The 55548-nt window shown below is 67.0% G+C and carries 58 protein-coding genes (2 of these 58 cut by a window edge); 38 read left to right on the top strand and 20 right to left on the bottom strand.

The genetic code is table 11. From position 1 onward, the window contains the following. The 3 genes from KQ307_RS10735 to KQ307_RS10725 all read right to left on the bottom strand — a co-directional run. On the bottom strand, nt 1-22 hold the start of the coding sequence (locus KQ307_RS10735) for a LexA family transcriptional regulator (protein ID WP_259702309.1). It extends 413 nt beyond the left edge of the window; 22 of the gene's 435 nt are visible here — the first part of the coding sequence; its start codon is at nt 20-22; its stop codon lies beyond the left edge, outside the window. 98 nt (nt 23-120) lie between these two features. After that, nucleotides 121-624 (bottom strand): hypothetical protein, encoded by a 504-nt coding sequence (locus tag KQ307_RS10730; RefSeq protein WP_259702308.1) that lies wholly within the window; start codon nt 622-624, stop codon nt 121-123. A 13-nt stretch (nt 625-637) separates the two neighbouring features. Beyond that, a complete protein-coding gene (locus KQ307_RS10725) occupies nt 638-1156 on the bottom strand; it encodes a pentapeptide repeat-containing protein (protein WP_259702307.1) in 519 nt (172 codons plus the stop codon). Nucleotides 1157-1209: 53 nt separating this feature from the next. Here KQ307_RS10725 and KQ307_RS10720 point away from each other — a divergent pair, with 53 nt between their 5' ends. From KQ307_RS10720 to KQ307_RS10685, 8 genes are all read left to right on the top strand, one after another. After that, nucleotides 1210-1602 (top strand): YraN family protein, encoded by a 393-nt coding sequence (locus KQ307_RS10720; protein ID WP_259702306.1) that lies wholly within the window; start codon nt 1210-1212, stop codon nt 1600-1602. 65 nt (nt 1603-1667) lie between these two features. Continuing rightward, nucleotides 1668-2480, top strand: coding sequence for a 16S rRNA (adenine(1518)-N(6)/adenine(1519)-N(6))-dimethyltransferase RsmA (gene rsmA, locus KQ307_RS10715; RefSeq protein ID WP_259702305.1), 813 nt, complete (start codon nt 1668-1670; stop codon nt 2478-2480). 108 nt (nt 2481-2588) lie between these two features. Next, entirely contained in the window at nt 2589-3539 is a 951-nt protein-coding gene (gene ispE, locus KQ307_RS10710) for a 4-(cytidine 5'-diphospho)-2-C-methyl-D-erythritol kinase (protein ID WP_259702304.1), read from the top strand. Then, nucleotides 3536-3859, top strand: a complete 324-nt coding sequence (locus tag KQ307_RS10705; RefSeq protein ID WP_259702303.1) for a DUF3082 domain-containing protein — start codon at nt 3536-3538, stop codon at nt 3857-3859. The genes ispE and KQ307_RS10705 overlap by 4 nt, the downstream gene beginning before the upstream one ends. A gap of 209 nt (nt 3860-4068) precedes the next feature. Then, the gene (locus KQ307_RS10700) at nt 4069-5052 is read left to right on the top strand and encodes a pyruvate dehydrogenase complex E1 component subunit beta (protein WP_259702302.1); all 984 of its coding nucleotides are present in this window, start codon (nt 4069-4071) and stop codon (nt 5050-5052) included. A gap of 1 nt (nt 5053) precedes the next feature. Beyond that, entirely contained in the window at nt 5054-6568 is a 1515-nt protein-coding gene (gene secD, locus KQ307_RS10695) for a protein translocase subunit SecD (protein ID WP_259702301.1), read from the top strand. A gap of 19 nt (nt 6569-6587) precedes the next feature. Beyond that, nucleotides 6588-7565, top strand: coding sequence for a protein translocase subunit SecF (secF, locus tag KQ307_RS10690; RefSeq protein WP_259702300.1), 978 nt, complete (start codon nt 6588-6590; stop codon nt 7563-7565). Continuing rightward, on the top strand, nt 7562-7792 hold the full coding sequence (locus KQ307_RS10685; RefSeq protein WP_259702299.1) for a hypothetical protein: 231 nt from the start codon (nt 7562-7564) through the stop codon (nt 7790-7792). Before secF ends, KQ307_RS10685 begins: the two co-directional genes overlap by 4 nt. On the opposite strand, the gene KQ307_RS10680 is transcribed toward KQ307_RS10685, so the two are convergent. The 4 genes from KQ307_RS10680 to mnmH are packed head-to-tail and all read right to left on the bottom strand — an operon-like array spanning nt 7761 to nt 11355. Beyond that, a complete protein-coding gene (locus KQ307_RS10680) occupies nt 7761-8774 on the bottom strand; it encodes an AI-2E family transporter (RefSeq protein ID WP_259702298.1) in 1014 nt (337 codons plus the stop codon). The genes KQ307_RS10685 and KQ307_RS10680 overlap by 32 nt on opposite strands. Then, nucleotides 8771-9859, bottom strand: coding sequence for an AI-2E family transporter (locus KQ307_RS10675; protein ID WP_259702297.1), 1089 nt, complete (start codon nt 9857-9859; stop codon nt 8771-8773). The genes KQ307_RS10680 and KQ307_RS10675 overlap by 4 nt, the downstream gene beginning before the upstream one ends. After that, nucleotides 9856-10257: a photosystem II reaction center protein Psb28 gene (gene psb28 / locus KQ307_RS10670; protein ID WP_259702296.1), complete on the bottom strand. Its 402-nt coding sequence runs from the start codon at nt 10255-10257 to the stop codon at nt 9856-9858. The genes KQ307_RS10675 and psb28 overlap by 4 nt, the downstream gene beginning before the upstream one ends. A 24-nt stretch (nt 10258-10281) precedes the next feature. Next, nucleotides 10282-11355 carry a tRNA 2-selenouridine(34) synthase MnmH gene (mnmH, locus tag KQ307_RS10665; RefSeq protein WP_259702295.1) on the bottom strand — a complete coding sequence of 358 codons (1074 nt, stop codon included), beginning with the start codon at nt 11353-11355 and terminating at the stop codon, nt 10282-10284. A gap of 71 nt (nt 11356-11426) precedes the next feature. On the opposite strand from mnmH, the gene KQ307_RS10660 reads away from it, so the two are divergent. Continuing rightward, nucleotides 11427-12149 carry a GUN4 domain-containing protein gene (locus KQ307_RS10660; protein ID WP_259702294.1) on the top strand — a complete coding sequence of 241 codons (723 nt, stop codon included), beginning with the start codon at nt 11427-11429 and terminating at the stop codon, nt 12147-12149. 172 nt (nt 12150-12321) lie between these two features. After that, a complete protein-coding gene (locus KQ307_RS10655) occupies nt 12322-12732 on the top strand; it encodes an ATP-binding protein (protein WP_259702293.1) in 411 nt (136 codons plus the stop codon). A 28-nt stretch (nt 12733-12760) separates the two neighbouring features. Here the strand turns inward: KQ307_RS10655 and KQ307_RS10650 are convergent, their stop codons facing one another. After that, a complete protein-coding gene (locus KQ307_RS10650) occupies nt 12761-13102 on the bottom strand; it encodes a DUF6439 family protein (RefSeq protein WP_259702292.1) in 342 nt (113 codons plus the stop codon). A gap of 36 nt (nt 13103-13138) precedes the next feature. Here KQ307_RS10650 and KQ307_RS10645 point away from each other — a divergent pair, with 36 nt between their 5' ends. Next, the gene (locus tag KQ307_RS10645) at nt 13139-13417 is read left to right on the top strand and encodes a hypothetical protein (protein WP_259702291.1); all 279 of its coding nucleotides are present in this window, start codon (nt 13139-13141) and stop codon (nt 13415-13417) included. Nucleotides 13418-13421: 4 nt separating this feature from the next. On the opposite strand, the gene KQ307_RS10640 is transcribed toward KQ307_RS10645, so the two are convergent. Next, complete coding sequence (locus tag KQ307_RS10640) at nt 13422-14495, bottom strand: class I SAM-dependent methyltransferase (protein ID WP_259702290.1); 1074 nt, start codon at nt 14493-14495, stop codon at nt 13422-13424. A 246-nt stretch (nt 14496-14741) separates the two neighbouring features. On the opposite strand from KQ307_RS10640, the gene KQ307_RS10635 reads away from it, so the two are divergent. After that, nucleotides 14742-15260 carry an allophycocyanin subunit beta gene (locus KQ307_RS10635; RefSeq protein WP_259702289.1) on the top strand — a complete coding sequence of 173 codons (519 nt, stop codon included), beginning with the start codon at nt 14742-14744 and terminating at the stop codon, nt 15258-15260. A 76-nt stretch (nt 15261-15336) separates the two neighbouring features. Then, the gene (locus KQ307_RS10630; protein ID WP_259702288.1) at nt 15337-16545 is read left to right on the top strand and encodes an alanine--glyoxylate aminotransferase family protein; all 1209 of its coding nucleotides are present in this window, start codon (nt 15337-15339) and stop codon (nt 16543-16545) included. On the opposite strand, the gene KQ307_RS10625 is transcribed toward KQ307_RS10630, so the two are convergent. Then, complete coding sequence (locus KQ307_RS10625) at nt 16463-16960, bottom strand: nucleoside deaminase (protein ID WP_259702345.1); 498 nt, start codon at nt 16958-16960, stop codon at nt 16463-16465. The two genes, KQ307_RS10630 and KQ307_RS10625, sit on opposite strands and share 83 nt — an antisense overlap. Nucleotides 16961-17199: 239 nt before the next feature. On the opposite strand from KQ307_RS10625, the gene KQ307_RS10620 reads away from it, so the two are divergent. Beyond that, nucleotides 17200-18699 carry an aminotransferase class V-fold PLP-dependent enzyme gene (locus KQ307_RS10620; protein WP_259702287.1) on the top strand — a complete coding sequence of 500 codons (1500 nt, stop codon included), beginning with the start codon at nt 17200-17202 and terminating at the stop codon, nt 18697-18699. Between the two features lie 80 nt (nt 18700-18779). Here KQ307_RS10620 and KQ307_RS10615 read toward each other — a convergent pair whose 3' ends face one another. From KQ307_RS10615 to KQ307_RS10600, 4 genes are read right to left on the bottom strand one after another with little or no spacing between them, the layout of a single operon-like run. Next, nucleotides 18780-20372 (bottom strand): YcjF family protein, encoded by a 1593-nt coding sequence (locus KQ307_RS10615; RefSeq protein WP_259702344.1) that lies wholly within the window; start codon nt 20370-20372, stop codon nt 18780-18782. After that, nucleotides 20372-22531 (bottom strand): transglycosylase domain-containing protein, encoded by a 2160-nt coding sequence (locus tag KQ307_RS10610; protein WP_259727944.1) that lies wholly within the window; start codon nt 22529-22531, stop codon nt 20372-20374. Before KQ307_RS10610 ends, KQ307_RS10615 begins: the two co-directional genes overlap by 1 nt. A gap of 16 nt (nt 22532-22547) precedes the next feature. Then, nucleotides 22548-23027: a signal peptidase II gene (gene lspA, locus KQ307_RS10605; protein WP_259702286.1), complete on the bottom strand. Its 480-nt coding sequence runs from the start codon at nt 23025-23027 to the stop codon at nt 22548-22550. 24 nt (nt 23028-23051) lie between these two features. Continuing rightward, nucleotides 23052-23627 carry a biotin transporter BioY gene (locus tag KQ307_RS10600; RefSeq protein ID WP_259702285.1) on the bottom strand — a complete coding sequence of 192 codons (576 nt, stop codon included), beginning with the start codon at nt 23625-23627 and terminating at the stop codon, nt 23052-23054. 61 nt (nt 23628-23688) lie between these two features. Between KQ307_RS10600 and KQ307_RS10595 the strand changes: the two genes are divergently transcribed. After that, nucleotides 23689-23946 carry a DUF3148 domain-containing protein gene (locus KQ307_RS10595; RefSeq protein ID WP_259702284.1) on the top strand — a complete coding sequence of 86 codons (258 nt, stop codon included), beginning with the start codon at nt 23689-23691 and terminating at the stop codon, nt 23944-23946. On the opposite strand, the gene KQ307_RS10590 is transcribed toward KQ307_RS10595, so the two are convergent. Both KQ307_RS10590 and KQ307_RS10585 read right to left on the bottom strand, forming a co-directional pair. Beyond that, the gene (locus KQ307_RS10590; RefSeq protein WP_259702283.1) at nt 23907-25223 is read right to left on the bottom strand and encodes a pitrilysin family protein; all 1317 of its coding nucleotides are present in this window, start codon (nt 25221-25223) and stop codon (nt 23907-23909) included. The two genes, KQ307_RS10595 and KQ307_RS10590, sit on opposite strands and share 40 nt — an antisense overlap. Then, nucleotides 25220-26500: a pitrilysin family protein gene (locus KQ307_RS10585; protein WP_259702282.1), complete on the bottom strand. Its 1281-nt coding sequence runs from the start codon at nt 26498-26500 to the stop codon at nt 25220-25222. Before KQ307_RS10585 ends, KQ307_RS10590 begins: the two co-directional genes overlap by 4 nt. 47 nt (nt 26501-26547) lie before the next feature. Between KQ307_RS10585 and KQ307_RS10580 the strand changes: the two genes are divergently transcribed. From KQ307_RS10580 to KQ307_RS10530, 11 genes are all read left to right on the top strand, one after another. Beyond that, nucleotides 26548-27342 carry a phycocyanobilin:ferredoxin oxidoreductase gene (locus tag KQ307_RS10580; protein WP_399242075.1) on the top strand — a complete coding sequence of 265 codons (795 nt, stop codon included), beginning with the start codon at nt 26548-26550 and terminating at the stop codon, nt 27340-27342. A 68-nt stretch (nt 27343-27410) separates the two neighbouring features. Continuing rightward, nucleotides 27411-28220 carry an HlyD family efflux transporter periplasmic adaptor subunit gene (locus tag KQ307_RS10575; protein WP_259702280.1) on the top strand — a complete coding sequence of 270 codons (810 nt, stop codon included), beginning with the start codon at nt 27411-27413 and terminating at the stop codon, nt 28218-28220. After that, complete coding sequence (gene devC / locus KQ307_RS10570) at nt 28217-29404, top strand: ABC transporter permease DevC (protein ID WP_259702279.1); 1188 nt, start codon at nt 28217-28219, stop codon at nt 29402-29404. Before KQ307_RS10575 ends, devC begins: the two co-directional genes overlap by 4 nt. A 154-nt stretch (nt 29405-29558) precedes the next feature. After that, a complete protein-coding gene (locus tag KQ307_RS10565; protein ID WP_259702342.1) occupies nt 29559-30248 on the top strand; it encodes an ATP-binding cassette domain-containing protein in 690 nt (229 codons plus the stop codon). Nucleotides 30249-30321: 73 nt separating this feature from the next. Next, the gene (locus KQ307_RS10560; protein WP_011129965.1) at nt 30322-30477 is read left to right on the top strand and encodes a hypothetical protein; all 156 of its coding nucleotides are present in this window, start codon (nt 30322-30324) and stop codon (nt 30475-30477) included. An 11-nt stretch (nt 30478-30488) separates the two neighbouring features. After that, nucleotides 30489-31421: a glycosyltransferase family 2 protein gene (locus KQ307_RS10555; protein WP_259702278.1), complete on the top strand. Its 933-nt coding sequence runs from the start codon at nt 30489-30491 to the stop codon at nt 31419-31421. 142 nt (nt 31422-31563) lie between these two features. Further along, entirely contained in the window at nt 31564-32283 is a 720-nt protein-coding gene (rpsB, locus tag KQ307_RS10550) for a 30S ribosomal protein S2 (protein WP_259702277.1), read from the top strand. Between the two features lie 75 nt (nt 32284-32358). Further along, a complete protein-coding gene (tsf, locus tag KQ307_RS10545) occupies nt 32359-33021 on the top strand; it encodes a translation elongation factor Ts (protein WP_259727942.1) in 663 nt (220 codons plus the stop codon). 34 nt (nt 33022-33055) lie between these two features. After that, nucleotides 33056-34471: a hypothetical protein gene (locus KQ307_RS10540; protein WP_259727941.1), complete on the top strand. Its 1416-nt coding sequence runs from the start codon at nt 33056-33058 to the stop codon at nt 34469-34471. A 14-nt stretch (nt 34472-34485) separates the two neighbouring features. Further along, on the top strand, nt 34486-36921 hold the full coding sequence (gene recG, locus KQ307_RS10535; RefSeq protein WP_259727989.1) for an ATP-dependent DNA helicase RecG: 2436 nt from the start codon (nt 34486-34488) through the stop codon (nt 36919-36921). Nucleotides 36922-36955: 34 nt separating this feature from the next. After that, complete coding sequence (locus KQ307_RS10530; RefSeq protein ID WP_259727940.1) at nt 36956-37672, top strand: M15 family metallopeptidase; 717 nt, start codon at nt 36956-36958, stop codon at nt 37670-37672. Here the strand turns inward: KQ307_RS10530 and KQ307_RS10525 are convergent. Next, complete coding sequence (locus KQ307_RS10525) at nt 37636-38043, bottom strand: hypothetical protein (protein WP_259727939.1); 408 nt, start codon at nt 38041-38043, stop codon at nt 37636-37638. The genes KQ307_RS10530 and KQ307_RS10525 overlap by 37 nt on opposite strands. A gap of 71 nt (nt 38044-38114) precedes the next feature. Beyond that, nucleotides 38115-39848 (bottom strand): sulfite reductase, ferredoxin dependent, encoded by a 1734-nt coding sequence (gene sir, locus KQ307_RS10520; RefSeq protein ID WP_259727938.1) that lies wholly within the window; start codon nt 39846-39848, stop codon nt 38115-38117. Nucleotides 39849-39935: 87 nt separating this feature from the next. On the opposite strand from sir, the gene glyS reads away from it, so the two are divergent. Further along, nucleotides 39936-42101, top strand: coding sequence for a glycine--tRNA ligase subunit beta (glyS, locus tag KQ307_RS10515; RefSeq protein ID WP_259727937.1), 2166 nt, complete (start codon nt 39936-39938; stop codon nt 42099-42101). Nucleotides 42102-42107: 6 nt separating this feature from the next. On the opposite strand, the gene chlP is transcribed toward glyS, so the two are convergent. Next, a complete protein-coding gene (chlP, locus tag KQ307_RS10510; RefSeq protein WP_259702270.1) occupies nt 42108-43523 on the bottom strand; it encodes a geranylgeranyl reductase in 1416 nt (471 codons plus the stop codon). A 268-nt stretch (nt 43524-43791) separates the two neighbouring features. On the opposite strand from chlP, the gene KQ307_RS10505 reads away from it, so the two are divergent. The 8 genes from KQ307_RS10505 (at nt 43792) to KQ307_RS10470 (ending at nt 51823) form a co-directional block, all read left to right on the top strand. Then, nucleotides 43792-44427: a D-alanyl-D-alanine carboxypeptidase family protein gene (locus KQ307_RS10505; RefSeq protein WP_259727936.1), complete on the top strand. Its 636-nt coding sequence runs from the start codon at nt 43792-43794 to the stop codon at nt 44425-44427. 20 nt (nt 44428-44447) lie between these two features. Continuing rightward, nucleotides 44448-46256, top strand: coding sequence for a translational GTPase TypA (gene typA, locus KQ307_RS10500; RefSeq protein WP_259702268.1), 1809 nt, complete (start codon nt 44448-44450; stop codon nt 46254-46256). Beyond that, nucleotides 46253-46708: a DUF309 domain-containing protein gene (locus KQ307_RS10495; protein ID WP_259702267.1), complete on the top strand. Its 456-nt coding sequence runs from the start codon at nt 46253-46255 to the stop codon at nt 46706-46708. The genes typA and KQ307_RS10495 overlap by 4 nt, the downstream gene beginning before the upstream one ends. A gap of 158 nt (nt 46709-46866) precedes the next feature. Next, nucleotides 46867-47373, top strand: a complete 507-nt coding sequence (locus tag KQ307_RS10490; RefSeq protein ID WP_259702266.1) for an LptA/OstA family protein — start codon at nt 46867-46869, stop codon at nt 47371-47373. Beyond that, nucleotides 47370-48098, top strand: a complete 729-nt coding sequence (gene lptB / locus KQ307_RS10485) for an LPS export ABC transporter ATP-binding protein (protein ID WP_259702265.1) — start codon at nt 47370-47372, stop codon at nt 48096-48098. Before KQ307_RS10490 ends, lptB begins: the two co-directional genes overlap by 4 nt. A gap of 26 nt (nt 48099-48124) precedes the next feature. Further along, nucleotides 48125-49303, top strand: coding sequence for an LptF/LptG family permease (locus tag KQ307_RS10480; RefSeq protein ID WP_259727935.1), 1179 nt, complete (start codon nt 48125-48127; stop codon nt 49301-49303). 59 nt (nt 49304-49362) lie between these two features. Next, on the top strand, nt 49363-50271 hold the full coding sequence (gene ccsB / locus KQ307_RS10475) for a c-type cytochrome biogenesis protein CcsB (protein ID WP_259727988.1): 909 nt from the start codon (nt 49363-49365) through the stop codon (nt 50269-50271). Next, on the top strand, nt 50264-51823 hold the full coding sequence (locus tag KQ307_RS10470; protein ID WP_259727934.1) for a glycosyltransferase family 39 protein: 1560 nt from the start codon (nt 50264-50266) through the stop codon (nt 51821-51823). Before ccsB ends, KQ307_RS10470 begins: the two co-directional genes overlap by 8 nt. 17 nt (nt 51824-51840) lie before the next feature. Here the strand turns inward: KQ307_RS10470 and rpe are convergent, their stop codons facing one another. Continuing rightward, nucleotides 51841-52524 (bottom strand): ribulose-phosphate 3-epimerase, encoded by a 684-nt coding sequence (gene rpe, locus KQ307_RS10465; RefSeq protein WP_259702261.1) that lies wholly within the window; start codon nt 52522-52524, stop codon nt 51841-51843. A gap of 195 nt (nt 52525-52719) precedes the next feature. On the opposite strand from rpe, the gene glpX reads away from it, so the two are divergent. From glpX to KQ307_RS10450, 3 genes are all read left to right on the top strand, one after another. Further along, nucleotides 52720-53724: a class II fructose-bisphosphatase gene (glpX, locus tag KQ307_RS10460; RefSeq protein WP_259727933.1), complete on the top strand. Its 1005-nt coding sequence runs from the start codon at nt 52720-52722 to the stop codon at nt 53722-53724. A 10-nt stretch (nt 53725-53734) separates the two neighbouring features. Continuing rightward, nucleotides 53735-55045, top strand: a complete 1311-nt coding sequence (locus KQ307_RS10455; protein WP_259727932.1) for a glutamyl-tRNA reductase — start codon at nt 53735-53737, stop codon at nt 55043-55045. 121 nt (nt 55046-55166) lie between these two features. Then, nucleotides 55167-55548: the beginning of a glucose-1-phosphate adenylyltransferase gene (locus KQ307_RS10450; RefSeq protein ID WP_259702258.1), read on the top strand. It continues 914 nt past the right edge of the window; the window shows 382 of its 1296 coding nt (coding positions 1-382); the start codon lies at nt 55167-55169; the stop codon falls past the right edge of the window.

Raw genomic sequence — 55548 nt, 5'->3', positions numbered from 1 at the left:
GCTGGGGCTGGGGCAGCGACAAGACAGGGAGAGGGCGGATCGCGTCGAGCAAGGGGGCAGCCGACAGAGACCATCAGAGTAGTACAAATCTACTGATGAGCCCGATCTCGGGCGCCGGGCTCAGGGGCCGGCCGGATCCTCCTCGTCCTCCAGCAGCAGCTGCTGAAACTCGGTGTAGAGCTCAGGGTGGTCGGCGGCGAGGCGACGATCCGGCCGCGGATTCAGGGGGCGTCCCCCCCGTCCCGCGCTGCCGCCCGCACCATTGCCCGCGCCGAGCCCGGCACCGGTGCGACCAGCGGAGGGCGAGGAACCGGCAGGAGGCGCCGGGGAGGAGGGGGGCAGCCGCTCGATCCGCCGCTCCTGGAGCTGCCGCTCCTGGCGGCTCAACTCCAGCTCCTGCAGGCGCTGCAACAGGTGAGGCGGCACCGTGCCGTCCGGGCTCACCTGCATCAGCTCGTGGAACAGCGCATCAGGATCGGTTTCCGTTTCCACCCGGTGGCGCCGCTCGCCCGCTGCCGCCGCCGCTGACCCTGCCACCGCGCTGGACGGTGGTGCCGGCAGGGGCTGGGGCAGGCGCCGGCCCAGCTCCCTGAGGCGATCAAGGCTGCGGGAGTCGAAGGCCATCAGCGAGGCGGCGTCAGGGGCACCCCAGTGTGTCGCGGGTGATGCGGCCAGTGACGGGGTTGGTGCCGGTGGCGCTGGCGCAGAGCTTCTTGAGCACATCGGCCCTCAGGGGCACGTTGGTGAAGTCGGCCCCGTCGATCGCCACCCGATCGAACTTGGTGTTGAAGGCGAAGGCATCTTCCAGCACCGCATCCCGCAGGTCGGTGCCCTCCAGCACCGCCGAATCGAGGGTGGCCTGGCGCAGATCGGCACCGCGAAGGTTGGCGTCCTGCAACTTGGCGCCGAACAGGCTGGCGTTGCGCAGGTCGGAGCCGGAGAGATCAGCGTCCCGCAGATTGGTGAGGCTGAAGGTCACCCCGCTGAGATCGGTGTCGTGGAAATCGGCACCGATCAACACCTGTTTGGCGTAATCCATCGCGGCAGCGGCGGGGGCCACCGGCCAACCGGGCAGCAGCCCGGCAACCAGACCCCCCAGGCCACCCAGCAGAACCAGCAGGAAGCCCGTGAACAGCGAACGCAACGGGGCGGCCATGGCAGCGGAGGGACAGGCATGGGAACTGTAGGAACAGTGGGTCTGGCGGTTCGATGGGGGCGATCACAACGCAACAGTCGAAAAACCAGCGGCGAATTCCAGGCCAGTGGGCCGAGCAGCGGGCCCTGCGGCTGTTGCGCAGCCGCGGCTGGCAGCTGGTGGCACGGCGCTGGTCCTGCCGCTGGGGCGAACTCGATCTGGTGGTGGCCAAACCCGGCCGCCTGCTGCTGGTGGAGGTGAAGGGTCGGCGGCACTGCGGACGCGACGGCTGGGGCACAGCAGCCCTGGGCCCTGTCAAGCGAGCCCGGCTGGCCCGGGCCTGGGGCTGCTGGCTGGCCACCCAGCCGGAGCGGGCGAGCCTGCCGGTGGAGGTGGTGTTCGCCCTGGTGCCCCTGCCACCGACGCGGGGGGAGGTGCGCTGGCTGCGGCTGGATCAATGGAACTGAATTCGTGGAATTGAGCGGCCCCGGCTGGCCAGGCGGCAGTGTGGAGGGGTCGCCCGCCCGCCGCCATGACCTTCGGGGCCCATCGCGCCCGCAAGCGCTTCGGCCAGCACTGGCTGATCGATGCCGGCGTGCTGGAGCGCATCGTGGCGGCGGCGGAGCTGCAACCTGAGGACACCGTGCTGGAGGTGGGTCCGGGGCGCGGCGCCCTCACCGAGCGGCTGCTGGCCTCCCCGGCGGCGATGCTGCAGGCCGTGGAACTCGACCGCGACCTGGTGTCGGGCCTGCGGCAGCGCTTCGGCGACCATCCCCGCTTCGAGCTGCTGGAAGGGGATGCCCTGAGCGTGGAGCTGCCGGCGGCGGACAAGGTGGTGGCCAACATCCCCTACAACATCACCGGTCCACTGCTGGAGCGGCTGGTGGGCCGGCTGGACCGGCCGGCGCCGATCCCCTACCGGCGGCTGGTGCTGCTGGTGCAGCAGGAGGTGGGAGAACGGATCCGGGCCAGGGCCGGCAGCAGCGCCTTCAGCGCCCTGAGCGTGCGGCTGCAGCTGCTGGCCGACTGCCGCTCGGTGTGCGCTGTGCCGCCCCGCTGCTTTCAGCCGCCGCCGAAGGTGCACTCGGAGGTGATCGTGCTGGATCCACGGCCGGCGGATCAACGGCTGGAACCCGCTCTTGCCGCGCGGGTGGAGCTGCTGCTGCGCCGCTGCTTCGCCAGCCGCCGCAAGATGCTGCGCAACAGCCTCGCCGGCCTGCTGCCACCGGATGCCCTCGCCGCCCTCGCCGCCGAGGCGGGCGTCGATCTGCAGCAACGGCCCCAGGAGCTGGCCCCCGGGCGCTGGGTGGCCCTGGCGCTGGGCCTGCCCAGCGGGCACGGCTGAGGGAGCCCGCCAGGAACTGGACTGGAACGGACAGTCGGGGGGTTTGAATCGGGCCGACCAGGCCCATGCCGCCCCGCCGTTCCCGTGTCTTCCCTCCCGTGCCATCCCATGGCTGATCTGCACGCCCTGGCCCCGGCCAAGATCAACCTGCATCTGGAGGTGCTTGGCCTGCGGCCCGATGGCTTCCACGAGCTGGCCATGGTGATGCAGAGCCTTGAGCTGGCCGACAGCCTGGCCCTCTCAGCCCGCCACGACGGTGTGCTGTCCCTGAGCTGTGATCAGCCGGGTCTTCCCACCGATGGCACCAACCTGATCGTGCGGGCCGCGGAGCTGTTGCGACGGCAGACCGGACAAGCCTCACTCGGCGCCGATCTGGTCCTCACCAAACGCATTCCGATCGGAGCGGGCCTGGCCGGTGGCTCCAGCGACGGTGCCGCGGCCCTGCTCGGGCTGAATCAGCTCTGGGAACTGGGGCTGGGCGATGCCGACCTGCGCGCCCTGGCGGCCGAACTCGGCTCGGACGTGCCGTTCTGCCTGGTGGGCGGCACCCAGCTCTGCTTCGGACGGGGCGAGCGGCTGGAGCCTGTCGACCTCGGTGCCACCGAGCCGCTGGCGGTGCTGCTGATCAAGGATCCGGCGGCAAGCGTGTCCACCCCCTGGGCCTATGGCCGCTGCCGGGAGCTGCGCGGCGACTTCTACCTCCAGCAGGAAGTCGATTTCGAACAACGCCGCTCCAACCTGCGCCACGGCCCCCTGCTCGCGGCCCTGCGGGGAGAGCGGGCCCTGCCACCGCTCCGCAACGACCTGCAGGCGGTGGTCGAGCCGGAGCAGGCCAGCGTGCGCCTGGGCCTGGCTCTGCTGCGCCAGGCCGAAGGCCAGCTGGGGGTGGCGATGAGTGGCTCAGGACCCAGCCTGTTCGCCCTGTTCGCCGATCTGGAGCAGGCCGAAGCGGCCCGATCCCAGCTCGGTGAGGCCCTCGACGCGGCGGGGTTCGACGCCTGGTGTTGCCTCTGCAGCAGCATGGGGGCCCGCCCCGGGGTGCCGCCCCCATCCCCATGAGCGATTCGCCGCCATCGCCAGCCGAGACCAGCCCGGCCCCGCCGGTCCGCAAAGGGCCGCTCAGCTTCCTCTCCGGCGCACTCACCAGCGGTCTGCTCGCCTGGATGTTCCTGCTGCTGAGCCAGCGGGTGGTGGGCTATTACGCACTCCATCCGCCGCACTACAGCAAGCCGTTTGCCCAGAGCATCGCCACGGCGCTCAAGACGCTGATCGTCGGCATGAGCTTCCTGGCCACCTTCAGCTGCGCCTTCGTGGGCCTGGGCCTGTTCCTTGTGTTCATCCGCAGCCTGCTGCCGGCCCAGGCGCAGAAGCCTTCCTAAGCTCAGCCAGGCTTCACCCCCACCCCTGCTTGCTGCGATGACCCCCCACGACCTCGGGCTGCTCGCCCTGCTGCTGTCACCGGGAATGCTGCTCTCCGTTCTGCTGCTGGCCACGTTCGCCGCCGGCGGCTGAAGCTTCCGCAGCCTGCTCCGGCGGCCTGAGATAAGTTGGCCGCTCCACCGGCAGCAGCCGGGTCCGCTCTCCTTCCGTGGCCGAGACGCTCCTCTTCAACGCCCTGCGTGACGCCATCGACGAAGAGATGGCCCGCGACCCGATGGTCTGCGTGTTCGGCGAAGACGTCGGTCAGTACGGCGGTTCCTACAAGGTCACCAAGGATCTCTACGAGAAATACGGCGAATGGAGGGTTCTCGACACCCCGATCGCCGAGAACAGCTTCACCGGCATGGCCGTCGGAGCCGCCATGACAGGACTTCGCCCGATCGTGGAGGGCATGAACATGGGCTTCCTGCTGCTCGCCTTCAACCAGATCTCCAACAACATGGGGATGCTGCGCTACACCAGTGGCGGCAATTACACGATTCCCACCGTGGTGCGAGGCCCCGGCGGCGTGGGTCGTCAGCTCGGGGCGGAGCACAGCCAGCGGCTCGAGGCCTACTTTCACGCGGTGCCCGGCATCAAGATCGTGGCGGTCAGCACCCCCACCAATGCCAAGGGCCTGATGAAGGCCGCCATTCGTGATAACAACCCCGTGCTCTTCTTCGAGCACGTGCTGCTCTACAACCTCAGCGAAGAACTTCCTGAAGGCGATTACATCTGCGCCCTCGACCAGGCCGAAGTGGTCCGGCCCGGCAAGGATGTCACGATCCTCACCTATTCCCGGATGCGGCATCACTGCCTCAAGGCGGTGCAGCAGCTGGAGGCGGAGGGCGTCGATGTGGAACTGATCGACCTGATCAGCCTCAAGCCGTTCGATCTCGACACGATCACCCGCTCGATCCGCAAGACCCACAAGGTGATGGTGGTGGAGGAATGTATGAAAACCGGTGGGATCGGTGCCGAGCTGATCGCCCTGATCACGGAACACTGTTTCGATGATCTCGATGCCCGCCCCCTGCGGCTCTCCAGCCAGGACATTCCCACCCCCTACAACGGAGCCCTGGAGAACCTCACGATCATTCAGCCCCATCAGATCGTGAAGGCCGCCACCCAGCTCAAGACAGGCGTGTTCTGAGATGGCACGTCAACAGGGGTGGTTCGCCCTGATCCTGGCCCTGGCGATCGCCGCCGGCGCGGTGCTGGCCGCCTTCCCGCTCCAGCTTGGTCTTGATCTCCGGGGCGGCAGCCAACTCACCCTGCAGGTGCTGCCCGCCGGTGCGATCACCAAGGTGCAGCGGGAACAGCTGGAGGCCGTCAAGGACGTGCTCGATCGCCGCATCAACGGCCTGGGCGTGGCGGAATCCACCCTCCAGACCGTGGGCGACGACCAGTTGCTGCTCCAGCTGCCCGGTGAACAGGATCCGACCCGGGCCGCCAAGGTGCTGGGCACCACGGCCCTGCTTGAGTTCCGCGCCCAGAAGCCCGGCACCGAACAGGAGATGCAGGGGCTGCTGCGCCTGAAGCGCCAGGCCGAAGCGGTGCTGGCCCGGCTTGAGCGACGCAGCCCGGCCACTCCTGAAGGGGGTCTGCCATCCGGCCAGACCCCACCGCCACCGGCCAGCTTCCCCGCCGCTGAACTGGCCAAGGCCCTCGATGGCCTGGGCGTGAAGGTGCCGGCAGCTGCCGGCGAGGCCGACCAGATCAAGGCCCTGCTGGAAGAGGTGAACAAGCGGGTGGTCGCCCTCTACGAACCAGCCAGCCTGACCGGCAAGGGGTTGGTCACGGCGGGGCGCCAGCAGCAGAGCAACGGCCCCGGCTGGGATGTCACCCTCGGCTTCAACCGGGAGGGGGGTGAGGCCTTCGCCCGGCTCACCCAGTCGATCGCCGGAACAGACCGCTTGCTGGGCATCGTGCTGGATGGCCGCTCGATCAGCGAGGCCAGCGTCAGCCAGGAATTCGCCGCGGCCGGCATCACCGGCGGCGCGGCGAGCATCACCGGAAATTTCACGGCTGAGGAGGCCCGGGATCTGGAGGTGCAACTGCGCGGCGGCTCCCTGCCCCTGCCGGTCAGGATTGTGGAGGTCCGCACGGTCGGCCCGTCGCTCGGTGCCGAGAACATCCGCACCAGCCTCACCGCCGCCCTCACCGGCCTCGGGCTGGTGGGGGTGTTCATGGTTGTGGTCTACCGGCTGCCCGGGGCCGTGGCGGTGCTTGCCCTCAGCCTCTATGCCCTCTTCAACCTGGCGGTCTATTCCCTGATTCCCGTCACCCTCACCCTGCCCGGCATCGCCGGCTTCATCCTCAGCGTCGGCATGGCGGTGGATGCCAATGTGCTGATCTTCGAGCGGGTCAAGGAGGAACTGCGCAGCGGCAACACCCTGATCCGTTCGATCGACACGGGCTTTTCCCTGGCCTTCAGCTCGATCCTCGATGGCCATGTCACCGGCCTGATCAGTTGCCTGGCGCTGTTCATGCTCGGAACCGGGCTGATCAAGGGGTTTGCCGTCACCCTGGCGATCGGCCTGCTGCTCAGCCTGTTCACTGCCCTCACCTGCACCCGCACCCTGCTGCGCCTGCTGATGAGCTATCCAGCCCTGCGACGCCCCACCTACTTCCTGCCCGCCACCCAGCTTCCCGCCGGCGTGGCCTGAGCCCCCCCACCTCCAGCCTGTGACTCAGAGTCCCTCCCCCCGCTTCCGGATCAGCCGCTACCGGCGCCTCGCCTGGCTGGGATCGGGGCTGGCCTGCCTGCTCAGCGTCGTTGGCCTGGCCCTCAGCTGGCTGAACCCGTCGATCGGCTTCCCGCTCCGCCCCGGCCTTGATTTCACCGGTGGCACCCAGATTCAGCTGGAGCGGATCTGCGAAGCAGCCTGCACACCACTGACGGCTCCGGCCATGCAGCAGCGGCTCGCCGATCTGGCACTGCCACCGGAAGATCTGGAGCGGGCACCGAACCTCGGCAGCGCCAGTGTCCAGGTTCTCGATGGCGGCCGCTCCCTGCTGCTGCGGCTGCCCGCCCTCAGCCCTGAGCAGAGCGCAGCGGTGATTGCCGACTTCACCACTGCCATCGGCCCGCTCAACGCCGCCGGCACCGCGATCAACACGATCGGCCCCACACTGGGATCCCAGCTGCTTCAGAGCAGCGTGATTTCCCTGCTGGTGAGCTTCGCGGCGATCGCGGCCTACATCACCTTTCGCTACGACCGGGTCTTCGCCTTTCTCGCCCTGGTCTGCCTGGCCCACGACGTGCTGATCACCTGCGGGGTCTTCGCCTGGCTGGGGCTGTTGCTGGGCATCGAGGTGGATTCCCTGTTCGCCGTCTCGCTGGTCACCGTCGCCGGTTATTCCGTCAACGACACGGTGGTGGTGTTCGACCGGATCCGCGAACAGAAAACCAGCCTGGGCCAGCTCCCGGTTGCCGATCAGGTGGATGTGGCCGTCGATGCCACCCTCACCCGCTCCCTCTACACCTCGCTCACCACCCTGCTGCCGCTGCTGGCGGTGATCTTCTTCGGCGGCAGCAGCCTGTTCTGGTTCGCCGTGGCGCTCACGGTCGGCATTGCCGTCGGCAGCTGGTCGAGCATCGGTGTGGCGCCAACCCTGCTTCCCCTGTTCAACGCCCCCAGCCCCGCCCGGAGCGCGGCATGAGGCGCCTGCGCCTGCCGCTGATGCCGGTGCTGCTGATCCTGCTGGCGCTCTGGGACCTGCGGGCGGAACTCCAGCTGATCAGCGATCACTTCACCTGGGTCACGCTCCGGGCCGCCCTGGTTCAGCATCCCCTGGCTGTGGCGGTGCTGCTGCTCGCACCGGATCTGATCCGTCGCTACCGCCAGAAGCCGGCAGCTAGCCGCCCGGCAGGGTCCAGCGATCCATGATCTGCTCCACCAGCACCCGCTGACAGACCACCTGAATCACCACCACCAGGGGCAGACCCAGCAGCACACCCGGCAGTCCCAGCAGGGCGCCCAGGCTGAGCTGGGCCATCAGGGCAACGGTGGGGAGCAGATTCACGGTGCGACTCAGCAGCACGGGGGTGAGAACGAAGGCCTCGACGTTCTGGAGAAACAACCGCAGAATCAGCACCTGCACCACCTTGGCCGGAGAGATCAGCAGGGCAACGGCCATCGGCAGCAGGGTCGCCACGGTCGGGCCGATCGTGGGGACGAAGGTGAGCAGGCCGCAGACCAGGCCGCTCAGCAGGGCCAGCGGCACCTTCAGCAGGGCCAGGCCCGCCCAGGTGAGCACGAACACAGTCAGGGCCGAAACCGTCATGCCCGCCAGCCAGCCGCCGAGGGCCTGGCGGCAGTCGTGCAGCAAGCCCTGCATCGCCGAGCGGTAGAAGCGGGGGGTGGCGGCGACCAGCAGGCGCTGGTGGCTGCGGGGATCAAGGGCGAGCAGCACGGCGAGCAGGCCCATCAGCAGCAGCTGGATCGTGGTGTTGGCGGTGCTGCCCGCCACCCCGAGCAACTGGGAACCCAGCGGCTGTAGCCGGTCCCAGCTGCCCAGATCAAGCAGTTGCGTCTCGAGGGTCTGCAGACCCCGAAACTGGCCGGCCAGGGCACCGAGCCGCTGGATCAGCACCGGCACCAGCTGGGTGAATTCATTGGCCTGCTGCACCAGCTCAGGCAGCAGCAGCTCCGACACCTTCCAGCCCAGCAAAGCCAGCACCAGCAGCACCAGGGCGAGGGCGGCAGGCCGGTTGAGCGGCAGGCGGCGCCGCAACTGGGTCACCGGCACATCAAGGGCAACGGCCAGAACCACGGCGCCGAACAGCACCAGCAGCACCCAGCGCAGCTCCCAGAGCAACAGCCCGAGCACCACCAGTGCCAGGCAACCCAGCAGGGTGCGGCTGGTCATCCCAGCGACCGCTGGCGTTTCCAGGGATCGAGCACGTCATGGATCAGCACCTCCCGCACGATCACCTGCAGGCACACCGCCATCGGCAGGGCGAGCAGCAGCCCCAGGGGGCCGAACAGCACCGTGAACAGGAACTGGGCCGTCAGGGTGAGGCCAGGCAGGAGGCTGAGCTGGTGCTGCATCACCGATGGCGTGATCAGATAGCTCTCCAGGTGCTGAATCACCAGGTAGAGGCCGATCACGGCCAACGCCTTCCAGGGGGCATCCAGCAGGGCCACCGAAACCGGGAAAATCGTGCTCAAGGTGGGGCCGACATTGGGGATCACGTTCAGCAGCCCGGCCAGCAGGGCATTGGCCACCACCAGTTTCACGCCGAGCAGCATCAGGCCGATCCCCGAGAGCAGGGCCACGCAGCAGGAGCTGATCAGCACACCGACCATCCAGTCGCTCAGGGCGGTTCCGCAGCCATCCAGCACCTGGCGGAAGCGGCGTCGGTAGAACGACGGAATCAGCAGCACCGCCACATCCCGGTAGGCGGTGGGTTGCACCGCCACCATCACACTCACCGCCACGACGAACAGCAGTTGCAGCAGCCCCCCCCCGAGGTTGCCGGCCAGGCCGAGCAGGCGGCCGAGTCCCTCGCCAAGGCCGCTGGCCAGGGCAGCGCTGCCCTCGGAACCGCTGGGCAGCAGCTGCTGAAACTGCTGAAACCAATCCAGCTCGAGGGTGGCGTCCTGGCGCCCATAAATCATCCGGGCAGCCTCGGTGAGGGCGCTGCGGGCCATTGCCAGCAGGAGCTCCGCGGCGGCAGGCACCTTGGTGAGCAGTTCGGCGAACTGGGCGGCGAAGGGGGGGATCAGCACGGTGACGGCCAGCACCAGCAGCACCAGCAGACCCAGCAGGCTCAGCAGCAGGGCAAGCGGACGGCCGCAGCCGAGTTGCCGGCGCACGAACCCCACCAGCGTGCAGAGCGCCATCGCCAGCACGATGGCGGCGAACACCTGCACGAGCACATCACGCAGGCTCCAGAGCAGCGCGACGGCCGCCGCGGTGCCGGCCAGACCCAGCCACTGCCCGAATTTCAACCTGCTTCCGGCTCCGGCGCCGGCTCGGGCGCCGGCTCGGGCTGATCGTCTGCCGGCTCATCGTCTTTCTCGGCGAAGCCGAGGCCATGGCCGGCGGCATAGCGATCGGCAAACCGCATGAACCGATCGAAATCCTCCTCGGTCTTCCAGGTGTAGGTGGCCTCGATGGCGCTGGCGCGGCCATTCACGAAGCGGGCGTTCACATCTCGCGTGACCAGCTCACCCTCTTCATCGAGCAGAAACATCCCGGTGATGTCGCCCATGGTTTCCGGAGCGAGGGCCGCCGGCTCCTCGAACACGAACAGCGCCTGGCCGGTGCGTCCGTCGCGGGACCGGGTCAGGCGGATATCGGGAACCACCGGTTCATCCACCCCACGAAAAAACTGAATGGCAGTCATCGGAGGAGGCAACAAACGCCGATCCTAAACAGCACGACTGATCCGGCCCTGGTTCAGCAACAACTCCGCCACAGTCGGCTCAGGCCAGACTCCGAGCTCGATCCAGGCCACCGGCGACAAAGACGGCGAAGACGACCCAGAGAGCTGGAGGGTGGCCTGTTGCGCCGGTGCTCGCCGGGCATCGTGGTCGTAACAACGGTCGTAATAATCCAGCATCTGGCGACAGGCCTCTGCCCAATCCCCGGCAGCGATCGCCGCCAGGGCCGCCTTGGTTCGCTCCGGTCCCAGTCGCTTGGCGATCCGAGCGGTGGCCTCGGCAAGGGCTGCGCCATCCTGCCCCCCATACACCTCCACCAGCCGCCGTACCCGCTCCTCAAGCGGGCGACGCAGCTCCAGCCGGGGCGCCGTCTGCATCTGCCGCCAGAGCCCGGCCGGAATCCGGCAGCGGCCCACCTGAACACTCTCGGCTTCCAACCAGATCTCAGCGGCCTCGGCCAGCTGGTTCAACTGGTGGGCCAGCCGATTCTCGTAGTGCTCGGTGCTCGGTTGGGGCGGCTGGCCCAGGCCACCGAAGCTGCTGCCCCGATGGTGGGCCAGCCCCTCCAGGTCCACCACCGCCACGCCGCGCCGGGCCAGCTCCAGCAGCAGATCGGTCTTGCCGGTGCCGGTGCGGCCCGCCAGCAGGCGCAGCGGCCAGGGCTGCTCAAAGCGAGCCAGCACCCACTGCCGGTAGGCCTTGTAACCACCCTCCAGCAGCAGCACCGGCAGATCAAGCGTCTCGGCCAGCCAGCCGAGGCTGGCGGAACGCAGGCCACCACGCCAGCAATGAATCCGCAGCGGCTGGCCCTCGTAGCGCATCCGCAGGGCCTCCCCCAGCTCGGCCAGCCGGGGGCCGACCCGGGCGAGACCGAGCTGGACGGCCGCCGTCCGACCCTGCTGCTTAAACAGAGTGCCGATCTCGGCCCGTTCGGAATCGCTGAACAGGGGCAGGCTGTGGGCACCGGGGATATGGCCCCGCTCGAACTCGGCCGGACTGCGCCCATCGAGCAGCGGCCCCGGGGCGGCCAGAAATGGCTCGATCGCCAGCCGCACCGCCATCCCCCCGACCCGGACCGACCTGTCCTGACATAGTGGACCCACGCTGGCCCCGATCAGGCTGGCTGAACGTCATGCTCTCCGGACCATCCGCCTCCACCACCATCAGCGCCGAAGAGCTGCTGGAACGGTTTCTGACCAGCTCGCAACGGCAGCGGCGCAGCCTTCTCGACCAGCTCGACGCCCGGGCCGCCGAGCTCCGTCCCCTGCTCATCGACAGCCTCGGGCATCTCGATGCCAGCGGTGACGACTGGGTGGCCGGCACCCTGATCCACCTGCTGCTGAAGGAGCAGGATGCCCTGGCCAGCGACTTCCTCTGCCGCTATCCCCAGGGCTGGCTGGAGCTCGGCACGGCCCAGGGCATCGACTATCTGCCCCTGCAGAGCGCCCTGATGGGCAAGGCCTTCGAGGAGGCCGACCGGCTCACCAGTGCCATCCTGCGCCAGCTGGCCGGCCCTGCGGCCGAAGGTCGCGGCTATGTCTATTTCAGCGAGGTGGCACCGATCGAGGGCCTGGATCTGGTGAGCCTCGACCGGCTCTGGAACTGCTATTCGCTCGGGCGATTCGGATTCTCGGTCCAGGCTCGCCTGCTGCGCAGCGTCGGCGGACGCTGGCCGCTGCTGTGGCCGAAGCTGGGCTGGAAAACCGGCGGGGTCTGGACCCGCTATCCATCCGGATTCACCTGGTCCCTGGAGGCGCCGGAAGGACACATGCCCCTGGTCAACCAGTTGCGGGGAGTGCGGCTGATGGATGCCCTGCTCTGCCATCCCGCTCTGCAACAGCGAGTCGTCAGCTGAAGGGACAGGCGGTTAGGGTCAAATTCAGTGGGCGAAAGAGTGGATGCCGCTTCACTTGAGCACCTTGCTGTTCAAGATCCCGTCAACCGTTCCCTGGGGCTTCCCCTGGAACCTCCAGCTGTTGACGAGATCGGCGTTTCCGAAGGCCGTTTCCGGCATCAGGCCTTTCCGTTTGAACCTCTTCGCTGGGAAGACGTTCACCTGGACGGATTACATCACCCCGTCAACCCTCCAGCTCGGACCGCTGCTGGAGCTGCTGCTGGAGCCGGTGGCCCAGGCCGCCAACCTGGCGGGCCTTCAGCTGGGCCTTCAGGAAGCCCTGGTCAACGCCGTCCGCCATGGCAACGGTGGTGATCCCAGCAAATGTCTGCGGATCCGCCGCATCCTCTCGCCCCGCTGGGTCATCTGGCAGATCCAGGATGAGGGCTTCGGCGTACCGCCGGCCTCCCGCACCAGGGAGCTTCCAGCCAGTCCGGAGGCCTGCTGCGGCAGGGGCTTCTTTCTGATCCACCATTGTTTCGATGATGTGCGCTGGAGCGGTCGGGGCAACCGGCTCCAACTGGCCGCACAACGCCGGCGCTGACCGTCAGCGTTGTGCCGCCGCCGCCTAGCTAGCGGCCGTGGCTGGGGCAGCCAGGATCCTTGAGGTCGCCCTTCAACCAGGCCAGACCCTGCTCCAGCAGGGCGATCGCCCGGACCTGAGCCTCGCCGCCCAGTTGCTTCGCAGAGCTGTCATCACCGACCAACTGCACGAGAGCCGCGGCAATCTGCTCGGCCCCGCGGCGGGGCTTCTGCCCCTTGTGGGCGTGCCAGTCGCGCTCCTGGATCACCAGCAGCCGATGCAGGGCCTCGGCCAGCTGGCGGCTGCCGTCCGGCCAGGGGCTGCGCGGCGCAGCAGGATCATTGGCACGGGCGATCCCAACGGGAACGCCGATTTCGGAGGGAGGCGTCACTGGACGCAGGGCGGCATGGGGATCCATCCTGGCGCCATGCCCAAAGGCCTGCGCAGATCCAGCCGCCGCCGACCATCGGGGTGGTTGAACAGCCTCTCCGCCCTGCTGGCGATGGCCGCCCGCGGCGAACGGCTCAAACCCGAAGACACCGGCAGCGGGGCCCGCCGACTCCGCCAGCACCTGGAGCTGGGCCAGCGGCTGCTGGATCCCCTGCCCAGGTCGCTTCGCACCGAACAGAGCGGCGGGGAATGGTTCTGGAGAGCGCTGCGCTGGGGTGGCGCCGGCCTGGTGCTGGCCTGGCTGCTCCGAGCTTGAACCGTCAGGAGGCAGGGGATCCGAATGGCTTGGTGGCTCTCCAGACCCGGGTCATGAAGTGGGATTCGCAGTGAATCGCCTCGAATCCGGCTTGCCGCAGCCGTCCATCGATGGCATCGCTGATGTAATCGCGGTAGTAGGGCTCATGGAACATGCGGCGGAAGTTCTCCATCGCCGGCATGAATTCCGGAGAGTCGGCCATCTGAACGGAATCGGCCATCACCAGGGTGCCGCCGGGCTCAAGCAGCCGGAAACAGTCGGCGATCACCTGCTGGCGGGCTTCGCCCGGGAGCTCGTGCAACAGGAAAACGCAGCTGACCGCCTGGAAGGTGGCATCGGCGAACGGCATCGCCTCCGCATTGCCCTGCACCAGTTGCGGCAATTCGCCGGGCAACTGGGCCAGGAAGCGGTTGGCCTCCCGCAGGTAGGCGGTCGAGAGATCGAGCCCGACCAGCTGAACTCCCGGCAGGGCACCTCGCAACTGGCGCAGGGTCCGGCCGGTACCGGTGGCCACGTCCAAGACCCTCAACTGGCCTGGCGTACGGCCTGGAAAGGCCCGCAGGCCCCGTCGCAAAGGCGCCAGCACGCGACGGCGCATCGGATCCGCCGTGCCGTTGAACAGAATCTCCACCTGAAGGTCGTAGAGGAGGGCAGAGCGATCGCTCAGGTAGCCGTCGGTCTGATGGTGGAAGTTCTGGAGGTAGTAGGCGGGAAAATCGGCGGGATCCACCTCCCGGGGGAGGTCGCGCACATTGCGCTGAGAGCGTCGGCTCCAGGTGCTGGGCAGGTCGAGCCAGACCAGGGGATAACGGGTGGCCCATTGCATCCAGGGAGCCTCAAAAAGCAGGGAGGAGGGATAAACCCCCCGCTCGGCGTCCTGCCAGTCGACCTCCAGGAGGCGATTCATCGAGCTGCGCAACTGCTCGAACATCTCCGGAGGGACTGGAACGGTCTGGGGCAGGCTGCCCGGGGCGAGCAGTTCCAGAAGCCTGGTGCTCACCTCCTTATGGGCCAGGCCAAGCAGGCTTTTGCCCTGCTGGAGTGTCTGGTAGGCGATCTTGCTGACCGTTTCAGGCATCGGCTGGATCAGGGAGCTGAACCTGGAGGAAGTCCCATTCCAACGGATCGGCCCAGGCGCCGCGAGCCGGATCAGGAGCACTGCCGGGCAGGACCCGGGCTCGCACTGAGTGGGAAGGGCATCAACGGGAATAGCCCCGAAGCCGCGTAACCGTTTCTGTCAAAATCTTCAGATCCCACGGCTGCACTGGGTTCTTTGCGGTAGGCGGGTGCTAGTTTTCGGCTCAGGTCAGCGGATCTCCACGTCATGCGCGATGCCATTACCGGCCTGATCGGTCGGTATGACCAGCTTGGGCGCTATTTCGATCGGGATGCGATCGATCGGATCTCCAGCTACTTCGCCCAGTCCGGGTTACGCCTGGCGGCAGCGGAAATCATCAATCGGGATGCCACCGACATCGTGCGTGAAGCCAGCCGCCGGCTGTTCGAGGAGGATCCGGAACTGCTGCTTCCCGGCGGCAATGCCTACACGACCCGCCGCCTCTCGGCCTGCCTGCGCGACATGGATTACTTCCTGCGCTACGCCAGCTACGCCCTGGTGGCAGACGACCCCACCATCCTCGATGAGCGGGTGCTCAACGGCCTCGACGACACCTACAAGAGCCTGGGAGTTCCCACCGGGCCTACCGTCCGCAGCATCAACCTGCTGGCCGATGTGGTCAGCGAGCGGCTTGAATCAGTCGGGCTGGGTCCCACCGATGTGGTTCGCCTGCCGTTCAACCACATGGTCCGCGGACTTGGCGCCGTCAACGTCCGGGCCCGCTAGCCCCGGTCGGTCCCTGGAGAGCCCGCGGCCCATTGCTGCGTAGGCTTCGCATCTCTTTCCTTTCGCGCCGCTGGTCTTGGTCACCCAGTTTCCTTCTGCCCCAGTCAGCGATCGCCATCGCCTCTCGCTGGAACCGATCGCCACACCCGAGAGGCTGCTGCTGGGCCCAGGACCCTCCAACGCCCATCCCACCGTTCTGGCCGCCCTGGCGCGCAGTCCGATCGGCCACCTCGACCCCCTCTACATCGAGCTGATGGGTGAGGTGCAGGAGCTGCTGCGCTACGCCTGGCAAACCGATAACCGCCTCACCATTCCGATGAGTGGCACCGGCAGCGCTGCCATGGAAGCCACCCTGGCCAACACGGTCGAGCCGGGCGACGGCGTTCTGGTGGCCGTCAAGGGCTACTTCGGCCACCGCCTTGTGGACATGGCCCAGCGCTACCGGGCCGAGGTGCACACGATCGAGCGCCCCTGGGGGGAAGCCTTCAGCCTGGCTGAGATCGAAGCGGCCCTGCTGCTGCACCATCCGAAGATCCTGGCGATCGTCCATGCCGAAACCTCCACCGGCGTCTGCCAGCCGATGGAGGGGATCGGTGAACTCTGCCGCCGTCACAACTGCCTGCTGTTGCTCGACACGGTCACGTCCCTCGGCGCTGTGCCGATCCACCTCGACGCCTGGGGCGTCGACCTGGCCTACAGCTGCAGTCAGAAGGGCCTGAGCTGCCCTCCCGGTCTGGGACCGTTCAGCATGGGACCCAGGGCCGAAGCCAAGCTCTCCGCCCGCAGCGGCAAGGTACCCAACTGGTATCTCGATGTCTCCCTGCTCAATCAGTACTGGGGCAGCAACCGCACCTACCACCACACGGCCCCGGTGAACATGAACTTCGGCATGCGCGAAGCCCTCAGGCTGCTGGCCGATGAAGGCCTGGACAATGCCTGGGCCCGCCATCGCCAGAACGCGGAACGTCTCTGGGCCGGTCTCGAGCGGCTGGGGCTCGAACTCCATGTGGCTGAGCCCCTGCGGCTGCCGACCCTGACCACGGTCCGGATTCCGGAGGGCATCGACGGCAAGGCCTTCAGCCTGCATCTGCTCAACCGTCACGGCATCGAAGTGGGAGGCGGCCTCGGGGCCCTGGCCGGCAAAGTCTGGAGAATCGGCCTGATGGGCTACAACAGCCGTGCCGAAAACGTCGACCGGCTGCTCAATCTGCTTGAAACGGAGCTTCCCGCCTTCCGGACGGGCGCGTCGAGCGATCAAGCCGCTGTTGCCGTCGCTGCTGCCTGAACCAGCCGGCCAGCAGATCCTGGGCCTCGGCAGCGAGCACCCCCCCCAGCACCACCATCGGATGGTGAGCGCTCGGGTCGATCGACAGATCCAGGCAACCACCCAGGGCGCCGCGTTTCGGGTCGGCAGCGCCAAACACCACCGTGCCCATCCGGGCCTGGATCAGGGCCCCGGCGCACATCGGGCAGGGCTCCAGGGTCACCAGCAGCGTGCTGTCGTTGAAGCGCCAGTCCCCTCGCAAGCCTGCGGCCTGCCTCAGCGCCACAAGCTCGGCATGCCCCAGCGGATCCTGTCGGGTCTGGCGCTGGTTCGTTCCCCAGCCCAGGCAACGGCCGCGGCCATCAAGAACCACGGCGGCAACCGGAACCTCCCCGCGCGAGCCGGCCAGGCGGGCCAGGCGGAGCAACCGCTCCATCCAGAGCAGCCGCTGATCATCCGCACAGGCAATTGGGGTGGGCACAACCGGGGGCGGGGGGCGAGGATGCTGGGCGAGCTGGGGTTGGACGTGAACTGATGCAGCCAGGCTGACACCCCGCCAGAGTGCCCCCAGCTCCAGAGAGGATTGACTGCAGAAATGGTCACTGCAGAACAGGTCAAACAAGGTCACCGCCCAGGACAATCGCTGCCCAGCGCCATGCACCGCCTCCCAGGAGAATGATCGGCCCGACCACCCTGCCCGCTTTGAGCCCCCTGCCCGGTGCCGCCTCCCTGCCGGTGCCGGTCGGCAGCTGCGGGCCGCTGCCCTTCGCTTCTCCCGACCAGGTCGATCCGCAACTGGAGACATTTCTGCGGGATGCCGCCGATCAGCTCTGCCGCTGGCTGGGTTCCTCCTCCAGTCGCCCGCCCCTGCCGGGACTCAGCCTGCTGCCTGGCCTGGAGCCTCAGAAGGATGGGCTCGATGGTGAGCGGCTCCTCTCAGATCTTCAACAGCTGATGGACGGGGCGTACAACCCCAGCCATCCAGGTGCCCTGGCCCATCTCGATCCGCCCCCGCTCACCGCCTCGCTGGTGGGCGACCTGATCTGCGCCGGGCTCAACAACAACCTGCTGGCCGAGGAACTGTCCCCGTCCCTGAGCAGGCTGGAGCGGGGCCTCTGCGCCTGGCTGGCTCGCCGGCTCGGGCTCGGCGAGAAGGCGAGCGGCGTCCCGGCCAGTGGCGGCAGCCTCAGCAACCTGATGGCCCTGGTTACCGCACGCCGGAGCCGTGGTCTCGGGACCTGCCAGGAGGCCGTGGTCGTGGGCAGCGCCGACCTGCATGTCTCGATCGAGAAGGCGCTGATGGTGATGGGTCTGCCGAGCGAGGCCCTGAAGCGCCTGCCCGTCGATGCGACCGGTGGCCTCGATCCGCTCCGGCTGGAGGAGGCGCTGGAGCAACTGCAGCGAGAGGGCAGACCCGTGATCGCCGTGGTGGCCACCGCCGGCACCACGGTGAGGGGAGCGGTGGATCCCCTGGTGGAGATCGCCGCCCTTTGCCGCCGCCATGGGATCTGGCTGCACGTCGATGGGGCGATCGGTGGGGTGCTCGCCCTCAGCGAGCGCCACCGCCATCGGGTGGAGGGAATCGGCCAGGCCGATTCGGTCACGATCAATCCCCAGAAGCTGCTGGGAATCACCAAGACCTCCTCGCTGCTGCTGCTAGCTGATCCCACCCTGCTGCCCGCCACCTTCGGCACCGGGCTTCCCTACATGGAGCCGAGCTGGGCCGATGGCCACGGTGGGGAGTACGGCCTGCAGGGCAGCCGCAGTGCCGAGATCCTCAAGCTCTGGCTGGGTCTGCGCCAGCTTGGACTCTCAGGTGTCGAGCGGGTGATCGAGTCGGCGATCACGCGACGGCGACGGTTGCAGCGACGACTGGAGCACGACCTGCCGGCAGGGGAGCTGCTCCTGCTCGGTGGTCCGCTGCACCTGCTCGCCTTCAGGCCGGCCGGTCTCGACCCGATCGCCACGGAGCGATGGTCGACCCAGTGCCGCGCCGCCCTGCTGGCCGAGCAGCTGATGCTGTCACGGCCGCTTTACCAGGGCCACCACCACCTCAAGGCGGTGCTGGGAAACCCCCATACCGGTGAGGCCGAGCTGGAGCGGCTTGGGGCCGTGGTGCGGCGGTCGCTGCAGGGGGTCGCCCCTGGAGCCAGCCCGGTGGTGGCGAATGGCTGAGCCGAGCCGCCGGGGCCGCTGGGTGGCGATCATCACCGGGGCACTCTCGATTCTGATCGGTGTGCTCTATCTGGGCCTGATCACGGTGCTCGACGCCCGCGGTCCCCTTCTGCCGCCTCCCCCCGAGGCCCTGGGCGCGGCGGCAACTGCGGATCCTTCCGCCGTTGCAGAGGCTCCACCACCCGGTTGAAAGCCGCCTCCAGGAAGCGTTTCAAGGCACCATCCCGGCGGTTGAGGTCGTATTGCCGTTGCACCACCTCCTGCAGTCCGCCATCGCCCCAGTCCTGGTCCTGCTCGAAATAGGTGATGAAACTCTGGCCGGCGATGCGGGTCAGCCAGGCTGCGCCAACCCCCTGCACCGCCTTGCTGACCACCAGCGCCGGCAGATTCAGGGTCAGCGCCGAACTGATCAGGCTCAGTCCCCCCTTGATCATTCCCAGCCCGGCCAGGGTCCGTCCCACCGAAAGGGCCAGATCCTGCCCGCTCTGCCGGGAGAGGTTGACCCCGTAAACCCGGCCGATCTCCACCACCATCTGGGCGTTGACCGCGGCGGTGCCGAGCAGATCAACGACGGGCAGGGGGTTGACCACAAGCACGCCCGCCCCGATCCACATGTAGCGCTCAACGATGCCTTCAGCATCGCGGCGACGCTGGCGAGCCAGCAGCGCCCGGCTGGCAGCACCGAGGCAACGGCTCTGCAACAGGATGTTGTCAGCGATCAGTTCCTCGCCGTCCTGGTGGAGCAGCGTGGCCAGTCGTCGCACCAGGGCCTGCACCTCCGGGTCCGGTTGCAGGGGCCTGCCGCCGGGCCGCGGCAGCGACTGGGGCGCCGCACTGGTGGGAACCACATCTTCGGTGTCGAGCCGGCCACCGGCGCGCTGGCGCAGCAGGCCGATCAGTCGCCGTTCCTCCTGCTCCCCCCGCAGATCGCATTTGTTGAGCACCAGAATCAGGCGCTTGCCCAGACTGGCGAGGGTCTCGAACACCTCCAGCTCGGCAGCCCGCAGATCTCCATCCACCACCAGGAGCAGCAGATCGGCCCGCGCAGCCCGTTGCCTGGCCACGGTTTCCCGCTCGCGGCCATCCGCCCCGGCTTCGAGGATCCCCGGCGTATCGACCAGCTGCAGGCCGCGGCGCAGTCCCTTCAGCCTCAACCGATAGGTCTCACACTCGCTGGTGGAGCCCATCGGCGCCCCCACATCCCCCACCACCTCGTTGAGCAGGGCCCGGATCAGCGACGTCTTGCCGGCGGACCCCGCCCCGAACACAACCAACACCAGGTCCCCCCGGGCCAGTTCCGCCTCCACCCGGTCACGTTCCTGGCGCAGCGCTTCGCGTTCGACATCGTCGCGAACCCGCTCAAGCACTTGATCAATCGCCTGAAGGTTGCGCTCGGCCGCTTCCTGACGGCTCGCCAGCGGCCCCTGAATGGTTGGCGGGGGCAAGCGAGCCGGGCGGGGCTGGCGCCAGGCCAGCAGCCAGGGCCAGGCCAGCCGCAGCGCCAGCAGGCCGCCGCCGCCGAACAGCAGCAACATCACCGGCCCCACCAGCCAGTAGGGCAGCAGGTAACTCAACTGCCAGAGAAGGGTGTTGAAAGCCTGCAGCAGCAGGGACGCCGCCACCACCGCCGCCAGGGCTGCCCCCAACCACAGCCAGGGCCGGAAGCGACGCATCACGGCTTGGCCACGGCCGGCTGTGAACCCCGGCCCGCCGCACGGATGATGTCTCCCCAGAGGCCGGCGGCCAGGGCACTGGAGCCGGCGGTGGGCCGATTCTGGTCATTGCCCAGCCAGATCCCCATCACCCAGTGCCGGCTTGGCTCGTAGCCCACGAAGACCAGATCATGCCCCTTGTTGGTGGTGCCGGTCTTCCCCCCTTCCTCACCGCCCAGGTAGGCGGCGGTGCCGGTGCCACCGCGCACTACACCCCGCAGCAGAGCCTGCATCTGCCTGGCCACCGCGGGCTTCACCACCGGCCGGGCCGGGCTGATCGTGCGACCTGGACCACTGGGCTGCTTGCGACAGCGGGCATTGTCGAGGCCGCCACAGGTTTCGGCATCGGTGAGTCGCCGCACGGTGCTGGGGGCGTGCCACACCCCGTCATTGGCGACGGCGGCGTAGGCGGCGGTGAGTTCGATCAAGCGCACCTCGCTCTGGCCCAGGGCCAGCCCGGGCACCGCCTGCATCGTGGAGGTGAGGCCCAGGTCCCGGGCCATTTGCTCCACCTTCTCCAGGCCGACCCGCCGGGCCAGGCGAAGGGCGGCGGTGTTGCTGCTGATCGCAAAGGCCTGGCCCAGGCTGAGCGTGCCGCCACAGGAGCTGGCGAAAGACTGGCCGGCCCACTTCAGCGGACCGCAGTTGAGGCCGGCGGACGGCTTGATCCCCTGGTTGAGGGCCGCGAGGTAGGTGAACAGCTTGAAGGTGCTGCCCGGTTGGCGCAGGGCCATGCTGGCCCGGTTGAACTGACTGCGGCGGTAATCGCGACCGCCGGCGATCGCCAGCACCCCGCTGTTGCGACTGTCGAGTACCACCACCGCCCCCTCACTCACCCCGGCCGGCGCCCCGACATCGAGCCTGCGGCGCAGCTGGCGTTCCACCACCTGCTGCAACAGCGGATCAAGGTGGGTTTCGACCAGGAAGTTCCCTTCGGCGGCCACATCAGCGCCCAGCAGACCCTCCAGATCGCTGCGCACCTGGTCGGTGTAGAAGGGCACCGGTCGGTTGCGGCCGCCCCGGCAGGCATCGGGACCCAGTTGCACCGGACGACGGCGGGCCTGGCGGGCCTGATCGGCACTGATCCGTCCGGTGTTGGCCATCTTCAGCAACACCCCATTGCGGGCCTCAAGAGCAGCCTGGGGATTGCTGCAGGGATCATGGCCGTTGGGGGATGGCAGCAGCCCCACCAGCAGCGCAGCCTCCTCCAGGCTGAGTCGGGCGGCAGGCTTGGCGAAGTAAGCCCGGGCAGCGTCTTCGAAGCCCCAGCCCACCCCCAGATACACCCGGTTGAGATAGCTGAGCAGCAGGGCGCCCTTGCTGAAGCGCGCCTCCAGCTGCAGGGCAACGAGCAGCTCCCGCCATTTGCGCACCAGGGTCTCCCCCTCCCCCACCTGGTCGGGATACAGGCTGCGGGCCAGCTGCTGGGTCAGGGTGCTGCCCCCTTCCAGCACCCGCCCCCCCAGCAGATTGGTGACCAGCGCCCGGCCGGTGCCGATCGGATCCACACCGGGATGCCACCAGAAGCGGCTGTCCTCGCTGGCCAGCAACGCTTCGATCAACACCCTTGGGTAGTTACTGAGCGCTTTGTTCTCGCGGTGTTCGCTCGAATCAGCAGAACTGAGGGGCCGGTTCAGGCGGTCGTAGAGAGCCACCGGTCCCCGCACCGGCGCCAGGCTGCCCCGCACGGGCATCAGCACCACCGAAAACCCCAGCAGCAGCATTCCAGCCGAGGCAACGGCGGCGGCGGTGGCGGCGGCGACCCTGAACAGGGTGGGCAGGCGTGGCTGGGGGCGACGCTGAAAAACCAGCTCCGGCAGACCGGGCTCCGTGGCGGGTCCGAACCGGACCGCATCTCCATCACGGAGCAGCAGCTGGCTGATCCGCTGCCCACGCCAGTAGAGGCCATTGGTGGAGCCATCGTCGCGGAGCAGCCAGTCGGAACCGATCTGCTCGAGGAGGGCATGGCGCTTGCTGACCGCCGGATGGTCGAGCCAGACCTCCAGGCGGCTGTCGCGGCCCAGGCGATAGAGACCACCGTGCAGGCTGATCCGGCGGCTCGGATGGCCCGGAACGAAGAGCTCCAGGAGCGCTTCGGAGGGCAGGGAGCTTGCCGCCACCCGTCGATTCAGCAGCTCAGCGCCCAGCACCGGACCGCCCCTCCCACAGGTCCAGGGCGAGGCAGGCCACCGCCACGTTGATGGCCAGATCGGCCAGGTTGAACACCGGGAACGGGAATGGAACCAGCTCCAGGAAATCAACGACACCCCCCAGCCGCCAGCGGTCGAGGCCATTGCCCAGGGCCCCCCCGAGCAGGGCGCCCAGTCCCACCGCCTGCCAGCGACGCAGGCTGTCCTGCCGCTGAATCCAGACGATCAGACCGATCCCCACCAGGAAACTGACCAGACCCAGCAGGGCAGTGGATGACTGAAACAGACTGAAGGCCGCGCCGGTGTTGAACACCAATCGCAGGCGCAGCAGGCCCGGCAGGAAAGGCTGGGGAGCGGCGGGGGCGAGGGCCATGCCCGCCCAGGCCTTGCTGAGCTGATCGAGCAGCACCACCGCGGCGGCGATCAGCCAGGCGACCCGTCTGCGGGACTGGACAGGCAGCGTCATTGGAATGTCGTCACTGGGCAGATGTCATGGTTCGACCAGAAGCAGCCTGCGCAGAGGCACCGCCAGCACGGCAACGGCACAGCAGAGCAGCAGCTGCGGCAGCAGTGGGCCCAGGCTGTAGCTGAGCAACAGATCAACCAGGCTGCCTCCCCAGCGGCCCACCAGGCCACCGATCAACAGGTTGGTGATGCCACAGAGCTGAATGGTCAGCAGACCCAGCAGGGCGGCCCCGAGCAGGCGCAGCAGCTCACCCATCCCCTCCTGCCGTGCCAGCCGACCGGTCACCCAGCCGGCCGGCACGAACCCGGCCAGGTAGCCGAAGCCGGGGTCGAGCAGATAGGCCATCCCACCGCCGCCGTGGAACACCGGCAGCATCAGCAGACCCAGGCTCAGGTAGGCCACGGCCGCCAGCAGGGTGGGCCGCGGTCCGCAGACGAGCGCCGTGAGCAACAGGGCCGGAACCTGAGCCGTGACCGGCAGTTCCTGCAGGACAACGCCGCCACCGGTCGTCGGCAGGGGAATGAAGGTCTGAATCAGACCACCGCTGATGATCAACAGCAGCCCCACGATGGCGCCGCTCCAGTTGGCTAGGGCCCGCAATCGAATGGAACCTGACTCTCCCCATCCTGCTGTAGTGGGGAGCAGCCGAGAGCATCGAACCATGAACTCCTCAGACAGCCCCCCTCCCCATGCCTGGACGGTCGGGACACGGGTGCGCCTCAGCGGCAGCCCCGACTTCCTCAAAACCGCAGATCCCATGCCGATGCTGCGCCCCCCCGACCTGGTCGATCCCAGTGAAGTCGGGCAGATCACCGGCCTCAGGGCCCTGGATCAGGTGGCGGTCCGCTTTCGCCGTGGCACCTTCGTGATGCGGGCCGATCAGCTCAGCAGCGCCGAAGCGGAGGAGCCCAGGGGGTGAGCGGCCCAGGCCCGCTCCGCGGCGGCGAGGGCCGCTGCGGGTCCGCAGAGGCTGAGGCTGGGGCGCGCCAACAGGGAGCGGGCGGCCTGCCAGAGAGCTTCTGGATCAAGGGCTTCAGCCTGCTGGCTGGCCTGATCGGGGTAGGACCAGGGCAGGCCATGGCCCAGCACCAGGGCCTGACGATCAGCGATCTGGCCACAGGTCTGACGACCGGTGGCCACAAGGCCACGGAACTTGGCCAGGGCAAGCTGCCACTCTTCAGTGGTGAGGGGCTGATCAAGCAGCCGCTGCCATTCCTCCAACAACTGGGTGGTGGCCTCGGTGGCCCGATCCGCCGAGCTGGAGAGATGAAGCACGAAGGGGGCGGCGCCGCGCCTGGCCGGCAGGTGAACGCCCACGTCGTAGGCGAGACCCTGTTCCTCGCGCAGCACCACGAACAGGCGACTGGACATGCCCACCCCCAGATGGCACTGCAACAGCCGCAGGGCCACGGAACGGGGATCAGCCAGGCAGACCGTGGCCGCCCCCAGCATCAGGACGAGTTGCTCGGTGTCGAGTTCGGTGCTCACCAGGGCGGCGATCGAGCGACCACCGGGGCCAGCTGCCGCCAGCGGCGGCGCGGTGGGCCAGAGCGGTCCGACCGGAGGCTCCAGCAGCGCCGGCAGCTGCGGCGGCGGCTGACCGGTGATCACCAGAACGGCCCCTTCAGCGCCGAGCCGGCCAGCCGCCTCAAGCAGCTGGGGACGCTCCAGAGCCGCCAGTTCATCCTCCACGCCGAGGGGATCGTGGCCGTAGGGGCCTTCGCCAAACAACTGATGCCGCAGCAGGTCGTGGGCCTGCTGAAACGGGTCTTCCCGCTGGCGGAGCAGCGCCTGCAGGTTGAGCTGGCGCTCCAGGCTGATCTGATCGCTCGCCAACCAGGGGTTGAGCACCATCGCGTGCAGCAGGGGCAGCAGGGCGGCGCTGTCGGCACTGGCGCACTTGAGGCTGATCAGCAGGCCGTCTTCGGTGGCCTCGCAGCGGAGCTCATCACCGAGGCCCTCGACCAGATCGGCCATCGCCTCGCCACTGAGGTCGCCGCAACCCCGACTGAGCAGGCCTGCCAGCAACTGGGCGCGGCCCCGCTGACCGCGGGGATCGGCGCCGCTGCCGCCCCGGATCCACAACTTGGCGGAAACGATCGCCGGTCCGCTCCGGCGCAGCACCCAGACCGGGCAACCACCCTGCAGGGTGAAGGTTTCAGGCGTGGGGAGAGGGGGGTGAAGCAGGGCGCTCATGCCGGCAGCACCAGCAGACGGCAGGCCTTGCCCGGATCGAGCAGCGGCACCATCTCACTGCGGATGCGCTCCGGCGACCAGGCCTCGAGCAGCTCCAGGGGATGGCTCAATGGTGCAAGGCGGCCCCAGAGCCCCTGATGGCCGGTGAGACCGGCCACGGCGGAAGCCGACTCCAGGCCGAAGCGGTAGCCATTGGCCACCAGCCGCCGGGCCCGCTCCAGTTCCTGCTCCGTGGGGGGCGCCGCGCAGAGCTCCTGCCACACCTGGGAAATCTGGGCCTCCACCCGCTCGGCCTGGCCAGGATCGAAAACCGCCTCCAGAAGTCCGAGGCTGCCGGCCTCCAACACGTTCAGATCCAGATCAATACTCTCGACGAGCCTGAGATCTTCCCGCAGCCGTTGGACCAGCCGGCTGCGCTTGCCTTCGGCCAGCAGTGTGGTGAGCAGATCGGCACCGGCCACCGCATCCAGATCGGCAGCCGCCGGGAACGACCAGGCCATCAACAGCCGTCCGGCCTCCAGCCGGGGCAGGCGCAGATCGTGGCGGCCGCTTTGCAGCCGCAGCGGCGCGAACCCGGCAGCGGTCAGCCCAGCGTCAGCCTGATGGTCAGGGGGGGACAGCCCAGCCAGAGGGCTGCTGGCCAGCAGGCCTTCGAGATCGAGATCCCCCACCGCACCGGCCATTCCCAGGCTGCAGTGCCCGGGTTGATAGCGGCGCCTGTGAAACCGGGCCATCCGTTGCGGGTCATGGTCCAGAAGAGACCTGCGATCGCCGAGGATCGGGCGGCCATAGGGATGGCCGGGGCAGGCCAGGGCGAGCAGCCGCTGGAAGGCGACCTCTTCCGGTTGATCTTCACTCTGGGCCAGCTCCTCGAGCACCACCTGCTTCTCCATGCCGAAATCGTCCGGGTCGAGCCTGGGATGGAGCACCAGATCCAGCAGCAGATCGAGTGCTTCAGGCGCGGCGGCCGGCGGAATCAGGACGTGATAGTGCACATCGTCAAAACCGGTGGCTGCGTTGCTGCTGCCTCCAAGGGCCTCGATGCGACGGTCGAACTCGCCGGCGGCGAGCTGGCCGCTGCCCTTGAAGACCATGTGTTCCAGAAAGTGGGCCAGGCCGTATTCCTCAGCTGCCTCCGTGCGGCTCCCCGCCTGGCACCAGAAATCGAGACAGACCACCGGAGCCTGCTCCTGCTCAACGGTGACGACCTGGACCCCGTTGTCGAGCTGGAAGGCGAGAGGGGACGGGAAGATTTCCTCTGAATCCTGCGAAAACACCAAATCCTGCGAAAACACCAAGGGCTGAACCGATCACGCATGGCAGGATCAGCATTCTGCTGGCTGAGGCAGCCTCCGTGACCAGCACAGCATCAACCGCCGGCGGCATCCATCCCCTTGTAGACGCTCTGGCCGAGCAGATCCGGGCCAGCTGGCTTTCCCTCCCCGCCCTGGAGGGGCTGGAGATCGCCCCCGATCTCGAAGCGATCACCGGCAGCCTCGATGGCGAGCGCCTGTTCATCCACAACGAGCTCAGGCGCTGCCGTGGCCTGCGCAAGCTCCATCTGGAAACGGCCCGGCTCGGGGCCGGGCTGCAGATCCTGCATTGCGTCTGCTTCCCGGATCCCCGTTTCGATCTTCCCGTGTTCGGAGCCGACATCGTGGCCGGGCCCGCCGGGGTTTCCGCCGCGATCGCCGACCTCTCCCCGACCACGGGGGTGCTGCCGACCGGCATCGCTGCCGGTCTGGAGAACCTGCCGGTTCATCCGTTCAGCCAGATCCGCGAACTGCCCGCCTGGGGCACGATCTTCTCTCCTTTCGTGCGCTTCGTGCGGCCGGTCGGCGCCACCGAGGAAGGCTGGTTCATCGAAGAGGTGAACGGTCTGCTGGCGGTGCTCGCCACCGCCATTGCCCAGGCCGAGGAGCAACCCCTGAATCACCCGGCTACGATTGATCGGTATCACGGCCAGCTGTCCTATTGCCAGCAACAGAAACGCAACGACAAGACCCGGCGGGTCCTGGAGAAGGCGTTCAACCCGGCCTGGGCCAACCGCTACATCGAGGAACTCCTGTTCGACGATCCGCCGCTGATCCCGGCCGACGGATCAGGCGCCCGCTGCTGATCGCCGCGGCGGCTCTGCTGCTGCTGGGGGGAGTTTTCTGGTTCTGGCAGTCGAGGCAACGTTCGGCCGTGGCCAGAGCTCCCCGCGCCCAGCCTGCCGTCGCCCCTGAAGCGGTGTCGGCCCTGGGCAGGCTGGAGCCGGCCGGCGATGTGCGCAAGCTTGCCGCGCCGACGACCGATTTCGGCGGCAGCCCGCGGCTCTCCGAGCTGCTGGTTGAAGAGGGGGACAGGGTCGCCCAGGGACAGGTGCTGGCCCGCTTCGACAACGGCCCCACCCTGCAGGCGGAGCGGCGGCTGGTGAACAGCCGCATCACCAACCTCAGCAGCCAGGTGATGGTGCTGGAGAGGGAGATCAATCGCTACCGCCAGCTGGCCCGGGCCGGCGCCACCGCCGCTGCGGATCTGGAATCCCGCGAACTCAAGTTGATCGAGCTGAAAGGGAACCTGATCGAAGCGCGCAACCAGCTGCTCAAGACCGACACCGACCTGGTGAACACCGAGCTCCGCGCGCCGATCGCCGGCACCGTGCTGCGTCTCCAGTCGCGGGTGGGTGAGCGGCCAGGTGAAAACGGCATCCTGGAACTTGGAGCCAGTGACCGGATGGAGGCGGTGGCGGAGGTCTACGAAAGTGACATCAGCCGACTGCGTTTCGGCCAGAAAGCAACGGTCACCAGCGAGAACGGCGGTTTCAGCGGCAGCCTCGGCGCCAGGGTGATCCGAATCAGCCCCCAGGTGCGCCAGCGCCAGGTGCTCTCCACCGACCCCACCGGCGACGCCGACGCCAGGGTGGTGGAAGTGCGGCTCGAACTCGATCCAGCCGATATCAGCCGGGTGCGCAATCTCGTCGGCATGAAAACGATCACCCGCTTCCAGCCATGAGCGCCTTGTCCGGCCTGGGCCGGCTCTGGACCTCCCGGCGCATTCCCCTGGCCTGGCTGTTGCTCACCCGGCAGCCGGTACGGCTGGCGGTGGCCCTGGCCGGCATCAGCTTCGCCGGGATCCTGATGTTCATGCAGCTGGGCTTCCGCGACGGCCTGTTCGATGCCAGCGTCACGATCCACAAGCTCTTCGATGCCGACCTGGTGCTGATCAGTCCGCGGACGATCAGCTCGATCAGCATGTTGGGATTTCCGCGCCGACGCCTGGTGCAGGCCCTCGGTGATCCCGAGGTGAAGGGGATCACACCGGTGAACTGGAACTTCCTGCTCTGGCGCAATCCCGAAACCAAAAGCACCCGCTCGATTCTGGCGATCGGCTTCGAGCCCAACGATCCCCTCTTTCTGGACCCCGGCTTGAAGAGCAAGGCGAAGCTGCTCACCCAGCGCGGCCGTGTCCTTTTCGATGAACTGTCCCGGGAGGAGTTCGGGCCGGTCGGGCCCTGGTTCCGCCAGGGCCGCACGGTGGAAACCGAGGTGAGCGGCACGCGGGTGCGGGTGGCGGGGCTGGTCGGACTCGGCCCCTCCTTCGGCGCCGACGGCAACCTGATCACCAGCCGCGAAACCTTCCTGAGCCTGCTCCCGGAAACCCCTGCAGGCAGCATTGAGCTGGGTCTGATCCGGCTCAGCCCCGGCGCAGAGCCTGCCGAGGTTCAGCAGCGCCTGCGCAAGCAGCTCCCCAGGGACGTGACCGTGTTCACCAAAAAGGAGTTTGAGGAATCCGAAAAGGACTACTGGCGCAGCAGCACGGCGATCGGCTTCATCTTCACCCTGGGGGCCGGCATGGGCTTCGTCGTGGGCTGCGTGATTGTTTATCAGATCCTCTACTCCGATGTGAGCGATCACCTGCCGGAGTACGCCACCTTGATGGCGATGGGCTATCCCCTCACCGCCTTGCTCGGGGTTGTGGGCAGGGAAGGATTGCTGCTTGCCCTGCTCGGCTACCTGCCCGCCTACGGGGTTGGCCAGGGGCTCTATGCCCTGGTGCGCTCAGCCACCAAGTTGCCGGTGGAGATGAACACCACCCGCGCCGTCGTGGTGTTCAGCATGATCCTGGTGATGTGCATGGGTTCAGCCGCGATGGCGATGCGGCGCCTGGCCGACGCCGATCCAGCCGAGATCTTCTGACCCTGGGCCAACCCGGGCCAACCACCCTCCGACCGAACCGCTTCCCATGGCTGTCCACCCCACCCACAGCGACGGCACTGGGAACGGCACCGTCACCGGCACCGGCAATGGAACCGGCAACGGCAGCAATGCCCCGTCCACCGACGATCCGCCGATGGTGGATCTTCACGACCTCTGCCACTGGTACGGCGAGGGCGAGATGCGGCGCCAGGTCCTGCAGAACGTGGAGCTGCGCATCCACCCCGGCGAGGTGGTGCTGCTGACCGGCCCTTCCGGCTGCGGCAAGACAACCCTGCTCACCCTGGTGGGGGGGCTCCGCCAGGTTCAGCAGGGGCAGGTCACGGTGATGGGGGAGCAACTGGAGGGCTCCAGCCGCCGGCTGCGTCAACAGCTCAGGCGCCAGATCGGCATGATCTTCCAGGGTCACAACCTGCTGCGCTGCCTCACCGCCGAGCAGAACGTGCAGATGGGTTCGGATCTGCTCCCTGGCCTCGGCTATCGGGCCCGGCGAGACCAGGCCCGCGAATGGCTGCGAGCCGTCGGCCTTGGCGACCACCTGGGCAAACTCCCCCATGACCTCTCCGGTGGCCAGAAGCAGCGGGTGGCGATCGCCCGGGCCCTCGCCGCCCACCCCAGGCTGCTCCTGGCCGATGAACCCACCGCCGCCCTTGACAGCCGCAGCGGCCGCGAAGTGGTGGACCTGCTGAAGCGGCTGGCCCGGGAGCAGAGCTGCGCCGTGCTGATGGTCACCCACGATCCCCGCATCCTGGATGTGGCCGACCGGCTGGTGGCCATGGAGGATGGACGCCTCCGTACCGCGCCGCTGGTGGCAGCAGCGGGCTGAACCGGGCTTGACAGCTCCGGCTGGAGGCCAGGAGTAGGATGGTTTTTCTCTCCCCAAGGTCCATCCTTTCTCCATGGCGAAACGCAGGAACCTCAAGAAGGAAAAGCAGGAGCGCAACCGCTCCTACGCCCGCAAGTTCAAGAAGCGCAAGCTGCGCAACGACGGTCGCGGCGAAGGAGCCGGCAACGGGGTGACCGGCACCGCCAACAACGGTGGCGCGGCCGACTGAGCAGCGGGAGCATGTTCCCCAGCGTCGTCATCCCCACCTACAACCGCCGGGCCATCCTCGAGAAGTGCCTGCGGGCCCTGGAGCGGCAGCAACTGGCCGCTCCGATCGACACCTACGAGGTGGTTGTCGTCGATGACGGCTCCACCGATGGCACCGCCGACTGGCTGCGCCGGAATGCCGCCGCCTTTCCCCATGTGCGCCTGATCGAGCAGGACCATGGCGGCCCAGCAGCGGGGCGCAACCGGGGGGTCGAGCAGGCCCGCGGTGATGTGATCGTCTTCATCGACAGCGATCTGGTGGTGACCGAGCTCTTTCTGCTCTCCCATGCCAGGGCCCTCTCCCGCCACTGGCTGGAGCGGGGCAACAAGCTCTGCTTCACCTACGGAGCGGTGATCAACACCAGCAATTTCGACGATCCCACCAGCGAACCCCACAAGCTCAGCGATCATTCCTGGGCCTACTTCGCCACCGGCAATGTGGCGATCGATCGATCCCTGCTGGAGCTCTCCGGCCTGTTCGACACCGGCTTCCGCCTCTATGGCTGGGAAGATCTGGAACTGGGAGAGCGCCTGCGCCGCATGGGAGTCGAGCTGGTCCGCTGCCCGGAGGCACCCGGGTATCACTGGCATCCGGCCCTGAGCCTGGAGCAGGTTCCCGATCTGGTTCGCATCGAGCAGGAGAGAGCTCGCATGGGCCTGGTCTTCTACCGCAAACACCCCACCAGGCGTGTCCGCTTCATCATCCAGTTCACCTGGTTGCACCGCCTGCTCTGGGAACTGCTCACCCTCGGCGGCCTTCTCAATGAGCGCAGCCTTCGTCCCCTGCTGGCCTGGCTGCTGCGCCACGGCCATTCCGCCCTGGCGATGGAACTGCTCCGGCTGCCACTCAACCGGATCGGTGTCCGCGCCCTCTACCGGGAGGCCCGGGCGGAGGGATTGAGCTAACAGGCTCTTTGGTAACTTGAGAGGTCCCCCAACACCGCACACCTGTCCGTTTCGGGTGCTCAGGCGAACCCGGTGACTCCCCCTGGAGCCACTCCGCCCTGATCCCTGGCAGGTGGAGGCGAACCCGAAACCCCTCTCAACCATGGCTGTCGTTACCCTCTCCGAAATGATGGAGGCGGGTGCCCACTTCGGGCACCAAACCCGCCGCTGGAATCCCAAGATGTCGCGCTACATCTATTGCGCGCGCAACGGAGTCCACATCATCGATCTCGTGCAGACCGCGATCTGCATGAACAACGCCTACAAATGGACCCGCAGCGCCGCCCGATCCGGCAAGCGCTTCCTGTTCGTCGGCACCAAGAAGCAGGCCTCCGAAGTGATCGCCATCGAGGCCGCCCGCTGCGGAGCCTCCTACGTGAATCAGCGCTGGTTGGGCGGCATGCTCACCAACTGGAGCACCATGCGCGCCCGCATCGACCGGCTCAAGGATCTGGAGCGGATGGAGTCCTCCGGGGCGATTGCGATGCGGCCGAAGAAGGAAGCCGCCGTGCTGCGGCGCGAGCTCGACCGTCTTCAGAAGTATCTCGGTGGTCTGAAGAACATGCGGCGGCTGCCGGATGTGGTGGTGCTGGTCGACCAGCGCCGTGAAACAAACGCCGTGCTCGAGTGCCGCAAGCTCGACATCCCTCTGGTGTCGATGCTCGACACCAATTGCGATCCCGATCTCACCGACGTGCCGATTCCCTGCAACGACGACGCCGTGCGCTCGGTTCAGCTGGTGCTCGGACGCCTGGCCGACGCGATCAACGAAGGCCGGCATGGTGCCCCCGACCAACGCTCCGGCGACGACGAGGAGTCCTGAGCCCATGGGGCTGGCTGCTTGACCAGCCCCGGACCCGGTCCCTTTCTTCCTGATCTCTCTCCATCCCTTCTCCCCATGGCTGCGATCACAGCAACCCTCGTCAAGGAACTGCGCGACAAAACCGGCGCAGGAATGATGAACTGCAAGAAGGCGCTGACGGAATCCGATGGCGACATGACCAAAGCGGCCGAATGGTTGCGCCAGAAAGGCATCGCCACCGCCGAGAAAAAGGCTGGACGCACGGCGGCGGAAGGCGCGATCGGCAGCTACATCCACACCGGTGCCCGGGTTGGGGTGCTGCTGGAACTGAACTGCGAAACCGACTTCGTCGCCCGCGGCGATCTGTTCCAGGATCTGCTGCGCAACGTGGCGATGCAGATCGCCGCCTGCCCCAACGTTGAATACGTCAGCACCGACCAGATCCCCGAAGACGTGGTTGAGCGTGAGAAGGCGATCGAAATGGGTCGCGACGACCTGGCCGGCAAACCCGACAAGATGAAGGAGAAGATCGTCGAGGGGCGCATCGGCAAGCGCCTCAAGGAGCTGGCGCTGCTGGAGCAACCCTTCATCAAGGACAGCTCGATCACCGTGGCTGAGCTGGTCAAACAGGTGGCAGGCAAGATCGGCGAGAACATCCAGGTGCGGCGCTACACCCGGTACACCCTCGGTGAAGGCATCGAGGTCGAACAGGTGGATTTCGCCGCTGAGGTGGCCTCCATGGCCAGTCCGGCCTCTTGATCACCGCCAGCACCCTTTCAACAACGGCAAGGCCTTGGACCGCAGAGCCACGGCACTGAGCGAGGCGAGGGAACAGTTGCAGCGGATGCAGCAGCGGCTTGAGCAATCCAATGCCGCGCTGGTTCACGAGCTGACCCTCTACTTCCAGGTGTTGCGGGAGGGCTTGCCGATGGCCGTTCAGCAGGCGGCCTTCCATGTGGCCACCCAGCTGGTCCCGGAGCGCTACGGCTCCCTCGAGGAGGGCCGACGCCAGGAACTGCAACGGCGGCTGAGGGAGTTGGTGGAACGCTGCGGCTCCCTGCTCACCCTGGAGCAGCTGATCGTGCTCGGGCGGCAGGTTCAGTCGGAGCAGAAACGGCTGCATCGACGCGAGCAGCAACGACTGATCGCCGCCCTGACCGACCAGCCAGAACAAGACTCCTCCGGCGACGATCCAGCCAGCCAGGGCCCGCTTCCGCCGGGTTCGGTGCGGCTCGGCCTCGATCTGCCGCTCTCCGCCGACCTCTTTTCCGCCGGCCTGCCAGGGCTGGCCGGCCTGGCCGCCCTTGGCCTCTCGCCGGCGGGGAAGCCCCCTCTCACTGGCATCGAGGCCGATCCAGACGATCTCGCTGCAGCCGCTGATCACCGGGCCGACGAGGCCTCACCGGAGGCCGGGGGAGCCGAAGCGGTCACTGGCGATTGCGCTGAAGAAGCTGGCGATCAAGACGACGAAACAGCCACGGAAGCTGGGGAAAGTGGGGAAGCTGGGGAAAGTGGGGAAGCTGGGGATGAGGAGGGAATGGAGGAGTTGGAGGAGACGGAGGAGATGGAGATGGATGAGGAGGAAGACGCTCCCGGCGATCTCGGAGCCGGGCGGCTCGACGCGCTTCGCTCCAACCAGGGCCTGCAGCAACTCTTCGCCATGGCCTCCGAGCAGTTCGGTCGCGATGCCACCAGGGAGGAAGACGAGGAGCAGGAGCTTCCAGCCGACCCTGAAGACGGGGCCTCACCGGTTGTGCTACCCGACCAGCCGATCGCGCTGCTGCGCTGGTGGGAGGTGCTGGATCGGGCCTTGCAGCGACGGTTACGCAACCTGTCCCACGCCATCAATCTCGATCTGCTGCGGCTCGGCCTGACCCGCAGCCTGCTGCCGATCAACCTGCTCGATGCCGTGCTCGACGGCCAGATCGAAGCGATGCCTGCTCCTGCCAATCTGTTGCGCCTATCCCTGCCCTTCGCTCCTGAGGCGATGGCCGGACAGCTTGAGGCGATCGGCCTGCTGCTGCGCAGCAGTGATCTGGAGTTCGATCAAGCGCGCCTGCGCACCTGCCGGCGCCGACTGGAGCAGCGGCGGCAGGATGTGCGCAAAATGGCTCGGCAATACCGCCATTGGCAGCGGCGCACCCAGGCCCTCGAAGCGGAACAGCAGTGGTTGCAGGACAGCCAGACCAACCTGCCGGCTCCCCCCTGAGCCGCCCCCCCCAGCTGGGAGCGGAGTGGATCGCGACCCTGCAGAAGGCCCTGCAGATCGAAGCGGATCGGGGCTTTCCGGACCTGGAGGGCAGGCAGGAGCGGTTCAGCGTCTTCCTCGCCCGCCATTGCCGCGAACCCTCGGCGGGGCTGGCGCCCCTAGAACTTGAGTTCGATCGCTACGCCCAGCTGAGCCTGGCCGGTCGCCAGAACCTGGTCCGACGCTGCCGGGAGGCGCTGCATCGGCTGCGGCAAAGCCTGGAGCCCGCCTCCCCCTTTGCCCCACCGAGGCTGCGCCTGGCTCCCCTGCCGCGGCAGGGGGGGGCGAACCCATCGAGGCCGACCCCGATCGGGCCGAACACCCCGCTGTCGGAGGTGCCCGGCATCGGGCCGAAGCTGGCCACCAAGCTGGCGGGCCTTGGGCTGCTGCTCGCCGCCGACCTGCTGCGCCATTACCCCCGCGACTATCTCGACTACGCCCACCTGGTCCGGATCAACGCCCTGGTGCCGGGCGAAACCGCCACGGTCGTGGCCACGGTGCGGCGCAACCATGCCTTCACCAGCCCGCGCAACCCCAACCTGTCGATCCTGGAGCTGCAGGTGCAGGACATCACCGGTCGGTTGCGCCTCAGCAAGTTCTTCAACGGCAAGCGATTCGCATCAACAGGCTGGTTACGGGCCCAGGAACGCCAGTACCCCGCGGGCAGCACCCTGGCCGCCAGTGGCCTGGTCAAGCAGACGCCCTGGGGACCCACCCTGCAGGACCCCCTGATCGAGGTGCTCGATGGTCCGGGCGCGCCCGTGCGCTCTGAGCAGATCGGCCGTCTGCTGCCGGTTTACGGGCTCACCGAAGGGTTGAGTGCCGAGCGGCTGCGTCAGGCGATCCAGGCGGTGCTGCCGGCCGCCGCCCCCTGGGGGGATCCGCTGCCGGCCACCCTGCGGCGGCGGCTGAACCTGCTCGATCGTGCCGCGGCCCTGAAGGGCATCCATGCCCCGGTGGATCAGGCTGAGCTCAAGGCCAGCCGGCACCGCCTGGTCTTCGATGAGTTTCTGCTGCTGCAGCTGAGCCTGCTGCGCCGCCGTCAGCAGCTGCGCAGCCGCCCCTCGCCGCCCCTGCTGCTGCCGCCGGGGCAATCCAGCCTCGTGGCTGCCTTTCTGGAGCTGCTGCCCTTTCCGCTCACATCGGCCCAGCAACGGGTGCTGGGCGAGATCCGCGCCGACCTCGCCCGGGAGCGGCCGATGGCGCGCCTGGTGCAGGGGGATGTCGGCAGCGGCAAAACCGTGGTGGCGATCGCCGCCCTGCTCACCGCGATCGAGGCCGGCTGTCAGGGGGCCCTGATGGCACCCACCGAAGTGCTGGCCCAGCAGCACGCCCGCAAGCTGGGGGAATGGTTGCCCCAGCTGCAGATCCGCGCCGACCTGCTGACCGGCTCCACATCGCGTCTCAGGCGCCGGGAACTGCTGCAGGATCTGGCCAACGGCCAGTCGCAACTGCTGGTCGGGACCCACGCTCTGATCGAGGATCCCGTGCATTTCGCCCGGCTCGGGCTGGTGGTGGTGGATGAACAGCACCGCTTCGGGGTGCGACAGCGCAACCGCCTGCTCGGCAAGGGCCTCCAGCCGCATCTGCTCACCATGACCGCCACGCCGATTCCCCGCACCCTCGCCCTGTCGGTGCACGGCGATCTGGAGGTGAGCCAGATCGATGAACTTCCCCCCGGTCGTACCCCGATCCGCACGCGGCTGCTGCGGGGCAGCGAACGCCTGGAAGCCTACGAACTGATCCGTGACCAGGTGGCCCAGGGGCAGCGGGCCTATGTGGTGCTTCCCCTGGTGGAGGAATCGGAGACGCTGGATCTCCGCTCGGCGGTCGAGGTCCATGAGCAGCTGAGCAGCGAGGTGTTCGCCGACCTGCGGGTCGGTCTGCTCCATGGCCGCCTCGACAGCCGCCAGAAGCAGGCGGCGATCTCCGCCTTCGCGGCCGGGCAGACCGATGTGCTGGTCGCCACCACCGTGGTGGAAGTGGGCGTGGACGTGCCCGAGGCCAGCGTGATGGTGATCGAGCACGCCGATCGATTCGGGCTGGCCCAGCTCCACCAGCTGCGCGGGCGGGTGGGTCGGGGTGCCGCCGCCTCCCACTGTCTGCTGATCAATGACAGTCGCGCCCCCCAGGCGAGGCAGCGGCTGGAATTGCTGGTGCGCTCCAGCGATGGCTTCGAGATCGCCGAAATGGACCTGCGTCTGCGGGGGCCGGGGCAGGTGCTCGGCACCCGTCAGTCGGGTCTGCCGGACCTGGCCCTGGCCAGCCTCACCGACGACGGCGACGTGCTGGATCTGGCCCGTCAGGAGGCCAGCGCCATTCTGGAAGAGGATCCCGACCTGCAGCGACACCCTGGCCTGGAGCGCGCCCTGAGCGAACAGCGCCAGGCTGAAGCGGCCCGCTTGAATTGAGCACCGCCGCTCCGTCGGTCCGCCCCATGTCGCTGTGTCACGTCCCTGGAACGTCATCCCGATCCACGACAACGACGATCCCCTGATCGAGCTGCCGCTGGCCCTGCATCGCCTCCTGCCCCATCCCTACATGGAACTCGGCGCCCCCTATGGAGCCAGTGGTTCCCCCTTCCAGCTGCGCAGGGCTGTGGTCGAACGTCTGCTGATCGCCCAGGCCGAGCTGCAACGCCACGAACCGACCTGGCGACTGGCGATCTTCGATGCCTGGCGGCCGGTGGCCGTGCAGGCCTTCATGGTCGAGCACGCCCTGCTCAGCACCTGCGCCGCCAGGGGGGTGGATGCCGCCGTGGCCAGCCCGGAGCGCGAGGCGATCCGGCTGGAGGTGGGGCGTTTCTGGGCGCCGCCCAGCCAGGATCCGTCCATGCCCCCGCCCCACAGCACCGGTGCTGCCGTGGATCTGACCCTGGCAGAGGCCAGTGGCGAGCCGCTGGCCATGGGCGGAGAGATCGATGCGATTGATCCGGTCTCCGAACCCGACCACTACGCGGACTTCGATCTGGAAAGCGACGGTCATCCGGCCCGTTGGCACCACCGCAGGCTGAGGCTCCGGAGCGCGATGACGGCGGCGGGTTTCTGCCAGCACCCCAATGAGTGGTGGCATTTCAGCCATGGCGACCAGCTCTGGGCCTGGCAATCCGCTCAGGCCTCGGCGGTCTACGGGCGCTGGCTGCCTGTGCCCGGCGGCGCCTGAGGCAGAGGCATCGTCTGCAGATCCCGCCAGATCTGCTCCGCCACCTCCCGGCTGATCAGGTTCTGGTCGGCGCAGCTGCGCAGAGTGGCCTCACCAAGCTCCAGCTGCAACGTGCGAAGCCGGGCCATCACCTGGGGAGACTGTCCCACGAACTGGTCGAGCTGGCGGCGAAAGGCGGCAGTGAGGTGATCCGGTTGGCAGGTGGCGAAATCGGGGCGGTAGACCCGTGCGGGGGCGGCTGGTGGTGTGGGCATCGTGCGGCCCTGGGCCAGGGCGCCCGGCAGCAAGGCCGTCGAGCCGATCAGGCGGCCGGCCGGGAAAAGGGCAACCAGCACCTCGACCAGCAGCGCAATCAAGCCGAGCCGAACCATCCTGTGGATGAGCCCGCTGTGAACAGACCCGCCATGGAGCGGCCTGATCCCGGGCCGGCTAACGCGTTGCATCAGCAAGCTGGCAGCAGGGCCCGCACCCGCTCGGGGCCGAGCTGGCCGACGAAATCTCCGAAGCTGGCCGCTCTGCCGCCGCCTGGATTCGATTTCCAGTCCCGCAGCAAGGGTTCAAGGGTGGTCTCCAGATGTTCGAGGGGCATCTTCTCGAGGTAAGGGGTGGCCAGCCGGCTGAGGTTGGGAGTCCCTCCCAGCCAGAGCTGGTACTGATCCACCCCACTGCCGACCAGCCCGATCTCCGCCATGTAGGGGCGGGCACAGCCATTGGGGCAACCGGTCATGCGCACGAGCACGGGTTGGTCGATGTCCAGCCGGTGGAGCAGGCCATCGAGACGATCGAGCACCGAGGGCAGAATCCGCTCCGCTTCGGTGATGGCCAGCCCGCAGGTGGGCAGGGCCGGACAGGCCAGGGCGTGACGGGCCAGCCGTGCGGGAGCCTCAGGTGCGACGAAACCCAGAGCAACCAGAGCGTTGCGCACCGTCGTGCGCTGGCTGGTGCCGATGTTGCAGAGCAGCAGATCCTGGTTCGGAGTGAGGCGCACATCGAGCTGATAGGTCTCGACAAGCTGCCGCAGCCCTTGCTTGACAGCTCCCTCCAGCCGACCGCAGAGCAGGGGAAGCCCGACGAACCAGAGGCCGCTGCTCTGGCGGTGCCAGCCGAGATAGTCGTGAAGCTTGGTCTTCGGCTCCGGCCGCAGGGCCTTGATCGGGTGGGGAAAGTAACGGATCAGTTCCTGCTTGAACCAGGCGATGCCGCGATCGTGGATCAGATATTTCATGCGGGCATGACGCCGCAGTTCCCGGTCGCCATGGTCGCGCTGCAGGGCGGCAATGGCCTGAACGAGATCGAGGATGTGCTCCGCAGCCACATGGCCGAGCGGATCGGCGGTGCGGGCGAAGGTGTCCTCTTTGTTGTGGGTTCGTCCCATGCCGCCACCGACGTAGACGTTGCAGCCCCGCAGCCGCCCGGCTGGATCGCAGAACACCACCAGACCGATGTCCTGGGTGAGCAGGTCAACGGAGTTGTCACCGGGCACCGTGACCGCCACCTTGAATTTGCGGGGCAGATAGGTGCCGCCGTAGAGGGGCTCGGTGGCGTCGCCACTGAACAGGGCTCCCTGCCGCTGCCGTTCGCGGGCCCGCTTCACCGCCGCCTCGGGCTGAAACCGGTAACGGTGGTCGCCATCCACCCAGAGATCGAGATACGACCCTTCAGCCGCCTGGGGGGAGAGCAGATCGGCGATCGCGTCAGCGAGGCGACGGGCCGCCGGGTAACCGCCCTTCTCGAAGGGGGCCGCCGGTGCCATCACATTGCGGTTGATGTCACCACAGGCGGCCAGGGTGGAGCCCATCGCCCGCACGATCGTGCCGATCACTTCCCGCAGATCGGCCTTGGCGATGCCATGCATCTGGAAGGCCTGGCGGGTGGTGACCCGCAGGCTGCCGTTGCCGAGCCGGTCGGCCAGGTCATCCATGGCCAGGTAGAGCGGCACGGGAATCAGACCCGCCGGGCTGCGCAGCCGCAGCATCATCTGCCAGTCCTTCTCGTGGCCTTTCTGGCGATGGTCGCGATTGTCCTGCTGGTAGCTGCCGTGGAACTTGAGGATCTGAACAGCACCATCGGTGAAGAACGGCTTCTCGTTCTCCAGTTCGGTGGCAAGGGGCTCCCTGAGATGGTCGCTGCGCGCCTTGAGTTGCTCGAACTTGCTCAAAGGCGGGGAAGAGGTCACAAAGGCTTCGCCAGCATCTCTCGAAGGTAGCGAAGCGGCTGCGACCCAAAGGCGTTCAATACAGTCGATGGCGTCCGAGAGGCGTCCGTGGCCACATTTCTGCTCGAGATCGGCACTGAAGAACTGCCGGCCGATTTCGTTCGCCTGGCCCTGCCCCAGCTGGAGCGACAGGTGCACGCCTCACTGAGCAGCCAGCGGCTCGGCAATGGACTGGTGCGAAGCACCGGCACACCACGACGTCTCGCCATCACCGTCGCGGCGTTGCCCTCCCACCAGCAGGACCTTGAAGAGGACCGCAAGGGCCCGCCGGCCGGAGCGGCCTTCGCTGATGGCGCTCCCACCCCCTCCGCCCACGGCTTCGCCCGTCGCTGCGGCGTCGCCATCGGCGACCTGGAGATTCGCCAGACGGCCAAGGGGCCCTTCGTGTTTGCCAGAACCCGCCAGGCCGGTCAGTCCACCGCAGCGGTGCTGGCTGGCGAGATCCCTGGCTGGGTGAACGCCCTGCAAGGACGACGCTTCATGCGCTGGGGTGAGGGGGAGCAGCGCTTCAGCCGACCGGTCCGCTGGCTGGTGGCCCTGCTTGATGAGCAGCCGATCCCGATCGAGCTGCCCGGTTGCGATCCGGTGGTGCGGAGCGGGCGGTTGAGCCGCGGCCACCGGCTCAGCCGCGCTGTCGTGACGATTCCGGCAGCGGCGGCCTACGCCGAGACCCTTGCCGCTGCGGGGGTTCAGGTGGAGCGTGAGGATCGGGCCCGCTGGATCCGGGATGCGGTCGAGACGGCCGCATCCACTTGCTCGGCCCGTCCAGATTTCCCGACCGAACTCTTCGAGGAACTCGTTGACCTGGTGGAGTCGCCCTCCCTGATCGAGGGGCGGGTGGAGGAGCGCTTTCTGGCCTTGCCACCAGAAGTGCTCAGCACGGTGATGCGCACCCACCAGCGCTACATCCCCCTGCTGCACGCCAAAGCTCCTGATGATCCACTGGCCCTCGACGCCACCGAAACGCTGCTTCCCCGCTTTCTCTGCATCGGCAACGGCAGGCCAGAAGCGATCGAGACCATCCGGCGCGGCAATGAAAGGGTGCTCAGGGCCCGACTGGCCGATGCGGAATTCTTCCTGGCGGCAGACCGGGCCGTCACCAGTGAGCAGCGGCGAGAACAACTCGCCAGCGTGACCTTCGCGGTGGGACTGGGCAGCCTCCTGGATCGGGCCGAACGCCTGGAGTGGCTGAGTGGCCTGTTGCTGGATCAGCTGAATCTGCCGGAGAGCTCGGCCCTCAGCGCCCGCCGGGCCGCCCACCTCTGCAAGAACGATCTCGTCAGCCAGATGGTGGGCGAGTTTCCTGAACTCCAGGGGGTGATGGGCGCCAAGTACGCGCTGGCCGAAGGGGAAGCCAGGCCTGTTGCCCTGGCCGTGCTGGAGCACTATCTGCCCCGGGGAGCCGCTGATCAGCTGCCCAGCTCCGATGCCGGCGCCATCGTCGCCCTCGCGGAGCGCCTGGAGTTGCTGCTGAGCGTCTATGCCAAGGGGGAGCGCCCCAGCGGCTCATCCGACCCCTACGCCCTGCGAAGGGCGGGCAACGGCCTGGTGCAGATCCTTCTGGAGCGGGGCTGGGCCCTGGATCTGAGCACCGTCCTGCAGGTCGGGACAGCCCATTGGCAGCAACAGCTCCCGGAACTCAGCCTGGATGCGGCTGCACTGGCCACGGAGCTGACCGACGTGGTGCGGCTGCGGCTGATCAACCTGCTGGAGGAGCAGGGCTTCGATACCGACCTGGTTCAGGCCGTAGCAGGAGACAGGGCGGCAGCGGGGCGATTGGTGGCGGATGTGGCCGATGTCCGCCGGCGGGTGGAACTGCTCGCCGAACTGCGGTCCACAGGAGCCCTGGCCCCCCTGCAGGCCGTGGTCCAACGGGCCAGCCGACTGGCCGAGAAAGGCAGTCTCGACACCACGAGCCTCGACCCCATGGCCGTGGTGAATCCGGCTCTGTTCAGCTCAGCAAGTGAACAGGGCATGTTGCGCGTGCTCAAAGACCTCCTGCCGATCACCGCCGACCAGGCCGAGGATCGCTACCGGACCCTGGCCACAGAACTGATCGGTGGGGCCCCTGCCCTGGCGGCCTTTTTCGATGGGGACACCAGCGTGATGGTGATGGCTGACGATCCAGCCGTGCGCACCAATCGGCTGAATCTGCTCGGCGTGCTGCGCAACCAGTCGTTGGTGCTGGCCGACTTCAGCAGATTGGCGAGCTGAGACGGCTCAGGTTTTGCTGGCCAGCACAGGCTCCCGGGCCCCGCTGTCCTTGGCAGTTGCCGGGGCAGGGGGCTGGAGGGGTCCGCCAACGGGATCAGGCTGCTGCTGGTGGGGTGCTGATTCAGGGGATGCCTGCAGCCTGGCCAGACGATGGGCTTCCATCTCTTCGGGACTGCGGACCGCGCTGGCCACCGGCTTGTAGGCAATCGGAGCGAGAGCCTGGCCGCGCAGCACCGAGCCGAGCGTCATCAGAGTGAGCTTGATCTGCTGCCAGGGATTCATCATCACCACCCGCTTGTACAGATAACTGTCAAAAGTCAGGCGCTGCACGTCCTTGTCGTCACACATTTCGACAAACGCTTCTCGGGCCGCATCATTGCGATAAAAAATGTTCTGAAGGATCTCAAGAACCTTGTAGGTTGCACCATACTTGCGATCCCACTTCTTGATATAAACCTTGAGGTCCTTCTCCGATGGAATGGTCCGCCCCTGATCGCTCGCCGAGACGATCTGCTCGGCGCACATCCGTCCACTCTTGGCCGCGAAATAAATCCCCTCACCTGAACTCTTGGTGACATAACCGGCTGCGTCCCCGACCAGGGCCATCCGGCCCACGACCCGGCGAGGGCGGGGATGCTCCGGGATCGGATGGGCCTCCACCTTGATCACCTCACCATCGAGCAGACGGGCGCTGGCCCTGGCCCGGATACCCTTCTGGAGGCTTTTGATCAGGCTCTGGTTCTGCTGCATCGTGCCGGTGCCAACAGCGACATGGTCGTACTTCGGAAAGACCCAGCCATAAAAGTCAGGCGAGACGTCGGTGCCCACATACATTTCGGCAAGGTCTTCGTAGTAGCTCATCTCTTCCTTGGGAAGGCGGATGCGTTCCTGAAAGGCGATCGCCACGTTGTAATCACCCGCATCCATGGCCTTGGCCACCCGGCTGTTGGCCCCATCGGCGCCCACGATCAAATCCACTTCCAGGGTTCTGATCTCTCCGGTGGGTCCCCCTGAAGAATAGTCAGCGTATTGAAGGGTATAAGGGCCCTGCCGATTCACACCGGTATCGATGCTCTGAACCAGGCCGTTGACCAATTGAGCGCCCATAGAGGCCGCGCGATCGCGCAGGAAACCATCCATCACCTCTCGGCGGCACATGCCGATGTATTCATTCTCGTCACCGAGATGAATGTCCACTTCCCGGTTGGAAGGGGAAATCATCTTCATGTTCCGAACTTTCCGATCGATGATCGATGCGGGCAGATCGAACTCAGCCACCATGCACAGCGGTATCGCGCCTCCGCATGGTTTGGCGTTGTCGAGCTTGCGCTCGAACAGCCAGGTCTGAATGCCCGCCTTGGCCAGCACTTCAGCAGCACAGGATCCGCTCGGGCCGCCACCCACAACTGCGACTCGCAACATCTTGAAACCTGCTCCGCTGGAACGATCTTGAGCTGGAAGCTAACACCGAAGACCGGCCCTGCGTTGAAGCACGGATGGCACAGCCCTAAGATTGTCTCCAAGCTTGTTTGAACGGAGTGTTCCACGAGGAGTGCCACGGGGAGTGCCTCCAGGAGTGACACCCCGTGCCCGCTCCAAGCTCCCCACGCGAGAGCTGCCCCACGAGATCCCGGTAGCCCGTCGAACGGCTCGACCGATCCCGGCAGCGTCTGGCCCACTCAAACCACTGGTGCTCGGCGCCGCAGGCCTGGCGGCCCTCGGGTTTCTTCTCGTGGTGATCGTGCCTCTGGCCAGAACGATCCTCGACCCCGACCCCCTCGCAGGCTTCGGCTCCCAGCGGAGCTTCGATGGTCGCCTCCTGGGTCATTTCCCCTTTCCGGAAGTCTCCGCCGATCAGCTGATCCAGGTGGCTCCAGGCCTCAAAGCCCATCGCGACGCAGCCGAGCCCCTGCTGGCGATGCAGCGGGAGGCAGCAGCCGATGGCGTTGATCTCCGTGTTCTGAGCGGGTTTCGCGACCTGGCCCTGCAGAAGCAGCTGTTCTTCGACGTGAAGGCGGAACGCAATCAAAGTGCCGCCGAGCGGGCCAAGGTGAGTGCCCCGCCGGGTTTTTCCGAACACAGCACCGGCCTGGCCTTCGACCTCGGCGACGGAACCCGCCCCGGCACGAACCTGAAGGATGCCTTCGAGACCACCCCGGCTTTCGCCTGGCTGGAGCGCCATGCCAACCGTCACCACTTCAGGCTCTCCTTTCCGAAGGGCAACAGGCAGGGGGTCAGCTACGAACCGTGGCACTGGCGTTTCGAAGGATCGGCTGAAGCGCTGAAACTGTTCGAAGCGGCCAGGCGAGGGGCTGAGATAAGGTGATCAATTGATTCTGCCGCTGCATGAGCGCCCCATCCCAGCGCGCCCCGATACGCAATATCGCGATCATCGCCCACGTTGATCATGGCAAAACCACCTTGGTGGATGCGCTGTTGCAGCAGTCGGGGATTTTCCGGGATGGAGAGGCCGTTCCCACCTGCGTGATGGACTCGAACGACCTGGAGCGGGAACGCGGCATCACCATCCTCTCCAAAAACACGGCCGTCACCTACGGCGACACACGAATCAACATCGTCGACACGCCGGGCCACTCCGACTTCGGCGGCGAAGTGGAGCGGGTGCTGGGCATGGTGGATGGCGCCCTGCTGATCGTCGACGCCAACGAAGGCCCGATGCCCCAGACCCGCTTCGTGCTGCGCAAGGCGCTGGAGCAGGGTCTGCGGCCGATTGTGTTCATCAACAAGATCGACCGGGCCCGGGTGGATCCTGAGCAGGCCGTCGACAAGGTGCTCGATCTGTTTCTGGAACTGGGCGCCGACGACGACCAGTGTGATTTTCCCTACCTGTTCGGCAGCGGCATGGGCGGTTTTGCCAAGCCGGACATGGCCACCGACAGCGACAACATGAAGCCGCTGTTCGATGCGATCCTCCGCCATGTGCCGCCCCCGGTCGGCGATGTGGACAAGCCACTGCAGCTCCAGGTCACCACCCTCGACTACTCCGATTTTCTGGGCCGGATCGTGATCGGTCGTGTCCACAACGGCACCATCAAGGCCGGCCAGACGGCGGCGCTGATTCGCGATGACGGCAGCATCAAGCGCAGCAGGATCAGCAAGTTGCTGGGCTTTGAAGGTCTCTCCAGGGTTGAGATCGCCGAAGCTCACGCCGGTGACCTGGTGGCCGTGGCCGGTTTCGATGAGGTCAACATCGGCGAAACGATCGCCTGCCCTGATCACCCGGAGGCCCTGCCGCTGATCCGGGTGGACGAACCCACCCTCCAGATGACCTTCGTCATCAACGATTCACCGTTCGCGGGCAAGGAGGGCAAGTTCGTGACCAGCCGCCAGCTGCGGGATCGGCTTCAGAAGGAACTGCTCACCAACGTGGCCCTGCGGGTCGAAGACACCGACTCACCGGATCGCTTCGCGGTGAGCGGCCGGGGTGAGCTTCACCTTGGAATTCTGATCGAAACGATGCGGAGGGAGGGTTACGAGTTTCAGGTCACCCAGCCCCAAGTGATCTTCCGCACCATCGACGGAACCCCCTGCGAACCCGTTGAAACCCTGGTGATGGACGTGCCTGAAGAGGCTGTCGGCAACTGCATCGAAAAGCTCGGCATGCGCAAGGGCGAGATGCAGAACATGGAAACCGGTGCCGACGGACGCACCCAGCTGGAATTCGTGGTGCCCGCCCGGGGCCTGATCGGCTTCCGCGGCGAATTCGTTCGCGCCACCCGTGGCGAGGGGATCATGAGCCATTCCTTCTTCGAGTACCGCCCGATGCAGGGGGATTTCGAAGCACGGCGCAACGGCGTGCTGATTTCGTTCGAAGAAGGAACAGCCACCTTCTATGCCCTCAAGGGCGCCGAAGACCGGGGTCAGTTCTTCATCACCCCGGGCACGAAGGTCTACAAGGGGATGATCGTCGGCGAACACAACCGTCCCCCCGACCTGGAACTGAATGTCTGCAAGGCCAAGCAGGTCACCAACATCCGCTCGGCCGGCGCTGAGGTGCTCGACACCCTCCAGTCCCCGATCCAGATGACCCTGGAGCGCGCCCTGGAATACATCGGACCCGACGAAATGCTGGAGGTGACGCCTGAGTCGATCCGTCTGCGCAAACTGGCGATGAAGAAGCCGGCCAAGCGATGACGGACCGGCCCACCGGCTGGCGGACATCGAGTCCGGCCCCGATCGATCTGGCCCTTGATCCCCGCTTCGTTGCGGCTGTCACCCTCTTCAACCAGGCCGCCTGGTATCCATGCCACGACGGCCTGGAAGAGCTCTGGCATGAATCCCTCGGCCAGGACCGGATCGTGCTCCAATCCCTGCTGCAGATCGCTGTGGCCCATCTCCATCTTGAGCGCGGTAACCGGCATGGAGCCACGGTCTTGATGGGCGAGGGGCTGGGGCGCCTGGCCCCTTTCCCTGACGAGGTGCTCGGGCTGGATCTCGGCCCGCTGCGCGCTCAGGTCAGCGGCCGGTTGCACTGTCTGCAACAGAACGGAGATCCGGGCAGCCTGCCGCTTCCCAGTCTCTCCCCGGTCAGCTGCAATGGCCATCCATCCCTGCAGGGCCCTGCTGAATTGAGGCCATTCATTTGATGGCCGTTCGTCTGAGAGCCATTCTCTCGATTTCCACGCCAAATGAACAGCCGAGCGCCCCTGCGCTTCAGGCTTTCCACCGGCACTGCCTGATTCACGCCTGATTCACGCCTGATTTGGACCGGACTGATGCTGATCCCCAACGGAGCAGCCAAACCATGAACCCTGGTCGGCCCCTCTCCCGACATCCCCGGAACCAGCCTCTGGGTGCGCTGCTGCTGGTGCTGGTTCTGCTGAGCGCTCCTCGGGCCTGGGCCCAGGGCGCAGCCACCGTCCCCGTCGCCACTCCAGCCGCGGCAACGGCAACTCCACCACCGCCAGCAGCGCAGCCGACCGGCCTGGTCACGATTGAATCGGACAGCCAGAAGGCCGACAACGCCACAGGCATCATCACGGCGATCGGCAACGTCAGGATTCTTTATCCGGATCGGCGCCTGGTGGCCACCTCCCGCCAGGCCCAGTACTTCACCAAGGAGGGCCGGATCGTGCTGACCGGCGATGTCGATGTGATCCAGGAAGGGGGAAATCTGTTGCGGGCCGAGCGGGTGGTCTACTTGGTGGACAGTGAGAGGGTTCTGGCGGAGCCCGGCAGCGGCCAGCAGGTGTTCAGTCGGCTCCGCCTCCAGCAGAACAACGCCAGCCCAGGGACTGCGGCGCCCCGATGAGTCTCCAACTTGAGGAGGTCGCCCTCAGCCTCGGCGGCCGCCCCCTGGTCAAGGGCGTCAGCCTCGAACTCCATCCCGGCGAAGTGGTGGGGCTGCTCGGCCCGAACGGAGCCGGCAAGACCACCACCTTCAACCTGGTCACCGGCAGGCTGAAGCCCGACCGGGGAAGGGTGATGCTCGATGGCCGTGCCGTCGAAGGCCTGGCCATGCCCCAACGGGCCCGCCTGGGAATCGGCTATCTACCCCAGGAACCCAGCGTCTTCCGCCAGCTCAGCGTCAGGCAGAACCTGCAGCTGGCGCTGCAGGAAAGTGGTGCACCGGCGGGGATTCGCCGCACCCGCCTTGAGCAGCTGATCGAGGACTTCCACCTGAGCCGCTTCCAGCACCGTCTCGGTTTTCAACTCTCAGGGGGGGAGCGACGGCGCTGTGAGGTGGCCCGGGCTCTGGCGGTGGGTCCCAGGGGACCCCGCTATCTCCTGCTCGATGAACCGTTCGCCGGCGTCGACCCGCTGGCTGTGGCCGATCTGCAGGCCCTGATCGGCACCCTGAGGGAGCGGTCGATGGGCTTGCTGATCACGGACCACAACGTGCGGGAAACCCTGGCCATCACCGATCGGGCCTACATCCTCACCGAAGGCAGCATCCTGGCCGCCGGCCGCTCCGAGGTGGTCGCGGCGGATCCGCTGGTTCGACGGCATTACCTCGGGGAGGCCTTTCAGTTGTGAATCAGGTGCAGGGAGCCAACCCGCCTTTGAGCCGACCCAGCCAGGGCTGGCAAGACCTGCCTGTGCTCAGGCCACTTCCCCTGCTGGACCGCTGGCTGGTCGCGGAGCTGGTCCCCCCGCTCCTGTTCGGTATCGCCGCCTTCACCGCCGTATCCCTCTCGGTGGGGGTGGTGTTCGAACTGGTGCGCCGGGTGACCGAATCGGGGCTGCCGATCGGGGTGGCCCTGCAGGTGCTGGGTCTGCGCTTGCCGGGCTTTCTGGTGTTGTCGTTTCCGATGGCCACCTTGATGGCCACCCTGCTGGCCTACAGCGGGCTTTCCAGCAACTGCGAGCTCACAGCCCTGCGCAGCCTCGGGGTGAAGACCTGGCGAATGGTCGTTCCAGCCCTCCTGGTGGCGGTGCTGATGAGCCTGGTCACCTTCCTGTTCAACGACCTGATCGTGCCCAATGCCAACCTGCAGGCCAGCGATGTGCTCAACCAGGCCCTCGGCAAGGCGGTGGCCGCCGAGAAGGGCAGCAACATCATCTATTCCCGCTTCAGCCGCCGGGAAAACAAGGATGCGGAATCCGGAAGTGAGCGCTATCTCTCCCAGCTCTTCTACGCCGGACAGTTCAGGGACGGAGAAATGATCGATGTCACGGTGCTGGATTTCACCCGTGACGGGCGAACCCAGATCCTCAGCGCTGATCGGGCCATCTGGAGCCCTGCCGAGGGGATGTGGGAATTCCGGGACGGCAAGGTGGTGCTGATCGACAACAGGGACGCCACCACCACCTCGGCGCGTTTCAGCCGCTACCTCTACCCGCTCGACCAGGGACCCCTGCAGCTGGCTGCCCTGCCCAAGGATGCCGCCGCCATGTCGGTGTCCGAGGCGATCAGCGCCGAGAAGCTGCTCAGGGAAGCAGGTGACCGGAAGGAAGCCCGCCGCATGCGGGTGAGGATTCAGGAGAAATTCGCATTTCCTTCCATCTGCCTGGTGTTCGGCCTGATCGGCAGCAGCCTCGGGGTTCGCCCCGATGCCCGCACCAGCCGCAGCCAGGGGTTCGGGATCAGTGTGCTGCTGATCTTTTCCTACTACCTGATGTCATTCATCTTCAGTTCGCTGGGGGTGAAGGGCACCCTTTCACCCTTCCTGGCCGCCTGGGCTCCGGTCCTGGTCGGGCTGGCCACCGGACTGCTGCTGCTGCGCCAGGCCAGTCGCTGAGGTTGGATGTCCAGGCAGACTGGCAAGAGCCGTTGTTCCCCCTTCCCGTGCTGGCTGCCGTGACCGATCCGGTTCTCGCCCTTGGCCTGCTGGCCTTCGGTCTGTTGTTGCTCGCCCTGCCGCTGGCGTTCTGGAGCGTCAGCTCTGCCACCCCCAGCACCCTCGTGCGTGTTCTGGTCGCGGCGGCGAATCTGAGTTTGACGGCCCAGCTGACCCTGCGCTGGTGGGAATCGGGCCATTTCCCGATCAGCAACCTCTACGAATCGCTCTGCTTTCTGGCCTGGGCCTGCAGCCTCACCCAGTTGCTGGTGGAGCGCTCCTGGCCCTCACCCCTGGTTCCGGCCGCCACCACGCCGATTGCCCTGGGCTGCGTTGCCTTTGCCAGCTTCGCCCTGCCGGATCGCCTCCAGGAAGCCGCTCCGCTGGTGCCGGCCCTGCGATCGAGCTGGCTGGTCATGCACGTGAGCGTGATCATGGTGAGTTATGCGGCGCTGCTGGTGGGCTCGTTGCTTTCCCTGGCGGTGCTGTTCACCGAGCGTCAGCAGACCCTTCAACTGCGCAGCAGTTCAATCGGAAGCGGTGGGTACCGCCAGGCCAAGCTGGCCACCCCCTCCGGCGAACTGCAGCTCAGCAGTGTCTCGATCGGGATCAACGAGCAGCTCGACAGCCTCAGCTACCGAACGATCACTGTCGGCTTCCTGTTGCTCTCCGTTGGTCTGGTCAGTGGGGCCGTCTGGGCGAACGAGGCCTGGGGCAGCTGGTGGAGCTGGGATCCGAAGGAAACCTGGGCCCTGATCTGCTGGCTTGTCTATGCCGCCTATCTGCACACCCGGCTCAGCCGAGGCTGGCAGGGCCGCAGGCCGGCCCTGGTGGCGGTGGCGGGACTGGTGGTGATCCTGGTTTGCTACATCGGCGTGAACCTGCTCGGCATCGGTCTGCACAGCTACGGCTGGTTCCTCGGTGACTGAGCCACAGGCCTCAGGGCCTGGACGTGTTCTGCAGCCCAGATGGCTGCTGCCGCTTGTGCTGCTGGCAGGGCTGCTGCTTCGCTTTGCCCTGATTGCCATCCTGCCGCCGGGGTACGACGAGGCCTACTACCTCTTCTACGGCCTTCATCCAGCCCTGAGCTACTTCGATCATCCCGCAGCCGTGGGACTGTGGGCCTGGCTCGGCCATCGGCTTGGCGGCTCGATTCTGGCCCTGCGCATCCCGTCGCTGCTGAGCTACACCCTCGCCCTCGCCCTGCTGGCTGATGCGACCGGTCGCTGGTTTGGCCGGAATGCCGGGCTGCTCAGCGCCGTGATCGGCAGTATCTGCCCCCTGCTGTTCCTCTGCGGTGGCGTGCTGCTGTTGCCGGACAGCCCCCTGCTACTGGCCATGGCGGCCCTGCTCTGCTGGCTGTCAAGACACCCCCAGGTCGTGCCCGGCACGGCCAGGCAGGCGATCGGACTGGGTGCCCTGCTCGGCTTGATCACCCTTGGTAAGTACCACGCCTTGCTGCTGCTGCTCTCCCTGCTGGCCTGGACCCTGGCCAGCAGGGAGCGCCGCCGGCGGTACGCAAGCCCCTGGCCCGCCGTTGCACTGCTGGTCTGGCTGCTGGTCTCCGCTCCGTTATGGCTCTGGAACCTGAGCAATGGCTGGGCATCCTTCCTGTTCCAGGGCGGCAGGATCGGTGCAGGCGCTGCCTACGCCTTCGAAGCCCCACCCCTGTTCCTGCTCTCCCAGCTGGCGCTGCTCTTCCCGACGATCGGCGCCGTGCTGCTGGTGGCACTGCTGCCCCGGCCGGGCCTTGATGGGGCGGCACCACACCGACAGCTTCTGCGCTGGCTGGTGCTGCCGCAGCTGATTGCTTTCCTGCTCCTGGCCGGAAGACTGCATGTGCTGGCCAGCTGGCTGGTGCCGGCCTGGTGGCTGCTGCTGCCGCTGGCTGGCGATTGGCTGGCTGGCCCACACCGGCGCTGGTGCCGCAGGGGGATCAGACTGGGGGCCTGGGGCACAGCCGTGTTCCTGCCACCGTTGCTGCTGGTTCTGGCCCTGCAGGTGCGCTGGGGAATGTTCGATGGCCTGCTACCCCCGGGCCTCGATACCTCCAGCGAGCTGATGCCTGCCGACAGCCTGCGCAGGGATCTGCAGCGCCATCCGGCAATCTGGAAGGCGCTGCAGGAAGCCGAGCTGATCGCCGGCAACCGCTACGAGCTGCCTGGATTTCTGGCCCTGGCCCTGGGCCCTGAGCTGAAGGCCGAGTACACCACCTTCAACAAGGACTCCAGGGGGTTCGCCTGGTGGCAACGCGCCGATGGCTATGTCGGATCCAGTGGGGTGCTGTTCGGCATCCTGGAGCCCGGAAAACCACTGGCTCGTCCCGCCTGGCTCCCCTGGCTGGGGAACCTGCAACCGCTTGGGGTCGTCACGGTCCACCGCTCCGGCAAACCGGCAATTGAGCTGGAGTTCAGTCGGTTCGGACCGATCAGCCGTCCTTTGCCCAGACGCTACGGGCCAGGGGCAACCCGGAAGCAATAGCCGCGCCGGTCGTCCCTTCAGACCAGGACTGTTTCGGGGCGGCGGCTGTGGCGAATGCCGCTGATCGCCTCGCGGTAATCGGGCTGATTGAACACCCCTGAACCCGAAACAATCGCGTTGGCTCCCACCTCGATCACCTGCCAGGCATTATTGGCCTTGAGGCCACCGTCCACCTCGATCCAGGGATCGAGACCCCGTTCATCACACATCCGCCGCAGACGCCGCACCTTTTCGACCGCCGAAGGGATGAAGCTCTGCCCGCCGAAGCCAGGGTTGACGCTCATGATCAGAACCAGGTCACAGAGCTCCAGGCAGTACTCCAGGGTGTCGAGCGAGGTGCCGGGGTTGAGCACCGCACCGGCTTTCTTGCCCAGGTCCTTGATCTGACCAAGATTGCGATGAAGGTGCGGGCAGGCTTCCACCTGCACGTAGATGTGGTCGGCTCCGGCCTTGGCGAAATCCGCCACATAGTTCTCCGGCTCCACGATCATCAGATGAACGTCAAGCGGCTTGGTAGTCACCGGACGGAGGGCCTCGACGATCAGCGGGCCGATCGTGATGTTGGGCACGAAGCGGCCGTCCATGACGTCGACATGGATCCAGTCGGCACCTGCTTCGTCGACGGCCCTGACCTCATCGCCGAGGCGGGCGAAATCAGCGGAAAGGATCGACGGAGCGATCACCAGAGGCTTCGTGCTCATGGCTGGGGCCACTGGGGCATAAGGAGCACCGTGATTGTAGGAATCGGCTGGAAGCCTGGAACAGGCCGGACAGGCCCGGCCGGTGAGCCCTGATCGTCGCTGATACAGTATCGATCGTCTAATGGCTGAAAGGCCTTGCTGCAGCTGAACTGCCGGCCTTTCAGTTGACGTTTTCTCCCTCTCTGCCAGACCCCCGTGGATCGCACCCTCATTCAGGAACTGCTCGAAGTCGTCGAGCAGGCCGCCATTGCCTCTGCCCATCTCACCGGGCTGGGGAAGAAGGATGAGGCCGATGCGGCTGCCGTGGAGGCGATGCGGAAGCGCATGGGCTCCATCGTCATGCAGGGCCGGATCGTGATCGGCGAGGGGGAACGGGACGAAGCCCCCATGCTGTACATCGGCGAGGAAGTGGGCAGCGGCACCGGCCCCGGCGTTGACTTCGCCGTGGATCCCTGCGAGGGAACCAACCTCTGCGCCAACGCTCAGGATGGCTCGATGGCCGTGCTGGCCGCCTCCGATCGCGGCGGGCTGTTCAATGCTCCCGACTTCTACATGAAGAAGCTGGCGGCTCCCCCGGCCGCCAAGGGCAAGGTGGACATCCGCAAGAGCGCCACCGAGAACATCGCCATTCTGAGCGAGTGCCTCGGCCTGCCTGCCAGCGAGCTGGTGATCGTGGTGATGGATCGGGCCCGCCACAAGGAGCTGATCGCCGAGATCCGTGCCACCGGTGCCCGGGTCAAGCCGATCAGCGACGGTGACGTTCAGGCGGCGATCGCCTGCGGCTTCGCCGGCACCGGCACCCACTGCCTGATGGGCATCGGCGCCGCCCCTGAAGGGGTGATCTCCGCCGCAGCCCTGCGCTGCCTGGGCGCCCACTTCCAGGGCCAGCTGGTCTACGACCCGGCCATTGCCCAGACAACCGAGTGGGCCGATTACACCAAGGAGGGCAACGTGGAAAGGCTCCACTCGATGGGCATCACCGACATCGATAAGGTTTATGAAGCCGAGGAACTGGCCTCCGGGGAGAATGTGGTGTTCGCAGGCAGCGGCATCACCCCCGGACTGCTGTTCAAGGGGGTCGTCTTCGAGCACGACTGCACCCGCACCAGCAGCCTGATCATCAGTTCCCTCGATCAAAGCGCCCGCTTCACCGACACGATCCACATCAAGGACGGCGCCCAGAGCGTCGCCCTGCGCTGAACCCCTCCCCATGCACATCGCCGTCGTCGGCCTCAGCCATCGCACGGCCCCGGTCGAGATCCGCGAGCGGCTCAGCATCCCCGAGCAAACGATGGAGGAATCCCTCCAGACCCTGCGCGGCGATTCCCAGGTGCTGGAGGCTTCCATCCTCAGCACCTGCAACCGGCTGGAGATCTACACCCTGCTGCGTAGCCAGGAGCAGGGAATCACGGCGGTGGGCTCCTTTCTGAGTCGGCACTCAGGGCTGGAGTTCGGCGATCTCACTCCCCATCTGTTCACTTACCACCACGAAGAGGCGGTGGTTCACTTGCTGCGCGTCGCCGCCGGCCTTGACAGCCTCGTGCTGGGCGAGGGCCAGATCCTCTCCCAGGTGAAAAAGATGGTGAGGCTGGGACAGGAGCATGGCTCGATCGGGCCGATCCTCAACCGGCTGCTCAACCAGGCGGTGAGCACCGGCAAGCGGGTGCGCACCGAAACCAACCTGGGCACCGGCGCGGTGTCGATCAGCTCGGCGGCCGTCGAGCTTGCCCAGCTGAAGCTGGGCCAGGCCCGCGGCCTCGATGAGCTGGTGCCGCTCGATCAGGAGCAGGTGGCCGTGGTGGGGGCAGGCCGGATGGCGCGGCTGCTGCTGCAGCATCTGCAGGCCAAGGGATGTCGCGCCCTCGTGCTGCTCAACCGCACCGTGGAGCGGGCCGAGGCCCTTGCTGCCGATTTCCCCGAGCTGCCGGTGCAGTGCAGACCCCTTTCCGACCTCGACCACTGCCTCAGCACCTGCTCACTGGTGTTCACCAGCACCGCTGCGGAGCAGCCAATCATCGACGCAACCCGGCTTGGGGGGCTCAACCGGCGCTCGGCACTGATGCTGATCGACATCGGTGTTCCCCGCAACATCCGCTCGGGTGTCAGCGATCTCGCTGGCGTGGATGCCTACGACGTGGACGATCTCCAGGAAGTGGTGACCCGCAACCAGGAGGCCAGGCGCGAGGTTGCCATCGAGGCCGAAGGTCTGCTGCAGGACGAAACCCGCCAGTTCCTGGAATGGTGGGATGGTCTGGAGGCGGTGCCCACCTTGAACCGGTTGCGCCAGACCCTTGAGACGATCCGGGAACAGGAGCTGCAGAAAGCCCTCAGCCGCATGGGGCCCGATCTGTCCGCCCGGGAGCGGAAAGTCGTCGAAGCACTCAGCAAAGGGATCATCAACAAGGTGTTGCACAGCCCTGTCACCCATCTGCGGGCTCCCCAGCCCAGACAGCAGCGACATCTGGCCATGCAGGTGCTGCATGAGCTCTTCGAGCTTGACGGCGGCAGCCCCGACGCTTGATCAGGCCAGGGGATGGTGGCCATTGCCACAGTTTGGTGCGGTCCACAGGCAGCCGCCTTGCCCGGTCAAACGCTCCGGTACGGTGCTCTGGTGCTGGAAACAGACCTGTGAAGAGTGAGTCATGAAGCGGGTTCTGGCGATCATCCTCGGCGGAGGAGCGGGCACCCGCCTCTATCCCCTCACCAAGATGCGGGCCAAGCCAGCCGTTCCCCTGGCCGGAAAGTACCGTCTGATCGATATTCCGATCAGCAACTGCATCAATTCGGGGATCAACAAGATCTACGTGTTGACCCAGTTCAACAGCGCTTCCCTGAACCGACACCTCACCCAGACCTACAACCTCTCGGCAGGTTTCGGCCAGGGCTTCGTGGAGGTGCTCGCTGCCCAGCAGACCCCGGACAGCCCCAGCTGGTTTGAAGGCACCGCCGATGCGGTGCGCAAATACCAGTGGCTGTTCCAGGAATGGGACGTGGACCACTACCTGATCCTCTCCGGTGACCAGC

The sequence above is a fragment of the Synechococcus sp. CS-1326 genome (genome assembly GCF_025128115.1).
Classification (GTDB): Bacteria; Cyanobacteriota; Cyanobacteriia; order PCC-6307; family Cyanobiaceae; genus Regnicoccus.
This window is presented reverse-complemented; position numbering and strand designations above follow the sequence as displayed.

Excerpts from the sequence above, each read along its gene's own strand:
- KQ307_RS10660 (WP_259702294.1), top strand. The coding sequence starts at position 11,427 with ATGCTCTCCGGACCATCCGCCTCCACCACCATCAGCGCCGAAGAGCTG.
- KQ307_RS10615 (WP_259702344.1), bottom strand. The coding sequence starts at position 20,372 with ATGCGTCGCTTCCGGCCCTGGCTGTGGTTGGGGGCAGCCCTGGCGGCG.
- mnmH (WP_259702295.1), bottom strand. The coding sequence starts at position 11,355 with ATGGCGGTGCGGCTGGCGATCGAGCCATTTCTGGCCGCCCCGGGGCCG.
- KQ307_RS10495 (WP_259702267.1), top strand. The coding sequence starts at position 46,253 with ATGACGGACCGGCCCACCGGCTGGCGGACATCGAGTCCGGCCCCGATC.
- KQ307_RS10645 (WP_259702291.1), top strand. The coding sequence starts at position 13,139 with ATGCCCAAAGGCCTGCGCAGATCCAGCCGCCGCCGACCATCGGGGTGG.
- KQ307_RS10725 (WP_259702307.1), bottom strand. The coding sequence starts at position 1,156 with ATGGCCGCCCCGTTGCGTTCGCTGTTCACGGGCTTCCTGCTGGTTCTG.
- KQ307_RS10685 (WP_259702299.1), top strand. The coding sequence starts at position 7,562 with ATGAGGCGCCTGCGCCTGCCGCTGATGCCGGTGCTGCTGATCCTGCTG.
- secD (WP_259702301.1), top strand. The coding sequence starts at position 5,054 with ATGGCACGTCAACAGGGGTGGTTCGCCCTGATCCTGGCCCTGGCGATC.
- lptB (WP_259702265.1), top strand. The coding sequence starts at position 47,370 with ATGAGTCTCCAACTTGAGGAGGTCGCCCTCAGCCTCGGCGGCCGCCCC.
- typA (WP_259702268.1), top strand. The coding sequence starts at position 44,448 with ATGAGCGCCCCATCCCAGCGCGCCCCGATACGCAATATCGCGATCATC.
- KQ307_RS10525 (WP_259727939.1), bottom strand. The coding sequence starts at position 38,043 with ATGGTTCGGCTCGGCTTGATTGCGCTGCTGGTCGAGGTGCTGGTTGCC.
- KQ307_RS10635 (WP_259702289.1), top strand. The coding sequence starts at position 14,742 with ATGCGCGATGCCATTACCGGCCTGATCGGTCGGTATGACCAGCTTGGG.
- devC (WP_259702279.1), top strand. The coding sequence starts at position 28,217 with ATGAGCGCCTTGTCCGGCCTGGGCCGGCTCTGGACCTCCCGGCGCATT.
- KQ307_RS10595 (WP_259702284.1), top strand. The coding sequence starts at position 23,689 with ATGAACTCCTCAGACAGCCCCCCTCCCCATGCCTGGACGGTCGGGACA.
- KQ307_RS10555 (WP_259702278.1), top strand. The coding sequence starts at position 30,489 with ATGTTCCCCAGCGTCGTCATCCCCACCTACAACCGCCGGGCCATCCTC.
- KQ307_RS10490 (WP_259702266.1), top strand. The coding sequence starts at position 46,867 with ATGAACCCTGGTCGGCCCCTCTCCCGACATCCCCGGAACCAGCCTCTG.
- rsmA (WP_259702305.1), top strand. The coding sequence starts at position 1,668 with ATGACCTTCGGGGCCCATCGCGCCCGCAAGCGCTTCGGCCAGCACTGG.
- rpsB (WP_259702277.1), top strand. The coding sequence starts at position 31,564 with ATGGCTGTCGTTACCCTCTCCGAAATGATGGAGGCGGGTGCCCACTTC.
- KQ307_RS10560 (WP_011129965.1), top strand. The coding sequence starts at position 30,322 with ATGGCGAAACGCAGGAACCTCAAGAAGGAAAAGCAGGAGCGCAACCGC.
- KQ307_RS10455 (WP_259727932.1), top strand. The coding sequence starts at position 53,735 with ATGCACATCGCCGTCGTCGGCCTCAGCCATCGCACGGCCCCGGTCGAG.
- KQ307_RS10705 (WP_259702303.1), top strand. The coding sequence starts at position 3,536 with ATGAGCGATTCGCCGCCATCGCCAGCCGAGACCAGCCCGGCCCCGCCG.
- KQ307_RS10590 (WP_259702283.1), bottom strand. The coding sequence starts at position 25,223 with ATGAGCGCCCTGCTTCACCCCCCTCTCCCCACGCCTGAAACCTTCACC.
- KQ307_RS10680 (WP_259702298.1), bottom strand. The coding sequence starts at position 8,774 with ATGACCAGCCGCACCCTGCTGGGTTGCCTGGCACTGGTGGTGCTCGGG.
- KQ307_RS10565 (WP_259702342.1), top strand. The coding sequence starts at position 29,559 with ATGGTGGATCTTCACGACCTCTGCCACTGGTACGGCGAGGGCGAGATG.
- KQ307_RS10620 (WP_259702287.1), top strand. The coding sequence starts at position 17,200 with ATGATCGGCCCGACCACCCTGCCCGCTTTGAGCCCCCTGCCCGGTGCC.
- rpe (WP_259702261.1), bottom strand. The coding sequence starts at position 52,524 with ATGAGCACGAAGCCTCTGGTGATCGCTCCGTCGATCCTTTCCGCTGAT.
- ispE (WP_259702304.1), top strand. The coding sequence starts at position 2,589 with ATGGCTGATCTGCACGCCCTGGCCCCGGCCAAGATCAACCTGCATCTG.
- KQ307_RS10640 (WP_259702290.1), bottom strand. The coding sequence starts at position 14,495 with ATGCCTGAAACGGTCAGCAAGATCGCCTACCAGACACTCCAGCAGGGC.
- lspA (WP_259702286.1), bottom strand. The coding sequence starts at position 23,027 with ATGACGCTGCCTGTCCAGTCCCGCAGACGGGTCGCCTGGCTGATCGCC.
- psb28 (WP_259702296.1), bottom strand. The coding sequence starts at position 10,257 with ATGACTGCCATTCAGTTTTTTCGTGGGGTGGATGAACCGGTGGTTCCC.
- KQ307_RS10720 (WP_259702306.1), top strand. The coding sequence starts at position 1,210 with ATGGGGGCGATCACAACGCAACAGTCGAAAAACCAGCGGCGAATTCCA.
- tsf (WP_259727942.1), top strand. The coding sequence starts at position 32,359 with ATGGCTGCGATCACAGCAACCCTCGTCAAGGAACTGCGCGACAAAACC.
- KQ307_RS10730 (WP_259702308.1), bottom strand. The coding sequence starts at position 624 with ATGGCCTTCGACTCCCGCAGCCTTGATCGCCTCAGGGAGCTGGGCCGG.
- KQ307_RS10625 (WP_259702345.1), bottom strand. The coding sequence starts at position 16,960 with ATGGAGCGGTTGCTCCGCCTGGCCCGCCTGGCCGGCTCGCGCGGGGAG.
- chlP (WP_259702270.1), bottom strand. The coding sequence starts at position 43,523 with ATGTTGCGAGTCGCAGTTGTGGGTGGCGGCCCGAGCGGATCCTGTGCT.